At 65.8% G+C, this 56,744-nt stretch carries 53 protein-coding genes (1 of these 53 running past the window's edge); 39 read left to right on the top strand and 14 right to left on the bottom strand.

Annotated elements, in window-relative coordinates; all coding sequences use genetic code 11:
- The 4 genes from H6A21_RS01145 to H6A21_RS01130 form a co-directional block, all read left to right on the top strand.
- Positions 1 to 117, top strand: the 3' portion of a protein-coding gene (locus tag H6A21_RS01145; RefSeq protein WP_087201945.1) for a hypothetical protein. 297 nt of this gene lie to the left of the window's left edge; 117 of the gene's 414 nt are visible here — the last part of the coding sequence; its start codon lies beyond the left edge, outside the window; the stop codon is at positions 115 to 117.
- A gap of 285 nt (positions 118 to 402) precedes the next feature.
- Positions 403 to 825 (top strand): hypothetical protein, encoded by a 423-nt coding sequence (locus H6A21_RS01140; protein ID WP_087201947.1) that lies wholly within the window; start codon positions 403 to 405, stop codon positions 823 to 825.
- Positions 818 to 2,095: a PBSX family phage terminase large subunit gene (locus H6A21_RS01135; RefSeq protein ID WP_087201949.1), complete on the top strand. Its 1,278-nt coding sequence runs from the start codon at positions 818 to 820 to the stop codon at positions 2,093 to 2,095. Before H6A21_RS01140 ends, H6A21_RS01135 begins: the two co-directional genes overlap by 8 nt.
- Before the next feature lie 891 nt (positions 2,096 to 2,986).
- Entirely contained in the window at positions 2,987 to 4,552 is a 1,566-nt protein-coding gene (locus tag H6A21_RS01130; protein WP_342636024.1) for a hypothetical protein, read from the top strand.
- Positions 4,553 to 5,490: 938 nt separating this feature from the next.
- On the opposite strand, the gene H6A21_RS01125 is transcribed toward H6A21_RS01130, so the two are convergent.
- Positions 5,491 to 6,495 (bottom strand): Abi family protein, encoded by a 1,005-nt coding sequence (locus tag H6A21_RS01125; RefSeq protein ID WP_204559758.1) that lies wholly within the window; start codon positions 6,493 to 6,495, stop codon positions 5,491 to 5,493.
- Between the two features lie 163 nt (positions 6,496 to 6,658).
- Here H6A21_RS01125 and H6A21_RS01120 point away from each other — a divergent pair, with 163 nt between their 5' ends.
- From H6A21_RS01120 to H6A21_RS01020, 21 genes are all read left to right on the top strand, one after another.
- Positions 6,659 to 7,273 carry a recombinase family protein gene (locus H6A21_RS01120; protein ID WP_204559757.1) on the top strand — a complete coding sequence of 205 codons (615 nt, stop codon included), beginning with the start codon at positions 6,659 to 6,661 and terminating at the stop codon, positions 7,271 to 7,273.
- Positions 7,274 to 7,509: 236 nt separating this feature from the next.
- Positions 7,510 to 8,121, top strand: a complete 612-nt coding sequence (locus H6A21_RS01115; RefSeq protein WP_204559756.1) for a hypothetical protein — start codon at positions 7,510 to 7,512, stop codon at positions 8,119 to 8,121.
- A gap of 172 nt (positions 8,122 to 8,293) precedes the next feature.
- A complete protein-coding gene (locus H6A21_RS01110; protein WP_204559755.1) occupies positions 8,294 to 9,070 on the top strand; it encodes a sugar transferase in 777 nt (258 codons plus the stop codon).
- Positions 9,067 to 10,245 (top strand): glycosyltransferase family 4 protein, encoded by a 1,179-nt coding sequence (locus H6A21_RS01105; RefSeq protein WP_204559754.1) that lies wholly within the window; start codon positions 9,067 to 9,069, stop codon positions 10,243 to 10,245. Before H6A21_RS01110 ends, H6A21_RS01105 begins: the two co-directional genes overlap by 4 nt.
- A gap of 118 nt (positions 10,246 to 10,363) precedes the next feature.
- The gene (locus tag H6A21_RS01100; RefSeq protein WP_204559753.1) at positions 10,364 to 11,833 is read left to right on the top strand and encodes a heparinase II/III family protein; all 1,470 of its coding nucleotides are present in this window, start codon (positions 10,364 to 10,366) and stop codon (positions 11,831 to 11,833) included.
- Positions 11,833 to 12,855: a glycosyltransferase family 4 protein gene (locus H6A21_RS01095; protein ID WP_204559752.1), complete on the top strand. Its 1,023-nt coding sequence runs from the start codon at positions 11,833 to 11,835 to the stop codon at positions 12,853 to 12,855. Before H6A21_RS01100 ends, H6A21_RS01095 begins: the two co-directional genes overlap by 1 nt.
- The gene (locus H6A21_RS01090; RefSeq protein WP_204559751.1) at positions 12,843 to 14,006 is read left to right on the top strand and encodes a polysaccharide pyruvyl transferase family protein; all 1,164 of its coding nucleotides are present in this window, start codon (positions 12,843 to 12,845) and stop codon (positions 14,004 to 14,006) included. Before H6A21_RS01095 ends, H6A21_RS01090 begins: the two co-directional genes overlap by 13 nt.
- Positions 14,007 to 14,042: 36 nt before the next feature.
- The gene (locus tag H6A21_RS01085) at positions 14,043 to 15,260 is read left to right on the top strand and encodes a nucleotide sugar dehydrogenase (RefSeq protein WP_204559750.1); all 1,218 of its coding nucleotides are present in this window, start codon (positions 14,043 to 14,045) and stop codon (positions 15,258 to 15,260) included.
- Between the two features lie 8 nt (positions 15,261 to 15,268).
- On the top strand, positions 15,269 to 16,339 hold the full coding sequence (locus H6A21_RS01080) for a hypothetical protein (RefSeq protein ID WP_204559749.1): 1,071 nt from the start codon (positions 15,269 to 15,271) through the stop codon (positions 16,337 to 16,339).
- A gap of 89 nt (positions 16,340 to 16,428) precedes the next feature.
- Complete coding sequence (locus H6A21_RS01075; RefSeq protein WP_239462557.1) at positions 16,429 to 17,601, top strand: O-antigen ligase family protein; 1,173 nt, start codon at positions 16,429 to 16,431, stop codon at positions 17,599 to 17,601.
- Entirely contained in the window at positions 17,598 to 19,034 is a 1,437-nt protein-coding gene (locus H6A21_RS01070; protein WP_204559747.1) for a hypothetical protein, read from the top strand. The genes H6A21_RS01075 and H6A21_RS01070 overlap by 4 nt, the downstream gene beginning before the upstream one ends.
- A 23-nt stretch (positions 19,035 to 19,057) precedes the next feature.
- Complete coding sequence (gene wecB, locus H6A21_RS01065) at positions 19,058 to 20,161, top strand: non-hydrolyzing UDP-N-acetylglucosamine 2-epimerase (protein ID WP_204559746.1); 1,104 nt, start codon at positions 19,058 to 19,060, stop codon at positions 20,159 to 20,161.
- A 390-nt stretch (positions 20,162 to 20,551) separates the two neighbouring features.
- Entirely contained in the window at positions 20,552 to 21,088 is a 537-nt protein-coding gene (locus H6A21_RS01060) for a hypothetical protein (RefSeq protein WP_204559745.1), read from the top strand.
- A 3-nt stretch (positions 21,089 to 21,091) separates the two neighbouring features.
- The gene (locus H6A21_RS01055; RefSeq protein WP_204559744.1) at positions 21,092 to 22,108 is read left to right on the top strand and encodes a hypothetical protein; all 1,017 of its coding nucleotides are present in this window, start codon (positions 21,092 to 21,094) and stop codon (positions 22,106 to 22,108) included.
- Positions 22,108 to 22,491 (top strand): hypothetical protein, encoded by a 384-nt coding sequence (locus H6A21_RS01050; RefSeq protein WP_204559743.1) that lies wholly within the window; start codon positions 22,108 to 22,110, stop codon positions 22,489 to 22,491. Before H6A21_RS01055 ends, H6A21_RS01050 begins: the two co-directional genes overlap by 1 nt.
- Entirely contained in the window at positions 22,492 to 22,821 is a 330-nt protein-coding gene (locus H6A21_RS01045) for a minor capsid protein (RefSeq protein WP_204559742.1), read from the top strand.
- Positions 22,821 to 23,219 carry a hypothetical protein gene (locus H6A21_RS01040; protein WP_204559741.1) on the top strand — a complete coding sequence of 133 codons (399 nt, stop codon included), beginning with the start codon at positions 22,821 to 22,823 and terminating at the stop codon, positions 23,217 to 23,219. Before H6A21_RS01045 ends, H6A21_RS01040 begins: the two co-directional genes overlap by 1 nt.
- Before the next feature lie 165 nt (positions 23,220 to 23,384).
- Positions 23,385 to 24,101, top strand: a complete 717-nt coding sequence (locus H6A21_RS01035; protein ID WP_204559740.1) for a phage distal tail protein — start codon at positions 23,385 to 23,387, stop codon at positions 24,099 to 24,101.
- A complete protein-coding gene (locus tag H6A21_RS01030) occupies positions 24,102 to 25,295 on the top strand; it encodes a phage tail spike protein (protein ID WP_204559739.1) in 1,194 nt (397 codons plus the stop codon).
- Between the two features lies 1 nt (position 25,296).
- Entirely contained in the window at positions 25,297 to 26,787 is a 1,491-nt protein-coding gene (locus tag H6A21_RS01025; protein ID WP_204206805.1) for a collagen-like protein, read from the top strand.
- Positions 26,788 to 28,167 (top strand): hypothetical protein, encoded by a 1,380-nt coding sequence (locus H6A21_RS01020; protein ID WP_204559738.1) that lies wholly within the window; start codon positions 26,788 to 26,790, stop codon positions 28,165 to 28,167. It begins immediately after the preceding gene.
- A 140-nt stretch (positions 28,168 to 28,307) separates the two neighbouring features.
- Here the strand turns inward: H6A21_RS01020 and H6A21_RS01015 are convergent, their stop codons facing one another.
- The gene (locus H6A21_RS01015; RefSeq protein ID WP_204559737.1) at positions 28,308 to 28,742 is read right to left on the bottom strand and encodes a hypothetical protein; all 435 of its coding nucleotides are present in this window, start codon (positions 28,740 to 28,742) and stop codon (positions 28,308 to 28,310) included.
- Between the two features lie 176 nt (positions 28,743 to 28,918).
- Here H6A21_RS01015 and H6A21_RS01010 point away from each other — a divergent pair, with 176 nt between their 5' ends.
- The 3 genes from H6A21_RS01010 to H6A21_RS11190 all read left to right on the top strand — a co-directional run bounded on the left by H6A21_RS01010 (position 28,919) and on the right by H6A21_RS11190 (position 30,415).
- Positions 28,919 to 29,134, top strand: a complete 216-nt coding sequence (locus H6A21_RS01010) for a hypothetical protein (protein ID WP_204559736.1) — start codon at positions 28,919 to 28,921, stop codon at positions 29,132 to 29,134.
- Positions 29,135 to 29,359 carry an alanine racemase gene (locus H6A21_RS01005; protein ID WP_087196442.1) on the top strand — a complete coding sequence of 75 codons (225 nt, stop codon included), beginning with the start codon at positions 29,135 to 29,137 and terminating at the stop codon, positions 29,357 to 29,359.
- Between the two features lie 99 nt (positions 29,360 to 29,458).
- Positions 29,459 to 30,415 carry an N-acetylmuramoyl-L-alanine amidase gene (locus H6A21_RS11190; RefSeq protein WP_204559735.1) on the top strand — a complete coding sequence of 319 codons (957 nt, stop codon included), beginning with the start codon at positions 29,459 to 29,461 and terminating at the stop codon, positions 30,413 to 30,415.
- 272 nt (positions 30,416 to 30,687) lie between these two features.
- Here H6A21_RS11190 and H6A21_RS00995 read toward each other — a convergent pair whose 3' ends face one another.
- The 3 genes from H6A21_RS00995 to H6A21_RS00985 all read right to left on the bottom strand — a co-directional run bounded on the left by H6A21_RS00995 (position 30,688) and on the right by H6A21_RS00985 (position 32,527).
- On the bottom strand, positions 30,688 to 30,984 hold the full coding sequence (locus H6A21_RS00995) for a hypothetical protein (RefSeq protein ID WP_204559734.1): 297 nt from the start codon (positions 30,982 to 30,984) through the stop codon (positions 30,688 to 30,690).
- Between the two features lie 181 nt (positions 30,985 to 31,165).
- Complete coding sequence (locus H6A21_RS11075; RefSeq protein WP_275052422.1) at positions 31,166 to 31,288, bottom strand: helix-turn-helix transcriptional regulator; 123 nt, start codon at positions 31,286 to 31,288, stop codon at positions 31,166 to 31,168.
- A 186-nt stretch (positions 31,289 to 31,474) separates the two neighbouring features.
- On the bottom strand, positions 31,475 to 32,527 hold the full coding sequence (locus H6A21_RS00985; protein WP_204559733.1) for a YeiH family protein: 1,053 nt from the start codon (positions 32,525 to 32,527) through the stop codon (positions 31,475 to 31,477).
- A 155-nt stretch (positions 32,528 to 32,682) separates the two neighbouring features.
- On the opposite strand from H6A21_RS00985, the gene H6A21_RS00980 reads away from it, so the two are divergent.
- Both H6A21_RS00980 and H6A21_RS00975 read left to right on the top strand, forming a co-directional pair.
- The gene (locus H6A21_RS00980) at positions 32,683 to 33,651 is read left to right on the top strand and encodes a LysR family transcriptional regulator (protein ID WP_204559732.1); all 969 of its coding nucleotides are present in this window, start codon (positions 32,683 to 32,685) and stop codon (positions 33,649 to 33,651) included.
- Between the two features lie 23 nt (positions 33,652 to 33,674).
- Positions 33,675 to 34,127 (top strand): C-GCAxxG-C-C family (seleno)protein, encoded by a 453-nt coding sequence (locus tag H6A21_RS00975; protein ID WP_204559731.1) that lies wholly within the window; start codon positions 33,675 to 33,677, stop codon positions 34,125 to 34,127.
- 115 nt (positions 34,128 to 34,242) lie between these two features.
- Here the strand turns inward: H6A21_RS00975 and H6A21_RS00970 are convergent, their stop codons facing one another.
- The 7 genes from H6A21_RS00970 to H6A21_RS00940 all read right to left on the bottom strand — a co-directional run bounded on the left by H6A21_RS00970 (position 34,243) and on the right by H6A21_RS00940 (position 43,217).
- Positions 34,243 to 34,950, bottom strand: a complete 708-nt coding sequence (locus H6A21_RS00970) for an L-ribulose-5-phosphate 4-epimerase (RefSeq protein ID WP_204559730.1) — start codon at positions 34,948 to 34,950, stop codon at positions 34,243 to 34,245.
- Positions 34,951 to 35,086: 136 nt separating this feature from the next.
- Complete coding sequence (locus tag H6A21_RS00965; RefSeq protein WP_204559729.1) at positions 35,087 to 36,694, bottom strand: xylulokinase; 1,608 nt, start codon at positions 36,692 to 36,694, stop codon at positions 35,087 to 35,089.
- Positions 36,695 to 36,812: 118 nt separating this feature from the next.
- Complete coding sequence (gene araA, locus H6A21_RS00960) at positions 36,813 to 38,309, bottom strand: L-arabinose isomerase (protein ID WP_204559728.1); 1,497 nt, start codon at positions 38,307 to 38,309, stop codon at positions 36,813 to 36,815.
- A gap of 150 nt (positions 38,310 to 38,459) precedes the next feature.
- On the bottom strand, positions 38,460 to 39,431 hold the full coding sequence (locus H6A21_RS00955) for an ABC transporter permease (RefSeq protein ID WP_204559727.1): 972 nt from the start codon (positions 39,429 to 39,431) through the stop codon (positions 38,460 to 38,462).
- 13 nt (positions 39,432 to 39,444) lie between these two features.
- Entirely contained in the window at positions 39,445 to 40,947 is a 1,503-nt protein-coding gene (locus H6A21_RS00950) for an ATP-binding cassette domain-containing protein (protein WP_204559726.1), read from the bottom strand.
- A gap of 14 nt (positions 40,948 to 40,961) precedes the next feature.
- A complete protein-coding gene (locus H6A21_RS00945; RefSeq protein ID WP_204559725.1) occupies positions 40,962 to 41,909 on the bottom strand; it encodes an ABC transporter permease in 948 nt (315 codons plus the stop codon).
- Positions 41,910 to 42,005: 96 nt separating this feature from the next.
- Positions 42,006 to 43,217: a sugar ABC transporter substrate-binding protein gene (locus tag H6A21_RS00940; protein ID WP_204559724.1), complete on the bottom strand. Its 1,212-nt coding sequence runs from the start codon at positions 43,215 to 43,217 to the stop codon at positions 42,006 to 42,008.
- Positions 43,218 to 43,649: 432 nt separating this feature from the next.
- On the opposite strand from H6A21_RS00940, the gene H6A21_RS00935 reads away from it, so the two are divergent.
- Positions 43,650 to 44,666 carry a LacI family DNA-binding transcriptional regulator gene (locus H6A21_RS00935; protein WP_204559723.1) on the top strand — a complete coding sequence of 339 codons (1,017 nt, stop codon included), beginning with the start codon at positions 43,650 to 43,652 and terminating at the stop codon, positions 44,664 to 44,666.
- A 190-nt stretch (positions 44,667 to 44,856) separates the two neighbouring features.
- Here H6A21_RS00935 and glmS read toward each other — a convergent pair whose 3' ends face one another.
- Entirely contained in the window at positions 44,857 to 46,707 is a 1,851-nt protein-coding gene (glmS, locus tag H6A21_RS00930) for a glutamine--fructose-6-phosphate transaminase (isomerizing) (protein ID WP_204559722.1), read from the bottom strand.
- A gap of 229 nt (positions 46,708 to 46,936) precedes the next feature.
- Between glmS and H6A21_RS00925 the strand changes: the two genes are divergently transcribed.
- From H6A21_RS00925 to H6A21_RS00905, 5 genes are all read left to right on the top strand, one after another.
- Complete coding sequence (locus H6A21_RS00925; RefSeq protein WP_204559721.1) at positions 46,937 to 48,004, top strand: substrate-binding domain-containing protein; 1,068 nt, start codon at positions 46,937 to 46,939, stop codon at positions 48,002 to 48,004.
- An 81-nt stretch (positions 48,005 to 48,085) separates the two neighbouring features.
- Positions 48,086 to 48,952, top strand: coding sequence for an ATP-dependent sacrificial sulfur transferase LarE (locus H6A21_RS00920; protein ID WP_204559720.1), 867 nt, complete (start codon positions 48,086 to 48,088; stop codon positions 48,950 to 48,952).
- Between the two features lie 134 nt (positions 48,953 to 49,086).
- Entirely contained in the window at positions 49,087 to 50,058 is a 972-nt protein-coding gene (locus tag H6A21_RS00915; protein WP_204559719.1) for a magnesium transporter CorA family protein, read from the top strand.
- 117 nt (positions 50,059 to 50,175) lie between these two features.
- Positions 50,176 to 51,243: an S-layer homology domain-containing protein gene (locus tag H6A21_RS00910; RefSeq protein WP_204559718.1), complete on the top strand. Its 1,068-nt coding sequence runs from the start codon at positions 50,176 to 50,178 to the stop codon at positions 51,241 to 51,243.
- 112 nt (positions 51,244 to 51,355) lie between these two features.
- Positions 51,356 to 51,853, top strand: a complete 498-nt coding sequence (locus H6A21_RS00905; protein ID WP_204559717.1) for a gamma carbonic anhydrase family protein — start codon at positions 51,356 to 51,358, stop codon at positions 51,851 to 51,853.
- Between the two features lie 59 nt (positions 51,854 to 51,912).
- Here the strand turns inward: H6A21_RS00905 and H6A21_RS00900 are convergent, their stop codons facing one another.
- Positions 51,913 to 55,338: an SNF2-related protein gene (locus H6A21_RS00900; RefSeq protein ID WP_204559716.1), complete on the bottom strand. Its 3,426-nt coding sequence runs from the start codon at positions 55,336 to 55,338 to the stop codon at positions 51,913 to 51,915.
- A 178-nt stretch (positions 55,339 to 55,516) separates the two neighbouring features.
- Here H6A21_RS00900 and H6A21_RS00895 point away from each other — a divergent pair, with 178 nt between their 5' ends.
- The 3 genes from H6A21_RS00895 (at position 55,517) to H6A21_RS00885 (ending at position 56,742) form a co-directional block, all read left to right on the top strand.
- Positions 55,517 to 55,672: a hypothetical protein gene (locus H6A21_RS00895; protein ID WP_204559715.1), complete on the top strand. Its 156-nt coding sequence runs from the start codon at positions 55,517 to 55,519 to the stop codon at positions 55,670 to 55,672.
- A complete protein-coding gene (locus H6A21_RS00890; RefSeq protein WP_204559714.1) occupies positions 55,669 to 56,145 on the top strand; it encodes an HAD-IA family hydrolase in 477 nt (158 codons plus the stop codon). Before H6A21_RS00895 ends, H6A21_RS00890 begins: the two co-directional genes overlap by 4 nt.
- A 135-nt stretch (positions 56,146 to 56,280) precedes the next feature.
- Positions 56,281 to 56,742 (top strand): aminoacyl-tRNA hydrolase, encoded by a 462-nt coding sequence (locus tag H6A21_RS00885; protein WP_204559836.1) that lies wholly within the window; start codon positions 56,281 to 56,283, stop codon positions 56,740 to 56,742.
- The last annotated feature ends 2 nt before the right edge of the window (positions 56,743 to 56,744 follow it).

Genomic DNA, 56,744 nt, shown 5'->3' with positions numbered 1-56,744 from the left:
GCCGAGGAGGCGTCCGAGATCGACGACGTGCGGCGCGAACGGGACATGATGCGGCAACGCAACTCGCGGCTGTGCCGGAAGTACGGGCTGAAGGGTAAGCGGGAGCGGAAGAAGTAATCTGGCGGCGGTGTCTGGATTCGAACCAGATGTGGCTAGAACCTTGATAGTCCATGACGAGCGCTCGGCCACCGCCGCCTAGCCACGTAGCCACCAGTGAGCAAAAGCTTGACAGGGCAGATACAAATCCGCTCATCCAACCACCTCCTTGAGCAAGCTCAAACAGGCAGAGGCCAAACTCCATCATGGCGCTAACAAGCTATTGGCGCGCATCCATTCTATTCCTTGTGACAGGCTCTGAGAATCCACCGTGAGGGAATCTATGACGCTCACGGGGGTGATTGCATGGCGAGGCGGGCGAAGCTGACGCAGGAGATGGTGGACGAGGCGATCCGCCTCAAGGCGGACGGGCTCTCCAACGGCGACATCGTCTGCGCGCTGGGAATCCACGAGTCCACTTTCTACCGGTGGATCGGCGACCCCAAGAACAGGCTGCAGCGCGAGTTAAGCGAGGGACTAAAAAAGGAAGAATCGGCGTTCAAGCGGACGCTGCTCACGACGATCCGCTCGGCGGCGCTCGCGCGCAACCAGTATTGGACGGCCGCCGCGTGGCTCCTGGAGCGCAAGTACCCCGACGAGTTCGGCAAGGCCGAGCGCCAGCGCGACGACGCGAAGGCGGACGCCGCGCCGAGGATCGTGCTCGGCGTGGTGGCACAGCCGGTGCAGGAGAAGTTGCCGGGATTCGACGAGGGCGGCTCGAATGGTTGACGCATCGGCGCTCGTAATCCCCAAGTTCCACGACGTGCTCGGCGACGTGATGGCCCACGGGCACACGCACTACTGGCTCCACGGCGGGCGCGGCTCCACGAAGTCGAGCTTCATCAGCGTGTGCATCATCCTTCTCCTCCTGGCGCACCCGGAGGCGAACGCGGTGGTGGTGCGGCGGTTCAGCAACACGCTGCGCGACTCGGTGTTCCAGCAGGTGACGTGGGCGGTCTCGGCGCTGGGGCTCGACCAGTGGTTCCGGGCGCGGATCTCTCCGATGGAGCTCACGTACCTGCCGACCGGGCAGCGCATCGTGTTCCGCGGGGCGGACGACCCCTTGAAGCTCAAGGGCGTGAAGTTCTCGCGCGGGTACGTCGCCGTGGTGTGGTTCGAGGAGCTCGACCAGTTCGACGGCATCGACGCGGTGCGCTCGATCCTGAACTCGCTCAGGCGCGGCGGGGACGACTTCTGGATCTTCTACTCCTACAACCCTCCCCGGACGCTCTGGAGCTGGGTGAACCGCGAGGAGCTGGAGCGCGAGCGGCGGGCGGACACGCTGGTTCGGCAGTCGAGCTACCTCGACGTCGTCGAGAGCCACCCCGAGTGGCTGGGCGCCCCCTTTGTCGAGGAGGCGGAGTACCTGCGCTCGGTGGACGAGCGTGCTTGGCGGAGCGAGTACCTGGGCGAGGTGACGGGCACCGGCGGCTCGGTGTTCAACAACGTCGTCTCGGTGCGGCTGTCCGATGCGCGGGTGCGGGGCTTCTCGCGCACGCGCTGCGGCGTGGACTGGGGGTGGTTCCCGGACCCGTGGCGGTTCGTGCGCTGCGGCTGGGAGCCCGGCGAGCGGCGGCTCACGATCTTCGGCGAGCTGTCGGCGAACCGCAAGACGCCTGCCGAGACGGCGGCGTTGGTGACCGATGCGCTCACCTACGCGGACGCTCCGGGCGAGGACGCCCACCTCCACGACGAGCTGATATGGTGCGACGACACTCCGGACGGCAAGCAGAGCATGGCCGTGTGGCGGCGCGAGGCGGGGCTTCGCGTTCGGCCGGCGAGGAAGTCCAACATGCGGCGGCTGTCGTACGAGTGGCTGGCGGGCTTGCGCGAGATCCGCATCGACCCGGAGCGGTGCCCGCTCGCCTACGAGGAGTTCCGGCTCAAGGAGTACGACCGCGACCGCGACGGGACGTGGGTGGACGACATCCCGGACGGCAACGACCACTCGATCGACGCGGTGCGCTACGCGATGATGGACGACGTGCTGCGAGGGTGATGTGCGCGGGCGTCCTTCTCGGCAAACGAGGGTTGCGAGGGAGTGCGGGGCGCGCGGTAGCCGGGAGAGGTTGCCGCGCGTCCTTCTCGGCAGCTAAAAAACGGGAGAGCAACGAACGGGGTGTGCGTGAGCGCGGGACGGTGCCGGCGAGATTCACGACACGAGGGCGGCCACCGCCCCGTGGGGCCATCGTGCGGACCGTGACCGGGGTTTTCCACAAGGGGGATTTCGGGTGTTCTTCTCGGCATGAAACGCTTCAGGACACGGGGCGACGGTTCGCGCGGAGCGCCGAGGGGTTATCAACAGCTTATCTCCGGAATGTGAAAAAGCGCTGGTGGACGTGCGTGGATGGGCGTCCTTCTCGTTCTTCTCCTCCCCTGCGGAGCAAGGCCCCGCAAGGGGGCTTGCGGAGCCCGCGCAGTGACCGCGAAGCGGGCACGGAGCGGTGCGGAGGGTGACTGCGCAGCAGGCACCCGTAGCTGCGGAGGCAGACCCGCTCGCGGGGCTGCCGGAGCGTGGAGCAAGACGGACCGGGCGCCGCCGGGAGATGCGATGTGGGCGCCGGCGCGCGGCGGCGGCCGGGCTGGCTTGCGGAACAAGAGCGCCGACCTTGGCGGCGCGACGGACGAGCGACCTTGGGCGCGAGGAGCCTGCTTATGCAGCCCGCATAAGCAGGAACATGAACATGGATAGCGGCAATAAGAGGGGCACCCGAATAACGGGGCTCTCGCGCGCGTGCACATGAACACGCCCGTGCCCTCTATGGGATAGCGGATATAGCGGCATAAGGGGAAGAAGGGAAAGCAACGGCAGCAGACCCAGAAGCATGAGGAGTTTGGGACGGGCGCGTACCTTTCGGCGTAGTGGATGAGACGACGCGGGAGGTGCACTGTGCAGGGGCTGGATGACGAGTATTGGGTGCCGGAGCACGTTCGGGCGTGGCTGCGGGGGCTGGGGTTCTCGCTGCCGCTGGAGGACATGGAGCCTCACATCCGGGCGTGGGATAGGTGGATGCGGGCGCTCGGGGACTTCTACGACTATCGCGACACGGACGGCGTGGGGCGCCTGTACGAGGTGCACCGGCGCTCGATCCACCCGGCGATGCGGGTGTGTAGGGAGTGGGGGTCGCTGCTGCTGAACGACAGGACGCAGGTGGCGTGCTCCGAGCAGGCGTGCACGGACTGGCTCGCGGCGTGGATGGCGCGGACCGGGTTTCTCGCCTCGGCGCAGGAGTGCGTGGTGCGGGCGTTCGGCCTGGGGACGGGCGCGTGGGCTTTGTGGGTCGATGCGGGGTCCCGAGAGGTGCGCGTGAGGCGCTACGACGCTCGCATGGTGGTGCCGCTCACGTGGGACGAGGAGGGCGTGACGGAGTGCGCGTTCGTGACGCGGGCGTTCTGGCGCGGGAGGGCCGTCGACCAGGTGCAGCTGCACCTGAGGGGCGCGGGCGGGGCATTCTTCTCGCCTGGCGAATCTCTTGGAGAGGGCGCGGGCGCGGGTCCTTCTCGCCTTGCCGATGACGCGGGCGAGGGCACGTATAGGATCGTGACGGCCTGCTTCGACCGGGACGGGAACCGCGTCGAGCCCGAGGGCGTGTGCCGGATGTACGACACGGGGTCTGTGTGGCCTACGTTCGCCATCGTGAAGCCGGCAATCGACAACACGCGCGTGGACATGTCGCCCTACGGGCAGAGCGTGTTCGCGGACGCGGTGGACGCGATCCAGGCGGTGGACCTCTGCTACGACGCGATGATGTCGGAGATCGACAACGGGAAGATGCGCGTGTTCCTCTCGGACGTGATGTTCGATATGGAGCGCGACGGCAAGGGCGGGCGCGTGTCGATCCCGTTCGGCAAGGCTGACTGCACCGTGTTCAGGAAGGTCATGAGCACGGAGGACACGATTCACGAGTTCGCGCCGCAGCTCCGCACCGAGGACCAGGCGAGGGCGTTCCGCGTGGCGCTGCAGACCCTCGGGGACCTCTGCGGGTTCGGCATCAACTACTTCGACCTCGAGAACGTGGGCTACGTGAAGACCGCCACGGAGGTGTCGGCCGACAACTCGGCGCTGATGAGGAACATCCGACGGCACGAGCGCGCGCTCGAGGGCGCCATCGCAGGGATCTGCCGGGCACTGCTCGCGGTGGAGCGGCGAATCGGCGTGGGGCTGCCCGACGAGGGCGGGATCAGGGTGACGTTCGACGACAGCATCATCACGGACACGACGGCCGAGAAGCGGCAGGACATGGACGAGGTCGCGGCGGGGCTCATGGAGCCGTGGGAGTACCGAGCCAAGTGGTACGGCGAGGGCGAGGTCGCTGCGAGGCGCGGAGGGGCGTCTGGCGGGTCCGCTGCGAGCCGCGGCGGTTCGGATGGCGGCAACGCAGCCCAGGACGGGGTGCCGGGGCGCGGGCGCCGCCGCGAGGAGCGGGCGACGGGCGCGCCGGCGCGGATGAGATGATGTCCGAGGCGAGGGACGCGGCCGCTCCGGCGGGCGCGGAGGCGCAGACGAAGCGCCTGTGGGGGCGGACGGGTGCCCGAGCCGCGGCCGGATGATCGCGGCGCCGGTGCGGACGGCGGCTGCGACCCGGCGCACGCGCCCCGGCTTCCCGGCTTGGGCGGCGGGTATCAGACTTCCGGTTGGGCAAGCCCCGAGGCCCCGTCAGGGGCTTCGGGGCGCTCTTGCGAGGCATGGTGTCGCTCGGGACGGAGTCCGGCTCGCTCGCGGGCGCGTGGGCATCGCTGCCTGTGGGCGACGCGCTCTCGGCCCCGCGGCGGCCGTGCGTCAGCGTGAGGCGCCTGCACCCCCCTCAGTGAGAGACGCGAACGGATCCCACACCCCACAGCCACCCGCGAACGTGAAGAAAAACGTAGCAGCCCGGCCGCCGTAGCGGAGTGTGCGCCGCCGCGAGGAACCGACCCGACCTGCGCATGTCGAACCCCCGGCAGGCCATGCCCAGAGCGGAGGCTGTGTATGCGCAGCGCCGCGAGGGACAGACAGCGCAGCCGGAGTGTGCGACCGCCGCGAAGGGCAGACGGCGCAGCCGGCTGACCTGAGCCGGGAGCAACACGCAGGCGGAGCTGGCTGGCCCGAGCCGCGGAGCATACACAGCCGGAGCGGCGGGCATGGCCGTGAGTGGAGCTCTCCGCGCAGGGCGGGGCGGGTCCGAGCCGTGCGCGCAACGGAGCGCAGGCGGATGGGCTGCGGTGCGGCCCTCGACGGGCAGCGGGTGGCTGTGGGGTGTGGGATCTCTCGTCAATAAAAACTAGGCGGAACCGCTTGCGCGACCCCGCCTTACAAAGCCCGAGGGCTTTTCTGTGGCAAATGAAAACCGGGGCAGAAACGCTTTCGCACTCCCGCCCCGTAAAAACCTCCGAGGAGGTTTTGCTGTATGCGAGTCAGTCTATCAGACCGAGGCCGCGTGTCAAGCGCTCGGCGAAGGTGAGCGAGGAAACTGCCGGGTTCTCGCTCGGGAGGCAGGCGCCCTCGCCGTGAAGGTAGCCGAACAGGTCGGCCAGCGCACGCTCGCGGTCGGTGCGCACGGTGCCCTCGGGGACGGTCCGGTCGTAGAGGTACAGCAGCGTGCACATCTGGGCCATGCGCGGGCTCCTGAGCCGCTTTGCGCGCAAGCGCTTCGGGACGCCGCACGAGGCGAGCGCCCTCGTGACGGCGTCGGGCGCTCGCCAGCGGCGCGACGGGCGCTCGGAGAGGTCGTTGACTGCGCATGAGCCGTGCGCGGAAGCGTTGCGGATCGACTTTACCCACTTGAGGTGGTAATGGAGGTCCGAGAGCTCCGCGTCGCCCCAGCGGTCGGCGCAGAACCTCAGGACGCCGAGGAAGGCGCCGAACGAGACGACCTCGCAGAACGCCCAGAGCGGCATGTCGTGCCGGTACTTGCGCACGACATCGCCGGCATAGGGATCGTCCTCGCGGCGGTCGAGCTCGCGCTCCAGATGGGATCTCTGCTTGTCCGTGACGGACGCCATGTAGCCGCGCATGACGGCGTAGCCGTCTTCGCCGGCGTCTTCGGCTGCGGCGAGCAGGCGCACCTTGGCAAAGTGCTCCAGGTCGAGCGCCATGGGGAGCAGGGTGTCGCGCAGCTTGCGGTCGAGGTTCGACAGGACGCGGAGATGCCCGAAGCCGAGGCCGACGTACTGCCCGTCGCGGTCGCCGCCGACGTGGCGGTCGAAGTTGCGGCGGTAGGCGTAGACGCGGAAGAACTGGCACTTGGCGCGCAGGTGGGCTGCGGCCTCTGCCTCGGAGACGAGGTCGAAGGTTATGCCCTTCGCTTTCATGTGGGCTATCTGCTGGTCGACGGTGAGCATCGGCTTGGGGTGCGCCTCGGCTGCGCCGATGTTTGCGTTGTCGTCTTGGATCTGGGTCGTTTGGGCTTTGTTTTCCACCTGGAGCCTCCGTTCCGCTACCGGCTCATTCTACCAGCGCGTTGGAAACCCGGGTATGGCGGGCGGTTTGCGACCGCCTTTTAACGTTGGCGCGTGAGCCCCTGCCTGCTTGCGCCCGCGCAGGTCGGGGCGGGTGACGCGCGGGCGGGAAGGCGGGGTTTTGATGGCGAGGACGTACGGGTACGCGCGGGTGTCGACGCGGGAGCAGAACCTGGATCGGCAGATGGACGCGCTCACGGAGTTCGGGGTGGCTCGGGAGGACATCTTCGCGGACAAGGCGAGCGGCAAGGACTTCGAGCGGCCGCAGTGGATCGCCATGAAGGAGGCGCTGCGCGAGGGCGACGTGCTCGTGGTGAAGTCGATCGACCGGTTCGGGCGCAGCTACGAGGAGATCATCGAGCAATGGCGCGACATCACCAAGGTGCGCGGGGCTTCCGTGGTGGTGCTCGACATGCCGCTTCTGGACACGCGGCGCGAGCGCGACGGGATCACGGGCGTGCTGATTGGGGACATCGTGCTGCAGCTGCTCTCCTACGTGGCGCAGGTGGAGCGCGAGAGCATCCACCAGCGGCAGGCCGAGGGGATCGCGGCGGCTAAGGCGCGCGGGGTCAAATTCGGACGGCCGAAGAAGAGAAGGCCCGGGACGTACAAATCCACGCGGAAGGCGTACCTGGACGGGCATATCACCAGGTCGGAGGCGGCATCGCGCCTCAAGGTGTCGATCTCGACGTTCGACAAGTGGCTGCGGGAGGACCGGGCGAAAGGGGCTTCGGAATAGTGGCCATGCGGCTGTGTTTGCGCTGGTAAATGGCAGTTTTCCGCTGCAGCAAAAAGCACACCTTTTGACGCATCCAAAAACATCACCATTATACATACCCCTCCCGCATTTACTCCGACAAAACCCCAGCTCTTCACATCTCGACAAGCCGTCTGACTGCGAAAACCCACCGTTTCAAAAGGTGTACCTTTTCGCGCGCTTGGCGCGGGAGGGCCGATGGAGGGAGGGTCGGCAACATGGCCGAGATGGTTGCAGAGCGCACGCGCTCGCGCGCGGTCCGCCCCGTCGGCACGCTCGCCGGCAGCCTCCCCTGCGGGCGCCGCGTGCCCAAGGGGCGCGTGCGCTGGTACCTGCTGAAGGTGCGCGAGGGCTCGGAGGCGGCGACGTGCTCCAAGCTGCTGCGCGCGCTGCCCCGCGACCTGCTTATGGACTGCTTCCCGCTCGTGAAGGAGCGCTGGTTCAAGCGCGCCGGGGTGTGGGAGCTGCAGCGCGTTACCGCCTACCGGGGCTACGCGTTCGCCGTGTCGGCGGACCCGGCGGAGCTCTCCAAGGCGCTCTCAAAGCTATCCGTGCAGGTTGAGCTCGCCGGCGCGGACGGGCGCTCGTGGATGCCGCTCGCGCCGGACGCCCAGGAGTGGTTCGAGCGCTGCATGGACGAAGGCCACGTCCTGCGCAGCTCCACCGCCGTGATCGTGGACGGCGTCCTGCACGTGCAGGAGGGCCCCCTGGTCGGTCAGGAGCCGCGGATCCGCAAGGTGGACCGTCACCGCAGGCGCTGCGAAGTTTCTTTGGGCTGGGACGGGGCGTTCACGGAGCAGATGCCGCTGGACGTGCCGTTCAAAAGCTAGCGCGTGCATGTCAGGTTATGGGCACACGGGTCGGGTGTTTTGGAAGAGATGGCAGAAGACATACGGGATTTCCCCGCTGAAAACGCGGGGGGGGGGCGCTCATGCGCTCGGTAGCGACAACGGAAGGGTCGGCGCGCCGCGGGCGTGCTGTTGCGCTATGAGGAGCGGCGGCATGCCCGCGTCCGATGTCGAGGAGCTGCTGGAGGCGGCGGACGCGGTCGGGAGCGAGCGCGAGGCGAAGGCGGTTCTGAACGCGCTGTGCCATACGCCTGGCCTTACGGAGTGCCCGATCGCGCCGGACGTGCTCGCGAAGCTGCTGCCCGACGAGGGGACCGTGGTGTTGCCGAAACTGAAACGTATCGGTGGCGGCCCGGTTTATCGCTTGGCCAAACGTGCTTTCGACGTCGTTGCATGCTCGGCGGCGCTCGTGGTGCTTGCAATCCCCATGGGCGCGATTGCACTCATGATCAAGCGGCAAGATCCCGGCCCTGCCATCTACGCGCAGACGCGCGTGGGCAGGGGCGGGAAGCTCTTCAAGGTCTACAAGTTCCGCTCGATGTACATCGACGCCGAGGCGCGCGGCGCCCAGTGGGCCGCTGGTGACGACCCGCGCGTGACGCCGCTCGGGCGGAAGCTGCGCAACAGCCGCCTGGACGAGATCCCGCAGTTCTGGAACGTCGTCAAGGGTGACATGTCGCTCATCGGGCCCAGACCGGAGCGCCCCGTCTTCCACGAGGCGTTCCGCGACCGCATCGACGGCTGGGAGCAGCGCCTGGCTGTGCGCCCGGGCATCACCGGGCTCGCGCAGGTTGAGGGCGGATACGAGTTGCTGCCGAAGGAGAAGGCGCTACTGGACATCGAGTACATAGAGAACCGCAGCGTCGCGATGGACCTCTTCATCGTGTGGAAGACGCTGCGCACGATGGCTACCGGGGAGGGGGCGCGATGAGAGTCCTCTACCTCGCGGACACCTACCGCCCCGCCAGGACGGCGTGCGCCAACCGCACCGCTGTGCTCGTGGAAGCCCTGCAGGACGCCGGGCACGATGTGCGCGTGCTCGCCTCGACCGACAGCCTAATCGGAGTACCCGAGGGCTATGAGATCTCGGAGTGCGTCACGCTCTTCGACACCTTCCCGCTCGTAGACAAGACGCTCGTGAACCGCCTGCGCAATAACTTCGGCGGAGCCCACGAGGCAGTCAAGGTGGCAGAGGGGCTCGGGGATTTCGATGCCGTGGTTTGCACGACTCCGCCCCTCCTGCTCATGTCGTCGGCGGTGAAGATCGCCAAGAGGAAGCGCGCCAGGCTTGTCTTGGACGTGCGAGACATATGGCCCGACGTTGCCTACGAGATGGGCAGCTTCGCGCCGGGCAGTCTCTACGGCCGCTTCTTCGAGCGCGTTGCCAGGAAGGCCTATGCCGCTGCTGACCTTGTGGTCTCGGTGTCCCCGGGTAAGGTCGAGAAGTTGAGAGGGCGCGTGCCGAACGGCAAGGTCGTCCTCGTCCCCAACGGGATTGACGAGGCGTTCCTGGGGAACCTTGAGGACCCCGACCTCGCAGAACGCCTGCGCCTGGATGACGGCCCGGTGTGCGCCTACGTGGGCAACATCGGGCTCGCCCAGGGGCTCGGCACGCTGCTGGGCATCGCCAAGGCGCGTCCCAGTGTGCGGTTCCTGCTGTTCGGGGACGGCGCCGACAGGGCGAAGCTGGAGGCGCGGGCGAATGACGACGGCATCGGCAACGTCGAGTTCTGCGGGAAGGTGGACGCCCGGGGCGTCTACACCGTGCTCAAGCATGCGGCCGTCTCCTACGTGCCCCTCGTGAGCTCGCGCCTGCGCGACAGCATCCCGACGAAGATGTACGAGGCGCTCGCCTGCGGGTGCCCAGTGCTGCTCGCCGCGGAGGGCGACGCGGCCGACCTGCTGGACGAATGCGGGCTCGGCGCGCACGCCGCTCCGGAGGACCCCGTAGCACTTCTCGCAGCGTTTGACCGGCTGATGGAGCGCCCGTTCTCGGATGCGGAGCGCGCCGCCGCCTCGGCGCGGGTTGTCGAGAACCACTCGCGCCAGCGGTTCGCAAAAGCGTTCGCCGAGGAGATCGGGGAGCTGGAGGGCCGCCATGTTTAGCAAGGCCCTCCTCTACCTCAGGACGGTACGGCGCATGAGGACGGGGATGGTCTTCGCGCGGCTGCGAGGCCGTCGCCGGCTGTCAGAGCGCGCCTTCGCGGGCGAGCATCCGTTGCGCATGCCCCGCATTACTATCCCCGAGCTAGACCTCGACCCGCGCTACCTCGCTCGCTTCGACGCCGAGGCGCTGTTCAAGGGGGAGTTCCTGCTCATCAACGAGCGCCGGAAGGTCGATCTGGGTACCTGGGACGTTCCCGGCGCGTCCCACCTTTGGAGCTTCAACCTGCACTACTTCGAGTGGGGCGTTGCCCTCGCCGCGCGCTGGCGCGAGACGGGCGAGGGCCGCTGCATCGACGGCTACAAGGGGCTCGTCCGCTCGTGGATGCTCGCGTGCCCCTATCCGGAGGGCGACGCCTGGCATCCCTACACAATCTCGCTCCGCCTGCTCAACTGGCTCATAGCAATCGATCTATTCGGCGGGGCGCTCCAGGGGGACGGGGCGTTCTTCGCGGAGATGCGCGAGAGCATGTACCGCCAGTACAAACATCTGCTCGCCAACCAGGAGACGCACCTGCGGGCCAACCACTGGTGGGAGAACCTGAAGACGCTCGCGATTGCGTCCGCCGCGTTCGGGGAAAGCGATGTCCATGCGAGGGTGATGCGCCGCCTGGAGGGGCAGCTCAACGAGCAGGTCCTGCCCGACGGCGTCCACTTCGAGCGCAGCCTCATGTACCACAAACTCGTGCTTGAGGGGATGCTGCGGGTCTACGTCGCCTCCACTCAGCTCGGCTTCGCGCTCCCCGGCAACTTCATGCCCAAGGCCAAGTCCATGCTCGACGCCATGGCGTCGCTCGAGCGCGGCATGGGGAAGACCCCCTTCTTCAACGACTCCGCCGACGGCGTGGCCAAGGAGTGCTGCCCGCTCGCCGCCGCGTGCTCGCGCCTGCTCGGCATGGATGCTGACGACACTAAGACGGCGTTTCCCGACGCCGGCTACTACAAGCTCTACGGCGGTGACGTGGCCGTGATGGTCGATGCAGGCGAGCCCGGCCCCTCCTACATGCTCGGGCACGCCCACTGCGACTGCCTCTCTTTCGAGCTGTCCTACAGGGGCGAGCCCGTGGTCGTCAACTCCGGGACCTACGCCTACCAGAGCGGGCTGCGCCCCTACTTCCGCTCCACCGCCGCGCACAACACATGCGTGGTGGACGGCGAGGAGCAGCTCGAGTGCTGGGGCGAGCACCGCGTGGGGCGGGGATACCGACTGCTGGGCGCCGCCTTCGGCGGCAATAGCGTGCTGGCGTCTGTCGGGCTTCCGGGCGGCAAGACCCTCAGCCGCTCCATCGAGCTTTGCGACGGCCTCCTCCGTGTCGCGGACGAGTCCGGGGACGGAGCTCATCTTGAATCCCACATCCATTCCCCTCGGAACGCATCCCCGTCCGTCGAGGCAACTTCCGGATGCGAGATGACAAGGGGCGTAGGCAAGTACTCCCGACAGCTGTCTCGTCTGGAGGAGTGCCGGGACGTCGTCGTGGCGGGCAAGGGGTCCGTCTCCTACACGATCGATGCGGGCAAGGAGGTCTCCTAATGACGCTCTTCGTAGGTCCGGTCGCAAAAACCGGTGGGCCGGCGATCAAGAACTCCATCACCCTCAAGCACCTGTTCCCTGTGGGCGGGTGCGCGCTCGTGAACACGTACAGCCGCCGCTTGGGAAGCAGGCTGGGCGGGATCGCGAGAACGGTGTTGTCGAAGGATGATCAGGCGATTATCGCCGTGTCCCGCAAGGGCCGCGCCGTCCTTTGGCCGATCGTCCATCGAAAGGCGAAGGCCGACCCGTCGTTCAGGTACGCCCTCGTGTGCATCGGCGGCACGGTCGCCGACGAGGCGGGGAGCAGCGATAGCCTCCTCGACTGCATGGGGGATGCGTCCCTCGTCGCCGTGGAGACGCGGGGAGTCGTCGAGCGGCTCAGAGTTCTCGGGGTGGAAAACGTCCATCTGATGACCAACTTCGTCGATGACCTGTCTTCAAGAAGGATGGCCCCGCGCCCCGTTGCGAGAGGCTCGCTTCGGTTTGTCTTCCTTTCGAGTGTGAGGAACAAGAAGGGCGTGGGCACCATGGTGAGCGCGTTCCGGGAGGCGGTCGCCTCCGGTCTCGAAGCCTCCCTCGACATCTACGGCCCGGTAAAGGCGGACTTCGACCGCTCGGTTCTGGAAGGGATCGGGGAGGACGAGCCCATCTCGTACAGGGGCGTGGTCCTTAACTCTGAGGTTGTTGAGACCCTGGCGGGATACGACTGCTTCGTGTTTCCCTCCGAATATGAAGCAGAGGGTTTTCCCGCAGTCCTCGCCGAGGCGATGGCGGCAGGGCTGCCGATACTTGCGAGCGACGTCTGCTACAACTCGGAGATCGTTGTCGATGGCAGGAACGGATGGCTTTTTCCCGCAGGGAACGCTACTGCCCTAGCGAGGCTTTTCGTTCGATGCGAAGGGCGCCGCGAAGAGCTCGCCCGGATGGCGGCGTTCAATTACGAGGACTGCCTGCGCTACGACGCAGCCGTCGTCGTCGATGGCTTCCGCCGAGCGCTTGAGGGGCGGGGGTGGTCGCTGTGACGCGCGCGCTCGTGTTCTACCTCTACGGCCCCGAGAACGCGGGCGATCTCGCCATATGCCTCGGGACAATCGGCTTCCTGCGCCGCCACGGCGCTGACGTGACGATGGTCTCGCGGTTCGACGGGGCGGCCCCCGACTTCGCGGCGAGCCGCGGCATGGTTCATGCGCGCTACCCGGAGGTCGAGGTCGTCCCCGGGACGTTCGCCCTCGACCGTTCAGCGGGATGCGGCGCCGTCGCCGCGCAGTACGCCGCGGGCGCGGCGAAGCTGCTGCTGCGCATTGGCGACGAGAGGGTTTCCGCGCTCGTCGGACAGGCGGACGTCGTGCTCTTCAACGGCGGCAACCTGCTTCGCTGCGCGTCCGCCACGGACGCCATCCGCCTCGAGGCGCTCTTCCATCCCATCAGCATGGCGCGGCGAATGGGCAAGCGGGTCGTCTGCCTGCCCCAGTCGACTGCGGCGGTCGCGCCGAGGTGGAAGCCTTTCCTGGGCCGCAAGCTTGCTCTCTTCGACGAGGTGTTCGTCCGGGAGGGAGCGTCGCTCGAGAGACTGCGCTTCCTCTACCCGGAGCTCCCCTTCTCCAAGTCGACGGACATGGCCTTCTTCATGGACGACCCGGAGGACGCGCCGCGTTCTGCCGGCTCGCGCGCCGCGATGATCGTCAGAGGGACCGCGATCGGCGACATCGGGGAACTCGCGAAGGCGCGCCAGGACGAGCTCCTCGGCGCGTTCGCCGGTTTCGCCGGGGTGCATCCGGAGCTCTCCTACACGGTGATCGTCCAGACCAAGAAGGACCGCGCCCTCTCGGAGCGGCTGGTCGGGCTCTTGCCGGACGGCGCCGCGCTCGTCGAGGAGCACGACCCGTTCAGGCTGCTGAGCATCTACAAGTCCATGGACGTGACGCTGTCCATGAGGCTCCACGCCGCGATCCTGTCGCTCCGGGCCGGGACCCCTGTGATCGGGATGTTCGACAAGGGGTGGGGCCTGAAGAACGTCGGCGTCATGTCCGATTACGGCATGGGGTACAGCGACTGCGCCGGGGGGCTGCTGGACGAGTACCGGCGGGTCGTCGAAGAGTTCGACCCTGGCAGCCTCGGAGCGTCGATTGCCTTCTACGAGGACGAGCTGGCTTCAGCTCTCGGCCTCTCGTAACGGATGCTGGATCAGCAAACACGGAAAGGTAGAACAATGGTCAACGTCATAGGTCTCGGCTACATAGGACTCCCCACCGCCCTCATGATGGCCTCGCACGGGGTCGAGGTCACGGGGACGGACTACAACAAAGATCTGGTCGCCATGCTCAACGCCGGGAGGACCACCTTCAAGGAGGAGGGGCTCGACGGGCTGTTCGCCGACGCGGTGAGGGCCGGCATCAGGTTCACGACCGAGTACCAGAAGTGCGACATCTACATCGTGAGCGTGCCCACCCCCTACGACAAGGTGGACAAGAAGATCGACCCGAGCTACGTGGTCGCCGCGTGCAGGACCGTTCTCGAGGTCGCGCCGGAGGGCGCCGTCCTCGTCATCGAGTCCACCGTCTCCCCGAACACCATCGACCGCTTCGTTCGGCCGCTGCTCGAGGAGGCGAACCGCCAGGACGTCTCCCTCGTCCACGCCCCGGAGCGCATCATCCCGGGCAATATGGTCTATGAATTGCTGCACAACAACCGCACCATCGGGGCGGACGACCCGGAGGTCGGCGAGCGCGTGGCGAAGCTCTACGCCAGCTTCTGTCAGGGCGAGATCGCCATCACCGACATCCGCACCGCCGAGATGACCAAGGTCGTGGAGAACACGTACCGCGCCGTGAACATCGCCTTCGCCAACGAGCTCGCCAAGGTGTGCCGCATCGGCGGCATGGACGTCTACGAGGTCATCCGAATCGCCAACAAGCATCCCAGGGTCAACATCCTGCAGCCCGGCCCCGGCGTGGGTGGCCACTGCATCCCGGTGGACCCCTGGTTCCTCGTGGGAGACTACCCCGAGACTGCGAATTTCATCAGGCTGGCCCTGCAGACCAACTTCTCGATGCCGGAGTACGTGCTGCGTCGCGCGCACGAGGCCATGGAGGAGCACGGCATCGACGACCCCTCCCGCGTCGGCATCTACGGCCTCACCTACAAGGAGGACGTGGACGACGTCCGCGAGAGCCCCACGCTCCAGCTCCTGGAGGTACAGGCGGAGCACCTCTGCGGCGCGCCCATGAGGGTCTACGATCCGTGGGTCGAGCGCGACGAGGTGCCCAGCCAGGTGCACTCCATGGACGAGTTCCTGGACGGGCTCGACATGGTGATCGTCATGGTGGGGCACTCCGAGGTCAAGGGGAAGCCCGAGGCATTCGGCGACCGCATCCTCATCGACCCGCGCAACGTCATGGGCAACGGCGCGAACGTATGCAAACTGTAGGGAGACTAATGGCTCGACCGAATTCAAACAAAGTACGTTCCCTCGACCTCCCGCGCGAAGCGTATGTCGTTCTTTCCCAGAACTCCGAAGTGACAGATAACTACATGAACGTTATTAAGGGGGCTTTGGAGCGCTCCGGGTGGATGTGTCAGACGGTTGAGTTTTCTACACGAAGCGCTTTTTCCCCATTAAGGAAAGATGCACTCATCGTTGTTGCTTCATGCATGGATGCCCTGAGCTTTATAAAACAAGGATTTAAAAATGTTGTGGTTTGGTGCCAAGGGATTGTGCCGGAAGAGAGCTTCATGCGCAGGCATAGTCGCTCGCGTCGCCTCGCCCTGTCGCTGATGGAATCCTATGTCCTAAAGAAAGCCAAGTTCGTTTTCTTTGTCTCCTCGGAGATGAAGAGGCATTATGAAGCGAAGTACGGCCTTGATTTCAAGGGCCGTTACGGCATCATGCCTTGTTTCAACTCGGAGCTATGTGCCGAATCCGTCCTAGCTCCCGAAAAGTATGCCAACAAGGTTTTCGTGTACATGGGCTCATTGGCAGCTTGGCAGTGCTTCGACGAAACCGCACGCCTGTTCAAGAGAATTGAAGAGCGCATGCCCGATGCGCTCTTCAAAGTATATTGCTTCGACCAACGTGGGGCCGAGGAGAAGCTGAGGCGGGCTGGTGTGCAGAACTACTGGGTGGGCAGCGTCCCCCCCGACCAAGTGTCGATGGAACTGAGTGGCGCCTCTTTCGGGTTCGTCATCCGCGAAGACTGCGCGGTCAACAGGGTGGCGACACCTACCAAACTCTCGTCCTACCTATCCGCAGGAGTGATTCCAATATTTAGTCGTTGCCTCACCAGCTTCAGAGAAGCAACCAAGGGAATGAAATACGCACTCGCTGTAGACGCGGAACCGGACGTCAATGCTGTAGTCGACTTTTGCTCGCAACCTATAGAGGCGAGCGAGGTTCTTGCCGAGTTCAAACACCTCTTTGAAACGTACTACTCACGGGAGCATTATGTCGAATCGCTTTCGACTGTGCTCGTGGAAAGGCTTGCGAATTCTGGGGTGCTTGACCGATGAGTGCATCTACGGTTTCTTCCCACATTTCATCGAAAAGATATTCGCAAGCGAGAAAGGCCGAGCGATTGACGAGGCAGGTTTTGCTCTACATGTTCTTGCTCATGCCGTTCTTCCGTCCGACAATAATCAATGATTGGCCTGCAATCGCTCCGCTTAAGACCGTCTTTGCAGGATGGTTATTGCTTTCCTGTCTAATGCTTGCATACAGGTTTGTGTTAAGAAACGGAAGGCTGGAGCCCTTCCTTGTCCTTTTGTCCCTTTACCTCACGGCGGCCGCTGTTGCAACACTCTTAGGGAATGGGCTCAGATACGACCTGGTTGTTAACACTGCTATGTTCATCGCGCCCGCGCTGCTTATTGCCGTGTTGAGGAAGGACGAGGTTCTCCCGTTTTTAGTTGCAACCCTATTGGTCATCGGCGTGCTGGTCGTTCTTGAGCTAGCGACGCGGGCGTTGCTTCTCGGCGGGATATATCGTCTCGATGGTGATGCACGCTGGATTCTTGAAGGTGGAAGCCTTCAAAGTCGCTGGTGCTTTCTCCTGGTCTTCTTCGCTGCGGCGTTCGACTATCTTGCCAAGGGCCGGCTTGGCGCTGCCTTCATGGGGGCAAGCGCGGTTTCAATCGTGCTCGTACTGGCTCTGGCAAGTGCGACCTCGATGGTCGCCTTGGTGGCGGAGATCGTTGTCATCTTGTTCTCGTGGAGTAGTCCGGTGCAGCGTTTTGCGACATCGAGGAACGCACTTCTTATCACAACCGTCTTTCTTGTTCTCATAGTTTTCGTCCGTATTGCAGATTACCTCCCCTACGACCAAATTGCGACTATATTGGGGAAAGACCTCACCTATAGCCAGGGGTCGACGTTTACGGGGCGTACTTACATCTGGGACTCGGTAATAGGCTCAATAGCTGAGTCCCCGATAATCGGTTACGGTTATCAGCAATATGTGGCAACTGATCTATGGCAGTTTTATTACGTGCACGATTACGGCAGCGCTCACAATCTTTGGCTGCAGATTGGCTTCACGGCTGGTGTATTCGGGATCATACTGTTTGCAAGCGCTGTTGTTTCCGCTTGTAGCACCGCTGACAAGTGCTCGAATAGGGCATACCGTGCTGTGCTTTGTGGTCTGGTTCTCTCCCTTATGCTCACTTCTGTGTTTGAGAATACGCTGAACAGCCTTCTTATCCTTGCGCTGTCATTCGTTGCATCGCCGGAAGCCTCCGAAGCTCTGAGCATGTCTGTTCCTAGGGGGCGCGCATGAAAAAGACTGCTCCAATTTCACTCGAAGAACGTGGAGGGCTTGCCTCCAACCTCGCCTATGCGATCGCGGCCCAAGGAGTTTCCCTTGCATCAAGCGTACTTATGTCGCTTATTGTTCCGAGGTTGCTTGGGATTGAGGACTACGCGTACTGGCAGCTGTTTGTTCTCTATTCGGGATATGTGGGTCTCGCCTTACTCGGCGTGCACGATGGCGTATTCCTCAGGCTCGGTGGGACAACGGTGTCGGAAATCGACTGGTCAAGAATCAAGACACAGTTCGCGTTGGTGGCCGGCTTCCAGTTGCTTGTCGGCGCGTCTGTCCTTCTCGCCACCTGCGTTCCATTTTCAGGGGATAGCAGGCAAATAATCTTCCTTCTCGTCGTTGCCGACGGTCTTATTGTCAATCCATCAGCTTTTTTGTTCTATGTATTTCGCGCCGCCAACCTGCCCAATATCTATTCGACGGCAAGTATGGTGTCGGGTGCATTCTGGGTCGTCGCTCTAATTGTTTTAACGGCGCTCAATCCGGAGGGATTCGTCTCTTATGTTCTCTGCTATCTTGCCTGCCAAGGGATATCCTCGCTTATCGGCTATTTGTATGCCGCACGGGCGCTGAAATGCCCCTTCGGGTCATTGCGACAGGGACTCAGGGATATTCGTGATGATCTGGTTGCGGGCATCAAGGTCACCGCAGCCTATTATGCGGGCACCCTTGTCATTGGGTCATGCAGAATGCTCATCGACTGGCGATGGGGCATTGAGACGTTCGGAAAAATCTCCTTTTCGGTATCTCTAATCAACTTTCTCTTGTCATTCATGGCTCAGGTGTCCATGGTGATCTTTCCTGTCATCAGGAGAATGAGTGAGAGTTCTCAGGTAAATGCCTACGCAGCCATTCGGTCGGGGCTTGCAACCGTGCTCCCTCTCATATACCTCGCGTTCTACCCTGGACGCGAGCTTCTGTCCTGGTGGCTCCCGCAGTACGCAGACAGCCTAATTTACCTAGCGATATTGCTCCCCATCTGCTATTTCGATTGCAAGGTGCAGCTCCTGGTGAACACCTACCTGAAGTCGTTGCGCAAGGAGAATGCGCTGCTTTGGATTAACGTGGGGACTCTCGGAGTCTCGCTTGTGCTTTGCCTGCTTTCGGTGCTTGTGCTGTCTGATGCGATCTTTGCAGCAATGTCGATAGTGTCGGCGATTGCTTTCAGAAGCGTCGTCGCCGAGGTCTACCTCAATCGCTATATCCACGTTGGCGGGAGGCGTCTTCTGATTGCCGAGATAGCCCTGGCTGCCGCTTTTGTCGCCTCGGCATACTACGCGTCTTCTCTCGCATTGACGGCTATCTCCGTCCTCGTTTTCTACCTGCTCAATTACGACCAGGTAAAGCGCTTCGTCTCCTTGCTGGGGACTCGCCTACTCCGTAATCGCTAATTGAAAGACTAGATGGAGGGTAAATGAAAAGGATCATGCTTGTCTTCGGAACTCGCCCGGAGGCCATCAAGATGTGCCCGCTCGTTCTGGAGTTCAAGAGTCGCCCTGACGAGTTCGATACCGTCGTCTGCGTCACCGGCCAGCATCGCGAGATGCTCGACCAGGTGCTCAGGGTCTTCGGCGTCAAGCCCGATCACGATCTACGCGTCATGAAGCCGGGACAGACGCTCTTCGACATCACCTGCGACGTGCTCTCGGGCCTCAGGAAGATTGTGGAATACGAGGAGCCAGACTGCGTCCTCGTCCACGGTGACACCACCACGTCCTTTGCGGCGGCGTTGGCTGCATTCTATCTCCAGATTCCGGTAGGGCATGTGGAGGCAGGGCTGCGCACCCGCAACCTCTACAGCCCCTGGCCGGAGGAGTTCAACCGCCAGGCGGTGGACGTCGTATCGCATTGGTATTTCGCACCCACGGAGACCTCGCGCCAGAACCTGCTTGACGAGGCGAAGCCGGACGGGAGGATCTTCGTCACAGGCAACACCGGCATCGACGCCCTGCGCACCACGGTGCAAGATGATTATCGGCATCCCGAGCTCGACTGGGCTTCTGATTCACGGCTCATCCTCATCACGGCCCACCGCCGCGAGAACCTGGGCGAGCCCATGCACCGCATGTTCCGCGCCATCCGCCGCGTCATGGAGGAGCGCCCGGACACCAAGGCCATCTACCCCATACACATGAATCCCCAGGTTCGGGAAGCAGCGCACGAGGAGCTCGACGGCTTCGACCGCCTGCGCATCATCGACCCGTTGGAGGTCGTGGACTTCCACAACTTCATGGCGCGCTCCCACCTCATCCTCACCGACTCCGGCGGCATCCAGGAGGAGGCGCCCTCCCTCGGCAAGCCCGTGCTCGTCATGCGCGACACCACCGAGCGCCCCGAAGGCGTTCAGGCCGGCACGCTCCGTCTCGTCGGCACGGAGGAAGACGCCATCTACCGCGAGTTCTCCCGGCTGCTGGATGACCCGGCAGAGTACGAATCCATGTCCCATGCGAGCAATCCGTATGGCGATGGGTATGCGAGCGATAGGATTGCCAATATCTTGGCATCAAAGCTAGATTAGCCAAATCGGGAACGAAGTCCCCTAACGGATACATACCGGACATAGCATCCTTGTCTGGTGGGACTGTTAATATCGAAAGGAAATGCATCATGAAAGAATGCCCAGATTGCCGCGGTACCGGAAAGTGTTCTCTCTGTAATGGAACGGGTCGCATTAGAATCAACGCGCACCCTTCGCCTGCGTATGTTCGAGCCGATGGCACTGGAACATCCGCCTGCTACGTTTGCAACGAGACAGGAGATTGCCCTACCTGCAAAGGAACAGGCTTAATAAAGGATTAGGCAGGACAAATCCCCGTATAATTCGTTTTGTGACGCGTTTTTAGCCTGTACCCATCTGATGGGTGCGGGCTATTTCTTTGCCCGCCCGAGGAGAAAGGCGGGCCTTTTCATGGGTGACGGGAACGATGGCGCGGTCGCGCAGGCGCAGGTCGCGGGTGAGCCGCAGGCGCAGGTCGACCAGACGCAGGCGGCGGTGACGGCTGGGTTCCAAGGTGCCAATACGACCGGCAACGGTGACGTGGCCATGCAAGCGCAGAAGAACTACGAGGCGGCGCTCGCGGAGCGCGACGCGCGCATCGCGGAGCTCGAGGGCGAGATCGCGGAGGCGGCCAAGACCGCCGAGGGCGCCGAGGCGCTCCGCAAGGAGATGGACGAGCTGCGCCGGAGGGGCGACGAGGAGCGCGTGGGCTTCGAGCTGCAGCTCGCGGGCGCGCGCAACGTCAAGGCGGCCCGCGCGCTCCTGCCAGACCACGACAACGACATCGAGAAGCTCAAGATCGCCGAACCTTGGCTGTTCGGCACGGGTGCGTCTACGCCCGCGCAGGCTGGCACGACGGGGCTGCCCAACGCAGGCGCCGCGTCTGACGAGGGCGCGCAGATGAAGCGCTGGCGGAAGATCGCCGGCATCGAGGGAGACGAGGAGTAACTGATGGCCAATTCGATTGCCTACACCAAGAACTACACGGCGCTTCTCGACGAGGTCTACAAGCGTGCGGCGTGCTCGACGTGCCTGAACTCGCCGCGCCGCATGGCGCGCGCCGGTCGCAACGCCAAGGAGATCATGATTCCGAAAATCGAGGTGACGGGGCTCGGCGACTACACGCGCAACGTGGGCTACAAGACCGGCTCGATCACCTACGAGTTCGAGACCAAGACGTTCAACTACGACCGCGGCATCAAGCTGCTCGCGGACGTGATGGACGTGGAGGAGGCGGGCGTCCTCGACTGCTTCGTGGCGGCGGGCTCCGAGCTGCAGCGCACGCAGGTCGCCCCGGAGGCGGACGCCTTCACCTTCTCCGAGATCGCGGGGCACGAGGGCGTGACGCCCGCCGTCGAGGACTTCGCCGACGCCGACGCCGAGGACGTGCTCGCGAGCCTGCGCGCCGCGACGAACGCGATGGACGAGGCGGAGGTGACGACCGGCTCGCGCATCCTCTTCATCACGCCGACGCTCAAGGGCGTGCTGGACGACTTCTCGCTCGCGAACCCCGCGCGCAGCAACCGCGTGCTCGAGCGCTTCAGCCGCGTCGTGGAGGTGCCGCAGACGCGCTTCTACAGCGCGATCGCGCTCAACTCCGGCGAGGAGGACCAGTTCGGGTACTCGCGCGCCGAGGGGACCTACCAGCTCACGGAGGACACCTCCGTGGTCTCGGGCAAGACCTACTTCACCGAGAGCTCCGGCACCTACACCAAGGTGGCGAGCCCGAGCTCGAGCGGCCTCTCCACGTACTACGAGCTCGTGGGCGCGGGCGCGCCCATCAACTTCATGGTGGTGGAGCGCTCGGCGGTGATCAAGTTCGACAAGCACGTGGCGAGCCGCGTGTTCAGCCCGGACGAGCTGGAGAACCTGGACAGCTACATGATGAAGTACCGCAAGTACGGCATCGTGGAGCTGCTGGACAACAAGCTGGACGGCGTGCACGTCTCCTGCGCGCCGCTGGCCTGATGGACGGGGCGACGGGCGCGGCGGGCTGCGGCCCCGCGCCCGTCTCCTATGAGTTCTACCAGGACGGGTACGGCGGGGCGCTGCCGGCGGCGGACTTCTCCGAGGTGATGCCCGCCGCCGTGCGCATGGTCGGGTCGCTCACCGGTGCGCGCGAGGTGCAGGGCGGTTGGGACGACGATCAGGCAGACGCCTGGCGGCGCGCCGTGTGCGCGGCCGCGGACGCCTTCGCCGAGTACGGCGAGGGGCGCGTGGGCGGCTTCTCGATAGGGTCCTTCTCCGTGACGAACTACCGCGACGACGGGACGACCGGCGCCGAGGTGGCGCGGGAGGCGGCGCTCGCGGAGCTGGCGGGAACAGGGCTTTGCTGGAGCGGGGTGAGGTAGATGCGCTTTCTGAGGCCGATACCGAGAAGGCTTCTGCCCGACGACATGCTGGTGCGGCCGGCCGCGGGCGACGGGACGTACGGGCCGTCCGTGCTGGTGAGGCACGTGCGCTTCGAGCGTGCGGAGTCCGCCGTGGACGACGCCCACCGCAGCGCGGACGGCGGCGCGGGACGGATCTTCGTTGACGCAGTGAGCTCGGAGGGCGCCTTCGAGGTTCCCGTGGGGTCGCGCGTGCTGGTGGGCGCGGGACCGAGCGTGCACGTACTCAGGTGCCGGCGCTGCTGCGTGGTGCGCGGGCACGTGCACCACTGGGAACTGGAGGTGGGCTGATGGCTCCTTGCGGCGATGTGGCGGGCGCGGTGGCGTCGATGCTCTGTGCGCTGGGCTTCGCGGGCGTGTTCTGCGCGCCGCCCTCGGCTGGGTTTTGCGCCGAGCCGATCGTGGTGACCCAGGGGCCCTTCGCGCGGGAAGCGCGGCTGGCTGACGGCAGCGAGCGCGGGCGCGTGGACGTCGATGTGCTCACGTGCCGCGAGGAGGCCGGGGCCGCGGAGGCCGTTTGCCTGGATGCCGAGCGGGCGCTGCGCGGGGCGGCGTGGCCGATCGACGTCGACGGGGTAAGGATCGCCTCGGCCGACTCCGGCGGCGCCGGGCCGCGCGGGCGCGACGGGTCCGGGCGGTGGCTGTGGGGGTTCACCTTGATCTGCACGGTGGTGAGGCATGTTGGGTAACGGACATGGGCGCGTGCGCGGGCAGCGAGTCCGCGACGATTCCAAGAAGGGACCGGCTCACCGCGATGCGCGGGACGAGAGCCGGCGCAGCGCATCCGAGACCGACCGGATGGGGCGCGAGCAGCAGCGGCGCGCCACCGCGTACGGGCGCGCCCGGGGGCGGCTGTGAGCGGGTTCTCCTACGCGGGGCGCGACTTCTCCCCGTATGTCCAGGCGGAGCTTGAGGAGCCGGCGGCGCACGCCCTGGAGCCGCGCGCGCTCGCGGTGCCGGGCAGGCCCGGCGCGCTGCTTCTGGGCTGCGAGCTGCCGCCGCGCGAGGTGCGGCTGCGGCTGCACCTGGACGCGGGGTCGCAGATGACGCCGGGCGAGCTGTCGCGCCTGCGGGCTCTGCTGCGCGCATGGCTCTGCGCGCCCGGCGGCGGGGACCTCGCCCTGCCCGGCGAGGACGCGCTCACGTGGCGCGACGCGGTGGTGACGGGCGTCTCGGACTGGGACAACCTTTTCGAGGGCGGCTCGTGCGCCGTGGATTTCACGTGCTACGACCCGGTGGCGTACGGCGCGGGGCGCTCCTGCGCGGGGACGGAGCTCGAGGTGCTGGGCACCTGGCCGACGCTGCCCGTGATGACGCTGACGGCCGCGGCCGGCTCCGCCGTGAAGGTGACGGACGGCGGCGGGCGCTTCGTGCTGGTCGAGCGGGGCCTCTCCGCCGGGGACGAGGTGGTGATGGACTTCGCCGCCGAGTCCGTGACGGTGGACGGCGAGGACGCCTCCGCCGACGTGGGCGTGGAGAGCACGTTCTTCTCGCTCTCGCCCGGCGCGCGCGTCCTGACGTTCTCCGGGTGCTCGGCGCACGAGGTGGCGTGGACGGAGAGGTGGCTGTAGATGGTTCCGGCGATCTACCTCTTCGACCGCTTCGACAGCCCGCTGGGGATCCTGTCTGCCGTGGCCTCGCTCACGCACACCGAGGAGCTGGGCGGCGAGGACACGATCGAGTTCGACTGCGCGGCGGCGCCCGAGAAGGGGTCCCGCCTGCTGTGGCGAGACCCCGAGGACGGCGCCTGGCGCGAGCACGTGGTGGTGCGCACCGACGAGCCGCTCACGGGGGCTGCGCATGTGTACGCCGAGTCCTCCATAAGCGAGCTTCTGGGCGACTTCATCGAGGAGGAGCGCCTGTCCGCGAAGACCGCCGCCGAGGCGCTCGCCGCCGTGCTGGCCCACACGCGCTGGACCGCGGGCTACGTGGGCGCGGGCGATGCGCGGCACGGCTGCCTGCTCTACCACGTGAACGCGCTCGCCGCGCTGAGGCGCGTCGAGGAGGTCTGGGGCGGCGAGCTCGAGTGCTCGATAGCCGTGGAGGGCGGGCGCGTCGCCGGGCGCACGGTGTCGCTGCCCGCGCGGCGCGGGGGCTGGCGCGGGGCGCGGCTCACGCGCGGCAAGGGGCTCATGGCCTGCACGCGCACGGTGCTGGAGGACGAGGTGTTCACGGCGCTCTACGGATTTGGGCGCGGGCTGCCGGTCCTGGACGAGAGCGGCGAGCATACCGGCGGCTACGCCAGGCGGCTGACCTTCGGCGCCGTGAACAACGGCGTGAACTGGGTGGGCAGCGACGAGGCGCGCCTGGTGTGGGGGCGGCCCGACGGTTCCGGCGGCAGGGCGCACCGGTTCGGATGCGTGGTGTTCGCCGAGTGCGAGGACGCCTCCGAGCTGAAGGCGCTCACCGAGGCGGAGCTTGCGCGGCTGAGCCGTCCCCGCGTGGCCTACGAGGCCGAGGCGGCTCGGGTCTGCGGCTGCGGCTTCGTGGGGCTGGGAGACGACGTCGCGGTGTGCGACGACGCGCGGGTGCCTCCGTGGAGGTTCACGGCGCGATGCGTGCGGCGCGTGCGGGAGCTCGGCGCGGGCGGGATCGTGCGCCGGCTTGCGCTGGGGACCGTGGAGCGCACGTCGTGGTCGGCGTCCGCCGACGTGGCGGCGCGCGTGGCCACGGTCGAGGAGGCGGCTTCCGCCGCCGGCGAGGCCGCAGCCGCCGCCGCGGGGGCGGTCTCCTCCCTGGAGGATCTGAGCGAGATGGAGTTCTGACATGGCTGACGAGGAGACGTTTGCGCTTGCGGGCGACGGGCTGTACGAGGTGACGTGGGACGGCGCCGACGCGCCGCTGCGGATGCCGCTTCTCGCCTCGCCCGCAGACGCGCGGGGGCGCGGCATGGACCTTTCCGTGGTGCGCGGCGGCGAGGCGGTCGACCTTACGGGCGCGACGGCATACCTGCTGTGGCGCCACCGCGAGGCGCGGGCGCGCGGTTGCGAGCCGTTCGAGGCGGTGGACGCCGAGCACGGCCGGTTCCGTGTGTTCTGGCCCGCCTCGATGGCGTGCGCGGAGGGCACGGTCGACGCGCAGGTGGTGGTCTGCGGCGGTGACGAGGCGATCTCGTCCGCGCCGTTCGCCGTGCGCGTGGCGGCGGCGCTCGGCGGCGTCGAGGGCTCGGGCGGCGACGGGTACTCGATGTTTCTGGAGGCGATCCGGAAGTTCGAGGAGGCCGACGAGCTGATCGACGATGCCGTCGAGAAGGCGCAGCAGGCGGCGTCCGCCGCGATCGCCGCCGCTACGGCTGCGGCCACGGCGGCGACCGAGGCGAAGGACGACCTGCTCGCGGCGGCGGAGCGCGGCGACTTCGACGGCGAGCCGGGCGCCGCGGGCGCCGACGGGCAGGACGGCGTGAGCCCGACGGCGAAGGTGGAGCAGACCGAGGCCGGCGCGCTCATCACCGTGACGGACGCTTCCGGCACCACGACCGCGACGCTCGCGCACGGGCAGAAGGGCGACGCGCTCACGTTCGACGACCTCACCGAGGAGCAGGTGGCGGCGCTGCGCGGCGAGAAGGGCGATACGGGCGACGCGTTCGAGTACTCCGACTTCACGCCCGAGCAGCTGGAGGCGCTGCGCGGGCCGGCCGGGGCGGACGGGGCCGACGGTGCGGACGGCATCAGCCCGCAGGTGTTCTTCGTCAGCTATCCCGAGGATGAGGGCATCAAGATCCAGATCTGGGACCACCAGCACGCGGAGGCGCGCGTGATCAGGCACGGCACGAGCTGCACGCACTCGTGGGACGGCACGGTGCTCACCGTGACGAGCGCAAGCGGGACGAGCTCGGCCGACCTCGCGGGGCCGAAGGGCGACAAGGGCGACCCCGGCGAAGCGTTCTCGTACTCGGACTTCACGGCGGAGCAGCTGGAGGCGCTGCGCGGGCCGGCGGGTGCCGACGGCGCAGACGGCGAGAACGGGGCCGACGGGGCCGACGGGGCCGATGCCGACATCGTGGGGGCGACCGCCACGGTGGACGGGTCCACGGGGACGCCCGCGGTCACCGTGACGATGGGCGGTACGCCGGGGGCGCGGACGTTCGCGTTCGCCTTCTCGGGCCTCAAGGGCGAGGCCGGGGAGCCCGGGCCGCAGGGAGAGCCGGGCGCGGACGGGGCGCCGGGCAGCGCGCCCGACCTTTCCGCGTACGCGACGAAGGCCTATGTGGACCAGGCGATCGAGGACCTGGACGATCTTTCCGAGATGGAGTTCTAGATGGCTGTGGGAACGGTTACCAAGGCGCTCCTGACCGAGATCGCCAACGCGATCCGCGAGCAGAACGGGCAGCAGGCGCGCTACATGCCGCTGGAGATGAGCTCGCGGGTGCTGGAGATGGACGGGACGCGCGAGGGCGCGGGGCTCGCCGCCGCGCCCGAGGCGGGCACCGGGATCCTCTCCGAGGTCGTGTTCGAGCTCCTGGCCGACGCGATCCGCACGCAGAACGGGTCGACGGCGACCTACACCCCCGCCGAGATGCCTGCGGCGATCCGCGCGCTCACATGGGACACGGGGGTCAAGATGCGCGCGCTGCTGCTCTCCGACGGGACGCTCGAGCTGAACTACCGCGACGGCCGGTCCTCCGACGTGGAGGGGGCGGTGATCCTGGAGGGATGGGAGATCCCGGCCGAGGGCTTCTCGTCCTCGAGCGACATCCCCTGGCGCACGCGGCGCAGCGAGGTGCTGCGGGCGCTGATAGACTCGGACTTCGCGGGCGGCGGCCTGACCAACGCGTCGCACCTGTTCCAAAGCCTGCAGCAGATGACCGAGGTGCGGGGGTTCGAGGCGCTCGAGGGCGCGCTGAGCTTCGATCAGGTGTTCTCGAGCTGCCCTTCGCTGGAGAGCGTGTACGCTGCCAGATGGGAGCCTGCCGGAGAGCAGACGGGCAGCCTTGGCCTCTACGGGTGCAACCGCCTGGTGGGCGGGATGGGCTATTCGCCCGACTACGGCGAGGACGTCGACGGGCACCTGGGGTTCGGCGAGGACGGCATCCTGACGGATCCCGCGGCCGATGCGCGCGAATGGGTGGCGTGCCACCTGTACGCCGACGGCGAGCTCGTGCTGACGCTGGATCCCGAGCCCGAGGAGGGACGCGAGGTCGCGCTGAGCTCGCGGATGTGCGCGACGGCGCGCTACCGGGCGATCGGGTCGCGCGCCTGGGACGATGCCGGGGTGGACGTGCTGAAGGCGACGTTTTCCGAGGACCTGTCGGGGCTTACGTACGCGAACCTGTCGTACTGGTTCTACACCGACGGGGAGATGGCCGAGGTCGCCGGGCTCTCCAACCTGCCGGAGGTCCGGGAGATGCGCTACGCGTTCTCGAGCTGCGACGGGCTCACCGAGCTCGACCTGTCCGGGTTTCCGACCGAGGGGCTCACGGACCTGTTCTACTGCTTCTCGGGGTGCTCGAACCTGGAGACTATCTGGGTGGATGCGGACTGGTCGCTGCCCGCGGGGTGCGAGGGGTCCGGCATGTTCTACGGCTGCGAGGCGCTGGTGGGCGGCGCGGGGACGACATACGACAGCGGTGGCAGGGACGAGGACTACTGCCGGATCGACGAGCCGCCGGGGGCTCCGGGGTATCTGACGGCGAAGTGAGAGGCTGACTGAAGCCCCTTCGGTGCACACGCAGCTAGCGCTGCCTGCGGCGAAGGGGTGGGCGAGCCGTTGGACGACGTTTGGGTTCGCTTGCTTTCTTAGGCGACGCTGGGATTGAAATTTCTGACAGTGAAGAAGGCTTAAGAGCGTTTCTGAAGCTCTTTGTAGAGCTGTTCGGGTTTCATTGTAGAAAGCTCCGGATCTTGGCGGAGTAGCGACACGACCTTGTTGTCGCGCATGAATTTACGCGCCTCATCATCGGTGTAGTTCTTCTTCTCTTTGAGAAATCTCTCAAGGCTGCGCATCGGCGCGCGTGTTCGAGCCTCCCACTGGACTCTTTCCTCAGCTTCTTTGATGCCAATACCCCAGTGCTTCTGAAGGGCCGTAACGATAGCGACCCTGTCTTCGGTCACCTCGAATAGCGCCGCTACCGCCCTGTCTATTCCTCGGGAAAACTCTAGATCCACAGCCTCTTGAATTTCTTGGTCTATCTGGGTCTGAAAGTCTTCCCGTACCCCATCGATTACTGAAGATCCAAATTCTTTGAGGCCGTTTATCACATTCGCCTTATTCATCTCGCACCCCCAACTTCACGTTCGGTCTGATTATCGACAGAACTCGCTTCCATGTGAACTTCTTTGTGAAGAAACAGAATGCAACACTTCGCTCATTTTACCAGCCGAACAGGCGTTTTGTGACCGCGCGGGACACTCGTGGCGGGCGGGGCGTCCCGTCCGGGGAGGAGGCGCGCATGGAGTCGGTGGTCGCGGCGCTCGTGACGGGGGTGCTCACCCTCGTGGGCGTGGTGGTGTCCAACTCGCGCAACCGCGCGGTGATGGAAGTCAAGATCGACAACCTGACGAGGCAGGTGGAGAAGCACAACTGCCTGATGGAGCGCACCTACGCCCTGGAGCGGGACGTGTCCGTCGTGAAGGCCGAGATCGAGAACATGAAGGAGGGCCGTTAGATGGAGGAGTTCCTGACGAGCAACGAGTGGCCGTGGCGCTTGGCGCGGACGATCGTGCAGGGCGTGCTGGGCGTGGTGGTGGCCAACGTCGACATGCTGGTTGGCTGCGCGGTGCTGGAGCCGACGTGGCGCGCCGTGGTGGTGGCGCTGGTGATGGCGGTGCTGTCGCCGGTGATGGCGGAGCTGGGCGCGGCGCTGCCGGCGGGCGGTGAGCGCGATGAGTGACGAGGCGACGCTCGGGCCGACGGCCGAGCAGCTGACGGCGATCGAGCAGGGGCCCGAGGGGGCTCCCGACGGCTTCGACCCCGAGGAAGGTGATGGCGAGTGAACATAGTCGAGTTCGTCCAGGCGAGTGGCGCGAACTACACCGCCGGGCGCGGCGGGCGCGCGATCGACGGGATGGCGGTGCACTACACGGCGACCTCTGCGAGCGCGCACAACAACCTGGTGTACTTCTCGCGTGCCGGCACGGGCGCCTCGGCGCACCTGTTCGTGGACAAGGACGGGTCGATCCGGCAGTCGGTGCGCCTCGAGGACACCGCGTGGGCGGTGGGCGACTTCGCCGAGAACCAGCGCACGGTGTCCGTGGAGGTCGTGAGCGCCGGCGAGGACTTCACCGATTCGCAGGTGGCGGCGCTGGCGGAGATCTGGGCGTTCCTTCGTGCTACGCACGGGGTGACGAGGCTGATCCGCCACTACGACGTGACGGGGAAGCTGTGCCCGGCGCCATACGTGGACGCGGGCAAGTGGGCGGCGCTCAAGGCGCGCATCTTGGGAGGCGGCGGGGCAGCTGTCGCGCCGGGCCCTTCCGGGGGCGCTCCCTCCGGCAGCGTCGCCGACTTGGCGGCGCGCGTGATCGCGGGCGAGTTCGGGAACGGCGACGCCCGCCGCGCGGCGCTGGGGAGCCGCTACGACGAGGTGCAGGCGGAGGTGAACCGCATCCTGCTAGGCGGCTCGGGTTCTGCGGCACCGGCTGCAGCTGCGCCCGCGCCCGCCGCTCCCGACATCGAGGCGCTGGCGCAGGCGGTGATCCGCGGCGAGTACGGCAACGGGGACGCGCGCCGAGCGGCGCTTGGCGCCAACTACGACGCGGTGCAGGCCAGGGTCAACGAGATCCTGGGCGTGGGCGGCGGGTCTTCGGGCGGCTCCGGCGGAGCCGACATCGAGGCTCTCGCCCAGGCTGTTATACGCGGCGACTACGGCAACGGCGAGGAGCGCAGGCGCCGCCTGGGCTCGCTCTACGATGCCGTGCAGGCGCGCGTGAACGAGATCCTGCTGTGACGCGGGACGACCTCCGCTGGGGCGTGGCCACGGTGCTGGCGGCGATACTGTGCCTGTACGCGCTGCCGTTCCTGCCGCTGGCGTGGCTGGCCGGCAGGTCGGGCCGTTAGGTTCGTGCCAGGTGCACGGCTTTTCAACGCTTTCCACGCGCCGGAGGGCCCCTGCCATGGCCCGCAGGCGTGTGGGAAGGGTTGGAAAGCCCCGGGCCCGCCTCTTTCCGTTTCTCAAGGTGCGGCCCCGCATCCTCTCTCGGGATGCGGGGCCGTCTCGGCTCAGATGGTTATCGTGTCGCGGCGCCTGGGGCCGGCGACGAGCATGCGGTGCCACCAGTCGCGGTGCCTGGGGCCCGCCCCTGCGAGCGCGTCGATGAGGCGTGTCTGGGTGACCTCGTCGAAGCGGGCGAAGTCGTCTCGCATCGCGTTCTCGATGGCCGCGGAGGCGGCGACCATGTCGCGCAGGATCTCTTGCTTCTCCTCGAGGGTGAAGCTCTCCGGGGAGATCTCGACGATCCCGGCCATGAAGTAGGCGCGGTCTTCTTCGGCGGTGAGCGCGTTCCAGTCGGTTGCCATTCTGGGTCTCCGTTCCCTTCTGGAACCGTCTTTTGAGGAGCTTCTGGGCGGTACGAATTCCGGTACGAAGGAGCCTGGAAGGAGCGTTTCGCAGCGTTTTCTTGCGTTGTGCGCATCAGTTAGAAAAACGGTATTCTACCTGCGGGAATGATGCGTTTTGTTGCGAAGCGCTCCTTGGTGCTTATACCCCCTCAGTCCCCCATTTGGTTACCGATTGACGGGATACGCCGAGCAGCATGGCGAGCTGCTCTTGGGTCATGTTGCGCGTGGCACGCAGGTGCTGGAGGTTGTCGCGAAAGCTCATGGTCGGCCTTTCGATTGGGGCTGCAATGCTTGCCGGCATCTCCAGTATGCAGGCGCCGCGAAGCCCATTCTACCAACCGCAGGGCTGCATTTTAGGGCGAAACGCAGGCAACCGCCAGGCGCCTGGCGGTTGCCTTTCGCTGGTAGATAGTGTTGTTTTCCTCAATAAGCTCGGATTCGGCTTTGGTTACCAGATTCCGAGCACGTGCTGCATGCCCAGGGACACCGCCGCGATGGCGATCCAGCAGACGAGGCCCATGAGGATCGGCTTGCCGCCCGTGCGGACGAGTTTGACGATATTGGTGTTGAAGCCGATGGCCGCCATGGCCATGATGATGAAGAACTTGGAAAGTTCCTTGATGGGCACGGTCACCTCGGCGGGCAGGGCGAACACCGTGGTGATGACGCTCGCAAGCACGAAGAAGATGATGAAGAACGGGAAGATCTTCTTGAGGTCGAACGTGCCGGCGGCCTCGCCGTTGCCCTCGCCGGCAGCGGCGGCACGCTTTGCGCGGCGCACCTGCATGAACGCGAGCGCGAGCGTGATGGGGATGATGGCGAGCGTGCGCGTCAGCTTCACGATCGTCGCCTCATCGAGCGTGTTGGCACCCGGATGCATGCCGTCCCACGCGGCCGCGGCGGCCGTGACCGAGGACGTGTCGTTCACCGCCGTGCCCGCGAAGAGGCCGAAGCCCTCGTTCGAGAGGCCGAGCATGCCGCCGAGCGTGGGGAACACGAGCGCCGCGATGACGTTGAACAGGAAGATAACGCTGATGGACTGGGCGATCTCCTCGTCATCCGCATCGATGACCGGCGCCGTCGCCGCGATGGCCGAGCCACCGCAGATGGAGGAGCCCACGCCGACGAGCGTCGAGATCTTGCTCGGAATCTTGAGCGCACGGCGCAACACGTAGGACACGATGAGCGAGGTGGCGATCGTCGACACGATGATGGGCAGCGACGTCATGCCGACCTTCGCGATCTGCGTGAGGTTGAGGCCGAAGCCCAGCAGGATGACCGCGTACTGCAGGATTATCTTCGACGTGAACTTCACGCCCGTCTGCAGCGGCGCCGCCGTGCGCTCCGGCACGATGAGAGCAAGCACCATGCCGAAGAGAATGGCGAACACCGGCCCGCCGATCACCTCGAACTGCTTGCCGAGCAGCCATGCGGGAATAGAGATGGCGAGCGCGAACAACACGCCCCTCCACATGCTGCTGAAATTCTTAACCAGTTCCATATACACGTCCTTCCAACAACCAATTTCGTTGATTTCATGCTAGAACGTGCCTTTATAATCGTTTCTATCTATCTGCTTATAGAGTCATAACTATTCGTGATTTCGAACGGCGTGCAACGGCTCAAGCACCACACGCCCGCAGGAAAGGAGACGCGATGCTGGACTACCGCGCGCACACCTTTTTGGAGGTCTGCCGGCAGAAGAGCTTCACCCGCGCCGCCGCGGCGCTCCACATCACGCAGCCGGCGGTCTCCCAGCACATCCGCCAGCTGGAGACCTACTACGGCTGCGCGCTCTTCACCAAAACGGGGCGCGGCGTGGAGCCCACGCGCGCCGGCAAGCTGCTCTACCGTGCCCTCGACATGATGGAAAACGACGATACCCGCCTGCGGGAGGAGATCCATGCGCTCGCGACGGACGGCACCGCGATGCCGCCGCTGCGCCTCGGCTGCACGCGCACGATTGTCGACTTCGTGGCCCCGCGCCTGCTGGCAGCGCACCTTGCCCGCCATCCCGACGAGCGCCTCCTCATGTGCGCGGGCAACACCGCCGAGCTCGTCTCCCTCATCGACCGCGGCGACATCGACTTCGCGCTCGTCGAGGGGTCGTTCAACCGGAATCTGTTCGACAGCGCCGTCTTCTCGCACGAGCCCTACGTGGCCGTCGCCGCCCCCGAAACAATAGCGCGCCCCACCTCTATCCGCGACCTGCTCACATGCCGGCTTATCCTGCGCGAAACCGGCTCGGGCACACGCGAGATCCTCGAGAAGCACCTGGCGGCGCGTGACCTTGAACCGGCAGACTTCGCCGCCACCATCGAGCTCGCGAGCATCCCCGCCATCAAGGCCTGCGTCGAGGCCAAAGCGGGCATCAGCTTCCTCTACCGCGCCGCCGTCGAGCGCGAGCTCGCCGCGGGAACGCTTGTCGACATCACGCCGGCGGACTTCTCCATCGAGCACGACTTCGCGCTCATCTGGCAGCGCGGCAGCCGCTACGCCGGACGTTACCGCGCCCTGTTGCGCGCATGGCGGCGAACGGCACAGCACGCGGACGCCACCTCGGAGACCACGGCCCCGAACGCCCCCGCGACAGATGCCGGCCGAACGGGTATCGTTAGGTTCTAACCATCGACGAGAGGAGAACGAACATGCGCGACACGGTGAGCCTCAGCGCCTTGGAGGAAGCGGCCAAGCGTAACAACCGGCCCGGGCCCGACCATCTGAACTGCAGCGAGTCGGTCATCGCCGCCCTTTGGGACGCCTTCGAGCCCGACTTCCCGCGCAGCGTGGTCGCGGCGGGCGCCGGCATGGGCGCAGGCCTCGGCGGCTCGGGCTGCATCTGCGGCGCCCTTGCCGGCGGCGTGACCTTCTTGGGCCTCATGCTCGAAACCAAGGAGCGCGCCAAGCCCGCCTCCGGAGAGCTGCACGACGCGTTTTGCGCAGGCATCGGACGTCGCACCCCGTGCTGCCGCATCCTCACGCGCGGCATGGAGTGGACAAGCGACGAGCGCGTCTGCCAGTGCCAGAACAACTGCGCCCTCGCGGCGACGGAGGCAGCAAAGATCCTCGGCCGCGAGCTGGGCGTCACCATCGAGCCGTAGGGAGAGGCGCTGCCACCAGCGGCCGTAGACCGCGCTCACAGTCCATGCAACACAAAGCGAGGGACCCCGCATGCCGCGGAATCCCTCGCTTTTTCATCTCTCGATGAGCTTTGCGCTAGTGGGCGCCCTGGCCGTAGTAGGCGTTCGGACCGTGCTTGCGCAGGTAGTGCTTGTCCTGCAGGTGCTGCGGAGCGGGCTCGACACCCGGCTGCAGCATCTCGGTGCGCGCAGCCATCTTGCAGACCTCGTCGAGCACCACGGCATGGTACACCGCCTGCGCGGCGTCCTTACCCCAGGTGAAGGGGCCGTGGTTGCGCACGAGCGTGGCGGGCACGGCCACCGGGTCGATGTTGCGCTCGGTGAAACCCTCGACGATCACCTTGCCGGTGTTGAGCTCGTAGGCCTCCTCGATCTCGGTCTCGGTCAGGCCGCGCATGCAGGGGACGGGTCCGTAGAAGTAGTCGGCATGCGTGGTACCGTAGGCGGGCACGTCGCGCCCGGCCTGCGCCCAGGCAACCGCCCAGGCGGAATGGGTGTGCACGACGCCGGCGATCTTGTCGCCCCAGTTCTGATAGAGGAAGGCATGCGTCGCGGTATCGGAGGACGGGTTGAGGTCGCCCTCGACGACCTTGCCCTCGAGGTCGCATACGACCATGTTTTCAGGGCTGAGCTCGTCGTAATCCACACCGGAGGGCTTGATCACGAACAGACCGCTCTCGCGGTCGAACTCGGAGGCGTTGCCCCAGGTGAACACGACGAGGCCGTGCTTGGGAAGGTCCATATTGGCCTCGTAGACCTTCTCGCGAAGCTCTTTGAGCATCATGGGCGAATAATCCTTTCTCGTAAGCCGGGTGCCGCAGGGCATCCGGCATCGGTGACCCTTCGGAAGGCGGCCGCCGGACGATGGTCGTCTAGTACAAAATGCCCGGCGGCCGCGGAAGGGGAAGCGACGCGAAACGCTACGCGAACGCGCGCTCGGCGGCCTTCTCGGCCTCGTTGGCCTGCTTGAAGGTGGCGAGGAACGCACGGTAGCCCTCGACGTCGGCCGGGTCGGGCTCGAGCGTGGTGCCCTCCATGTCGGCGAAGACCTTGTTGTTGAGGTAGTCGGCGAGCGACTCGCCCTCCTCGTGCCACGCCATGTAGGCGGCAGCGACGGCCTGGCCCCACGCGCCGCCCTCGCCGGCGGTCGCCATGACGGTGACCGGGGCCTCGAGCGCCGCGGCAAGCAGGCTCTGGGCGACCTTCGGGGTCTTGAAGATGCCGCCGTGGCCATAGAGCTTGTCGATCTTCACGTCCTCGGCGCGCAGCGCCTCGTTGCCGGCAGCCAGGGCGCCGAAGGCGGCCATGATGTTCATACGCATGAAGTTGGCGATGCTGAACTTCGAGTTCTGGCCGCGCAGCACCAGCGGGTAGCCGGTCTGGACGCCCATGACGGTCTCGCCGGAGATGAACGGGATGGACACGAGGCCACCGGCGTCCTTATCGCCGTCGAGTGCAGCGCCGAAGAGCTTGACGAAGGCGTCGCCCTTGTCCACATCGGCACCCATGAGCTCGGCGAACTCGCACAGCAGGTTCACCCAGCCGTTGATGTCGGACGTGCAGTTGTTGCAGTGCACCATCGCGACGGGGTCGCCCACGGGCGTCGTCACGAGGTCGATCTCGGGCGCGGTGGCGTCCTTCAGCGCGTGCTCGAGGACGATCATCGAGAACACCGAGGTGCCGGCGGACACGTTGCCGGTGCGCGGCGCGATGGAGTTCGTCGCGATCATGCCGGTGCCGGCGTCGCCCTCAGGCGGGCAGACCGGACAGCCGGGCTCGAGGTCGCCGTCGGCGTCGAGCAGCTTGGCGCCCTCAGCGCTCAGATGCCCCGCGCACTCGCCCGCAACGAGGATCTTCGGCAGCAGGTCCTCCACCTTCCAGGCGACGCCCTTGCTCGCCACGAGCTCGTCGAACTTGGCGAGCATGGTGGCGTCGTAGTCATGCGTCTCAGAGTCGATGGGGAACATGCCGGACGCGTCGCCGACGGAGAGCACCTTCTCGCCGGTCAGACGCCAGTGGGCGAAACCCGCAAGCGTCGTGAAGAAGTCGATCTTGTCCACATGCTCCTCACCGTTCAGCACGGCCTGGTAGATGTGGGACACGCTCCAGCGCTCGGGCGTGTGGAACGCGAAGAGCTCGGAGAGCTCGTGAGCGGCCTGGGTCGTGGTGGTGTTGCGCCAGGTGCGGAACGGCACGAGCAGGTTGCCCGCGGTGTCGAACGGCAGGTAGCCGTGCATCATGGCGGAGATGCCCAGCGCGCCGATCTTCTTCAGCGTCACGCCGTACTTCTCGGCGACATCGGCCTTGCACGCTGCATAGGCCGCGGCGAGCCCGGCGAAGATCTCGTCCTCGCTGTAGGTCCAATAGCCGTCGACCAGCGAGTTCTCCCAGTCGAAGGCGCCGATGGCGATAGGCTCGTTGTCAGATGCGACGAGCACCGCCTTGATGCGGGTCGAGCCGTACTCGATGCCCAGAGCGGTCGCCCCGGACTCGATGTCGGCGATGATCTGTTCTTTCGTCATGGCCATGAGCCTCTCCTCAATAAAGAAGAAGGCCGCGCCCCGACGGGGCGGGACGCGGCTGATGATACCTGACAAGCTGGATTGCACCGCACAGTCTTACGCTGCAGGGGCGCACCCGAACCCGTTAGCGGTAGTACACCTCGCCGAGCTTGAGATCGCGCTTGAAGTCACGGAGGTTCGTGTTGGCGTCGATGACCACGCTCTCGATGCCCATGGCGTCGGCCCAGTCGATCATCTGATCGGCCGTGAGGTCGAAGGACACCGCGGTGTGATGCGCGCCGCCAGCGTAGATCCAGGCCTCGGTGCCGACCTTGAGGTTCGGGCGCGGGGTCCAGAACATGGTGCCGGTGGGCAGCATCGGCATGGGCTTCTCGACCTTCTTGCAGTCGACGTCCTGGATGATCAGGCGGAAGCGGTTGCCCAGGTCGATGAGGGAGGTGGCGATAGCCGGGCCGGTCTTGGCGGTGAAGATCAGGCGCGCCGGGTCCTCACGGTCGCCCATGGACAGCGGCGTGGCGCGAATGGCGATCTTGCCCTCGGCCATGGACGGGTCGACCTCGGACATATGGGACTCGAGGATACCCTCCTTGCCCGGGACCAGGTTATAGGTGTAGTCCTCCATGAGGGCGGAGCCCTTGGCGTTCGGATCGCCGGCGGTCATGACCTTCATGAGGCGGACCATAGCCGGGGTCTTCCAGTCGCCCTCGGGGCCGAAGCCGTAGCCCTTCTGCATGAGGCGCTGAATGGCGAGCGACGGGAGCTGCTTCAGGCCGCCCAGATCGCCGAAGTGATCGGAGAAGGCGTTGTAGTTGTGGTCGACCAGGAAGCGCTCGATACCGATCTCCTGCGCAGCCTGGACCTCGACGTGAGCGCGGAACTCCTCGGGATCGCGGCCGTCGAGCACGATGTCGTAGGTGTCGTAGTACTCGTCGGCGAGCGCCTTGACCTCAGCGGGGGTGACGGCGTCCACGTAGGGCACGAGCTCGTTGACAGGCCAAGCGTCGACGGTCCAGCCGAAGACCTGCTGGGCCTCGATCTTGTCGCCGTCGGTCACCGCGACGTTGCGCATGGTGTCGGCGAAGCGGCAGACGCGGATGTTGCGGCTCTCGTTGATGCCGACCGCGACGCGCTGCCACTGACCGAGCTCAGCCAGGACCGACTCGTCCTTCCAATAGCCGAAGATGACCTTATGGTTCCAACGCATACGGGCGAAGATATGACCGAGCTCACGCTCGCCATGGGCAGCCTGATTCTCGTTCATGAAGTCCATGTCGATCGTGTCGTACGGAATCTCCTCGTTGTACTGCGTCGCGAACTGGCACAGCGGTTTGCGCAGGTCAGTGAGACCGGCGATGTAGTTCTTGGAGGGCGAGAACGTGTGGGCCCAGGTGATGATGCCGGCGCACTCGGGATCCATGTTGGCCTCGTTGAACGTGGCCTGGATGACGTCGGCGGTCAGCAGGTTCGGCTTGAGCACGACCTCGAACGGGACCTTGTCGGAAGCGTTCAGCGCGGCGACGACCTCGGCGGAGTGCTCGGCCACGTGCTGGAGAACCTCGTCACCGTACAGGTCCTGGGTGCAGGGGCAGAAATAGAACTTGTACTTCTTGATCTCGAGCATAGTTGCATATCTCCTTGCTCTCGCGGCGATTACATAGGGGCGGACGGGTTTGGCTGTTATGCGCCCGCGGCATTATGGCAAAAACCCGTCCGGTCTGCCATAAGCCATAGGTGCGGCGGGGGCCGCAGGGAGCGACCCCCGCACGACGGGCTATTTGATGACCTGGTTGGCCGCGCGCTCGGAGAAGATGGCGACCATGACGACGAACACGACGCCCAGAATGAGCTGCTGGATCTCGGTGGTGAAGCCGAGCATCACCAGGCCGCGCTGCAGCACGAGGTAGGACAGGACGCCGGTGATCACGCTGGAGAAGCGCGAGCGGGCGCCGCCGTTGATGGGCATGCCGCCGAGGACCAGGGCGATCAGGATCTGGGTCTCGAGCATGTTGCCGGCCTGCGAGGTGACCGAGCCGATGCGGATGGCGTTGATGAGTGCCGCGAAACCGGTGATGGCGCCGGCGACCACGTAGATGATGATCTTCGTGCGCTGGACGTTGATGCCGGCGAAGCGGGCGCCGGACTCAGAGGCGCCGATAGCCTTCAGGTTGGAGCCGAGGGCCGTGAAGTGCAGCACCAGGTAGGCGATGACGAGCACCACGACGACGATGCCGATGAGCAGCGGCGTGTTGGTGGCGAGCGCGGTCAGGTAGGTGGCCGCGTAGACCGGGTTGGAGGTGGTGACGTAGGCGATGACGCCGCGGAGCAGGAACATCATGCACATCGTGACCACGAACGACTGGACCTGGCCCTTGACGTGGAACAGGGCGTTGATGAGGCCGATCGCGGCGCCGGTGGCCATACCGCCCAGCACGGCGAGGATCGGGTTGTACTGCGACAGGAAGCACACCACTGCGCAGGACAGGCCCATCATGGAGCCCTGGGAGAAGTCCAGGCAGCCCATGGACATGATCATGTAGACGCCCACCGTCGCGATCATGAGGGTGAAACCACCCGAAATGATCAGCGTGATGTTACGCGGCGTGATGAGCGCACCGCCCGTCAGGATGGCGAAGATCGCAACGATCGCCACGAAGCTGATGATGGGCAAGAAGCTCTTGACGCGATACCAGTCGAATTTCTTCTCCTCGACCGCAGCCGCAGCCTTCGTATTAGTAGAAGCCATCTGTTTCGCCTCCTTAAATCATCTTCGCGATGATGTCTTGCTCGGTAAGATCGGGGCTGCGGAAGAGCTGTCCGTTGATCTTGCCATCCTTCATGACCAGAATGCGGTCGCACATGCCGATGAGCTCCATGATCTCCTCGGAGATGATCAGGATCGCCTTGCCCTGATTGCGCATCTCCGCGAGCAGCTGGTAGATGTCGGCCTTGACGCCGATGTCGATACCGCGGGTCGGCGAGTCGAGCAGCAGGATGTTGGACTGCTTGCCCAGCCAGCGCGCAAGCACGACCTTCTGCTTGTTGCCGCCGGACAGCGCCGAGACGTACTGGTCGACGCCGACCATCTTGGTGGACATGATGTCGGCATACTTCTTAGCGAACGCCTTGAGGTTCTTCTGGCGAAGAACCAGGCCCATGTCGCGCATCGAGGGCAGCGTGATGTTGTCCTGGATGGTGTCGTTGATCAGCAGGCTCTCGTTGTCACGGTCCTTGGAGGCATAGGCGATGGAGTGGTTGATGGCCGAGTTGATGTCGTTGATCTTCGTGCCGTCGCCCAGCTGCACGATGCCCTCGCGGTCGTAGGACGCGCCGAACATAGCCTTGCCGACCTCGTGCATGCCGCACTCGGACAGGCCGCCGATGCCCAGGATCTCGCCCTTGTGGAGCTCGAGGGACACGTTGTCCAGCGAGCCGGGGACGCTCACGTTCTGCATCATGATGGCGATCTCGCCCTGCGGCTCGGTCGCGTAGTTGGGGTAGTCGGTGCGGTAGTAGTTGTCGTCCATCTCGCGGCCGACCATGAGGGTCTTCAGACGGTCCTCGTCCACATCCTTGGCGTTGATGGTGGTGATGTAGTCACCATCGCGCAGAATGGAGATGCGGTCGGACATGCGCAGGACCTCGGCCATGTCGTGGGAGATGAAGATGACGCAGTGGCCCTTGGCACGCACGTCGAGCATGACCTCGAAGAGCTTCTCGCGGCCGTCCTGCGAAAGGGCGGTGGTGGTCTCGTCGACGACGAGGACCTTCGGGTCGAACCACGTGGACTTCAGGATCTCGATGATCTTGCGCTCCTCGAAGTTGTAGTTCTCGATGGGCGCGGTGGCGCGGACCTTCTCCAGGCCGAAGCCGTCGAGCAGCTCCTGGGCCTTCTTGTTCATGGCGGCGGTGTTCTTGATGCCGTACTTCATGAAGCGGCCCTCGTCGCCCAAGAACAGGTTCTCGGCGACCGTCAGGCCGTTCAGGGTACCGAGCTCCTGAACGATGACGGCCACGCCCAGGTGGTTGCCGTCGACCTGGTTTTTCGGGGCGATCTGCTTGCCATCGAGCGTGAAGGTGCCGCTGCCGATGGGCAGGATGCCGGTGAGCATGTTGGTGAACGTGGACTTGCCGGAGCCGTTCTCGCCGATCAGGGCGTGGATCTCGCCGGCGTAGAAGTCGAGGGACACCTCTTTGACGGCGTGCGTGGGGCCGAACTTCTTGTCGATCTTATCTGCGTGAAGCAACAGTTTATCTGACACAGCGTATCCCTCCTTTACTTAACGACGGCGCCCTTGACGCGCTTGACGGTCAGGGTGACGACGATCAGCAGCGTGAGGCCCGTGACGACGTTGTTGATGGTCGTGGGCATGCCGAGGGCCACGAAGCCGGCGAACATCATGGAGATGATGAGCTCGCCGATGGCGATGGCGACGACCGGGTGGCCGTACTTCTTGAAGGCCAGGCCGAAGAACGCGCCCATGAGCGGGGTGAAGTTCAGCGACTGGGACAGCATGCCGGTCATGGGCGTCTGGGCGGTGCCGTAGCCGATGTAGAGCACGGCCATGATGCCGACGAAGCCCGAGCACAGGATGAAGGCGAGGAACTTGTACTTGTCGACGTCGACGCCCATGTTCTTCGCGGTGAGCTCGTTGGTGCCGATGGCGTTGATGTAGGTGCCGACCTTCGTGTACTTCAGGATGAATCCGCACAGGAAGAAGGCGATCAGCGCCAAGATCACGTTGTACGGATAGGAACCGAACATGTTGTACTGGGCGTCCAGACGGGTGCCGGCCCAGTTGGCGGCGAACACGCTGAAGCTCTCGTAGATGAGCGACAGGCCGGTGGTGACGATCAGCGACGGGATGCGCAGGACCGTGTAGGCAAGGCCGTTGCAGAAACCGAGCAGCACGCCGCAGATGATCGGGGCGGCAACGAGGCCCACGACGCCGAACATCTGGCTGCAGCCGATGGACATCAGGCAGGACAGCACGAGGACAGAGCCGATGGAGAAGTCCCACAGGCCCTGGGTGACGATGAAGTACATACCGCAGCCGCCGACCGCGTAGATCAGCGCGCTTTGCAGGTAGGTCATGATCTGCTCAGGCGAACCGAACGTATCGGGACGCAGGACCTTGAAGATCGCCCAGCAGATAATGGTGAGTATGACGAGGAAGCCCACGCCAAACCACTGGCTTTGCTGGAGCTTTTTGATTGCGTCCATACACCTCTCCTTCCCAAGATGGATGCAACTCTAAAAGCGGGAGGCAAGACCCGGTAAGGGTACTTGCCCCCCGCTTCAGGAAGATGGCACAAAGATTTACTCGCCGTGGCGCGTCTTCACGTCCTCGATGGACAGGGACGTGGCGGCCTCGTTGAGCTCGTCAAAGCTCAGGTCCGCGAGCTCCTTGATCTCGTCATCGGTGTAAGGATCGTCGTCCACGAAGTACTTCTCGTAGTCCTCGTACTCGCCCACGGAGGACACGAAGACGTAGGGGAAGGAGATGTCCAGGCCGAACTCGCCCTGCTTGGGGACGAAGTCCTCCTTGCCCTGGATGGCGTTGTAGACCATGAGCAGGGCATACAGCGGGTCGCAGAAGTGACCACCGGACTCGCAGTACATACCGCCGGTCTCGAGCTGCTCCTTGAGGTCCTCGAGGAAGTCGGTGGAGGCGACGCGGATGGTACCGGTCTTGCCCATGTTGGCGAGCTGGCCCACGGAACCGACGAGCGGGTCGCCGCCGCCGCCGGCGACGATCAGGGCATCCATGTCGGGATAGTTGTTCACGAACTGCTGCGTGACCTTGGCGCCCTCGGAGGAGGAGGTGTTGGCGTAGACCGGCTCGGTCATGGTCACCGGGTCATCGGGGTGCTCGGCGTTCCAAGCGTCGACGCCGTTCTGGTAGCCGATCCAGCGCTGCTGGAACGTGGCGTCGCCGACGGTCCAAGCCTCGAGGCAGATGTTGCGGGCGCCCTTCTGGATGCCCTCGTAGGCATCGGGGTTGTCCATGGTGAGCAGCTCGACGAGCTTCTCGCCGTTGCCAACCTCGTCCTCGTGGACGGCGCCGACATAGTACTGGGAGTTCTGAGCGGTGGCGTAGACCTCAGGGCTGTTCTCCTCGTTGATGATGCGGTAGAACTGGGCCAGGTAGACCTGGTTCTGGTCGCAGGTGGAGATAGCGGCCTGCATCTCGGAGTCAGCGGAGTTGCAGACGACGATGCCCTGGCAGTCGGCGGCGCACAGCGTCTCGATGGACGCGGTGACCTGCTCGGAGACGTGACCCTGGTCGACGTAGGTAAGGTCGATGCCAAGGATGCCGGCGGCCTTATCGAGGATGTTCTTGGACAGGGAACCCAAAGCGTCAGTGGAGCTCCAGATGGAGACGCCGATCTTAACCTTTTCGCCGGAACCGCCAGCAGAGCCGGAACCGCTCTCGCCGCCGCTGCAGCCTGCAAGCGCGCCAGCGGTCAGACCGAGACCGGCGGTCGCTGCACTCAACTTCACGAAGTTGCGCCTCGATACCTCTTTCATGGGATACCCCTTCCATTAACCTCCCGCAGCCTTCCTGCGCAGCGGGAAACCTAAAGGCCAAAACCTCTGTGCCGTCAGGGCGCATGCACGCCCGCGTCACGTGTCCGGCGGCACGCAGCTAAACATTTGCTAAACGCTTTGCCGAACATCGACAAAAATATTTATATGACGAGTGAGCAGAAATGGGGTGTACTAACCCATGAACGGTATTTTTTGTTTGGTAAACGGTTTGTCTAGTTTTGCTGTATGTTATTAGGTATGAACCTACTGCCCTGTACATAGATTTACCAGTTCAGCGGTCTACCAGCCGATATTTCGCTGAGAACCCATTTATCTACCGTTCACGGGTTGTTCGTGTTTCAGCTGCACACATAAGGTACATAAGCGTTACACTTCAAATGTTTAGTAAATGTTTAGCTGAAGGAGGGGAGCATGTCCGGATCGAAAGTGAGCGTCCGTGAAATCAGCCGACGCACCGGGTACTCCCCCGCAACCGTTTCGAACGCCCTCAACAACAAGCGCGGGGTGAGTGAGGAGACCGCCTCGGAGATCCGCAGGGTCGCCGCCGACATGGGATACCGCCGCCCCGCGAAGCTGCGCCAGGTCCAGTTCGTCATGGGCCGCAACTCCGGCCGCATGCTCGACGAGGGGTCGTTCCGTCTGGCGGTCGTCAACGGCGTCGAGGAGGAGGCCCGCGTCAACGGCCTGACCGTCTCCTACACGACCGTCGAGCTCGCCGACAGCGAAACCTGCCAGCGCGAGCTCGCCGCCATCATGAGCGACCCGACGGCGGGCATCATCCTGCTCGGCACCGAGATGACGCAGCGCGACTACGACCTGTTCGCGCACGCCCCCGTGCCGCTTGTGCTCGTGGACGGCCAGAGCGACACGCATTTCATCGAGTCGATTCTGTTCTCCAACGAGGGATCGGCCTACCGCGCCGTGCGCTACCTCGTGCGCAAGGGCCATCGCGAAATCGGGTATTTGGCCGGCAAGCTCCGCATCCGCAACTTCCCGCTGCGCGAGCGCGGCTACGAGCGTGCCCTTGCCGAGGCGGGCGTGCGGCCGGACCCCAAGTACCGCGTGTCACTCGGCACCGACAAGATGGAGAGCGCCTACCGCGACATGCTCGCCTGGCTCGAAGCCAAACCGGGCATGCCCACCGCGTTTTTCGCCGAGAACGACGCGCTGGCTGTGGGCGCCATGAAGGCCCTTGCCGAAATGGGCTACGACATTCCCGGTGACGTCTCCATCGTGGGATTCGACGACGTCGAGTTCGCCGGCATCGTGCACCCGGCGCTCACCACGGTACACGTTCCGCGCACCGACCTAGGCCGTATCGCCGTGCGCAAGCTCATCGAGCAGGTGGAGCGCCCCACGACCTACACCTGCGTGACGCACCTGAGCACCGCCTTTGTGGAGCGCGAGAGCGTGCGGTCGCTGATCTAGGGAAACACCGAGTAAAGTCTTTAGCGGCAGGCCGGTTGCGACGAGTCGGACGCGAGTAACAAGCGAAGAGGACGCAGTCCGAACCCGCAGGCACCCGCCACACAGATACGGGCGCAACCGGAGGGTTGCAAGCTCCGGTCGCGCCCTATGCACATGTCGGGAAGCCCAACAGGTGTCCTCTCTATAGTCCTTATTCCACCGTGACGCTCTTCGCGAGGTTGCGCGGCTGATCGACATCGCATCCGCGCAACACCGCCACGTCGCGCGCGAGCAGCTGCAGCGGCACAGTCGCCGTGATGGCGGAAAAGGCGTCGCGCACGGGCGGGATGTAGATGACGTGGTCGGCGATGGCGCGGATATCCTCGTCACCCGCCGTTGCGATGGCCACGATCATCGCGCCGCGCGCCTCGCACTCCTTCAGGTTCGACACGACCTTGTCGTATGTAGGACTTCTCGTCGTGACCGCGATGACCGGGAAGCCCGGGTCGATCAAGGCGATGGGACCGTGCTTCATCTCGCCGGCCGCATAGGCCTCGGCGTGCAGGTAGCTGACCTCTTTGAGCTTGAGCGCACCCTCGCAGCTGATGGCAGCACCCATGCCGCGCCCCACGAAGAGCGCCGAGTGCGCGTCGCGACAGGCGAGCGCCGCCTTGTGCACAGCCTCGACCTGCGTATCCAAGATCCACTGGATTTGCGCCGCCGTGTCGCCGAGCTCGTGGAAGAGCATGCGAACCTGCCTGGTCGTCAGGCGGCCCTTCACCTGGCCGAGCAGCATAGCGAGCAGCGTCAGGCTCACCACCTGGCCGATGAAGCTCTTGGTGGACGCGACGGCGATCTCCTTGTTCGCCTTGGTGTAGATGACGCCGTCGGACTCGCGCGCCACGGGCGACCCCACGACGTTGGTGATGCCGAAGACCTTCGCGCCCTTGATGCGCGCGTCGCGGATGGCAGCGAGCGTATCGGCCGTCTCGCCGGACTGAGACACGGCGACCACGAGCGTGGAGGGAGTGATGATGGGGTTGCGGTAGCGGAACTCGCTTGCCGCCTCGACTTCGCAGGGGATGCGCGCCCAGCCCTCGATGAGGTTCTTGGCGATAAGGCCCGCATGGTAGCTCGTGCCGCACGCGATCACGTAGACGCGGTCGATGAGGTCGAGCTCCTCGAAGCTGAGGCCGAGCTCGTCGATATCGAGCTCGCCGGAGGGGCTCAGGCGCCCTACGAGCGTGTCGCGCACGACGCGCGGCTGCTCGTAAATCTCCTTCAGCATAAAATCAGGGTAGCCGCCCTTTTCCGCCGTATCGATATCCCAGTCGATATGCGTGACCTCGGGCTCGATGCACGCGCCCTCGGCGTCGGTGTACTCGATGCCGTCCGGGGAGAGGCGGGCGAACTGGCCGTCCTCCAGCACGACGACGTCGCGCGTGGCGTCGATCAGGGCGATGACGTCGGAGGCCACATAGCTGCCGCGCTCGCCGCGACCGACGACGATGGGGCTGTCCTTACGGGCGACCGCGATGACGCCCGGCTCGTCGGCGCACACGACGGCGATGCCGTAGGCGCCGACCACGCGCGTACAGGCCGCGCGCACGGCGGCCATGAGGTCATGCTCGCGCGCATAGGCCTCCTCGATCAGGTGGGCGAAGACCTCGGTGTCCGTCTCGCTCGCGAAGCGGTGCCCGCGCTCCTCGAGCTCGACGCGCAGTTCGGCGAAGTTCTCGATGATGCCGTTGTGAACCACGGCGATGCGATGGTCGCAGCTCACATGCGGGTGGGCGTTCGCCTGCGTGGGGCGGCCGTGCGTGGCCCAGCGGGTATGGCCGATGCCGCAGGTGCTCGCATCGTCACGCGCGACGAGCTCGCTTTCGAGCCCCGCTACCTTACCCGTCCGGCGCACCACGTCAAGTTCGCAGGAGCCGGCATCGCCCATGCGCTCCAGCGCGACGCCCGCAGAGTCGTAACCACGGTATTCCAGGCGTTTCAGCCCGTCGGTCAGAATGCTCTTCGCCGTATCGGCCCCCGTGTATCCGACGATTCCGCACATGGGCACCTCCCTTCCGACAACGCATGCTGCACGCGTCATCGATGTTCTCGTCTGCATTGGTGCGCCTATTGTACGGAAACGCTGCCGTGACTGGTATGCAATTCGGAATACCACATGAAGTACAGATAGATGAACCGATTGGCAAGACCTGCACGGGGTATATCGGCCATGCATAATTGAAGCGGTACAATTGCAAACACGATGCACCATTTCGCACCAAGGAGGAAGCGTGAGCAAGGTAACGATCGGCGACGTCGCGCGCGAGGCGGGCGTGGCGCTCGGCACGGTATCGAATGCGCTCAACCACCCCGAGAAGGTGCGCGCCGAGACGCTCGCCGCGGTGAACGAGGCCATTCGCAAGCTCGGGTACGCCCCCAACCAGAGCGCACGGCTGCTCGCCGGCGGCACGAACCCCACCTTCGGCCTTGTGGTGCCCCAGCTGAACCACGGCCTCAGCCTGCAGATCGCCAGCGGCGCCAGCGTCGAGGCCAACCGCCAGGGCTATGGCCTGCTGATCGCCACCGCCAACGATGACGCCGACACCGAGGAGCGATACATGCGCTATTTCGCCGGCACGCAGGTCTCAGGCGTGCTCGTGCAGCAGGCGAGCACGCGCCCATCGGCGACCGGCCGCGTCCCCATCGTCCACCTCGAGACGGTAAGCGACGCGGCGGGCTACTACGTCGCCTCCGACGCCCGCGCGCAGGGTGCCCTCATCGCCGGCCACCTGGCCGCGCTCGGCATCCGCCGGCTCGCCGTCATAGGCGCCGCGGCAACGGATCGCCTAGCGCAGCGCCTGGTCGGCATCGAGCGCACCATGGAGCTTCACCCTGAGATCGAGCTCGTGGTCATGAACGAGGGTACCGCAGACCTTGCCGCCGAGGGCTTCGAGCTCGGCCGGCGCCTGGCCGAGCTGCCGGCCGGCGAGCGGCCCGATGCGGTCTGCGGCCTGACGGACGTACTCGCGGTCGGCGCCATCGCCGGCATCACGCAGGCGGGCCGCTCCGTCCCCGACGACATCGCCGTGGCCGGGTGCGATGGCAACCCGCTCGCCTGGGGCGGCAACATCCCGCTCACCACCTGCGCCCCAATCGGCTACGAGATCGGCCGGCGCGGCATCCATTTCCTGCTTGCCCAGATCGAGGCGGCGAAGACCCCCGCCGGGCGCGCCGAACTCGCGACCGAAAACCACCAGGAGCTCGTGCGCCCCTTCATGCTCACGCGGGCGAGTACCGTCGGCGCCTCCACCCTGCAGGCAACCGACGCCATCTCGCTCAACCTCGGCACCTACCTGTAGCGCATGCGGGAACCGTACGGTGCGACCGGCCCGCCGAGGCTCCGCCGGACCGCACACGTTCGCTTCCGCAGAAAGGCAGTCATGGACGACAAGCTCTCGCACCTCGTTGACATCCTCGCAGACATGGGCACGATCGGCATCGGATACTCGGGCGGCGTTGACAGCACGTACCTCGCCGCCATCTGCGCGCACCACCTGCCCGAGCGCGCCATGCTGCTGCATCTCGATAACCCGCTTGCCACAACGCCCGAGCGCGCGGCGTTCGAGCGCGACGCGCGCAGCTTCGGCCTGCCCGTGGTACGCATCCCCTTCGACGCCCTGAACGTGCCCGAGATCGCGGCGAATCCTGCAGATCGCTGCTACCACTGCAAGCATGCCGGTTTCGCCAAGCTCACAGACGTCGCGCGCGAGCGCAGGTGCGACACGGTCGTCGACGGCAGCAACGCCGACGATGCGGGCGACTATCGCCCCGGCATGCGGGCGCTGGTGCAGCTGGGCGTCCGCAGCCCCCTTATGGAAGCGGGCATCACCAAGGCGGAAGAGCGCGAGCAGCTGCGCGCATGGGGCCTTGACGTATGGAGGCTGCCCGCCGGCGCCTGCCTGGCCACGCGCATCCCCTGCGGCGTGACGCTCACCGCGCGCGACCTCGAGACCGTGCGTGCCTGCGAGGACCGCCTGCACGACCTGGGGCTTGCCCATGTGCGCGTGCGCCTGCGGGACGGCGCCGCCCAGGTGTCGGCGGCGCCTGAGGACCTCGAGCGCCTGCGCAGCCTCGGCGGCACGCCTGAGGCGGCCGGCGTCCTGCTACCGGATCAGATTCGCCGCCAGCTTATCGAGCGCGGTGCCGGCGCGGTCGATAAGCTGGCGGTCCCCTATGTCCACGGGGCCCTGAGCGCAGGCGATGCGGGCGGTGTTGAGCAATGTCCGCAGCCTGTGAAGAGCGCGTAAGGTCTTCCTGACACTTGGAATCCGCACGCCCCCGCGCGACGCCTTGGGGTATCGTTGGCGCGGCTGCAGCCGGGCTGCAGCTCGCGGGAAGCGTACCCGCGCTCCTCGCGGTTCGCAATCGAAAGGGGGCACCTATGGTCGAGTGCTACATGACCGGGCTTGACGGCACGATGTCGAAGATCGATATGCCGGAAGCCGGATGCTGGATCAACGTCGTTGAACCCACAAGGGAGGAGAGTACCTGGCTCGAACAAACAGTAGGTATCGCCCCCGAATTCGTGCGCTCCGCGCTCGATGAGGAGGAGACCTCCCACATCGACTACGACGAGGACATCAACCAGACCCTCGTCATCGTGGACTACCCGAGCGCAGAGGACGTGGAGGACATGCAGGATCCTTCCATGCTGCAGTACACCACGCTGCCCATCTCCATCATCTTCCTGCGTGACCGCAACATCATCGTCACGGTGAGCCTTCAGGAGAGCCCCATCGTGCAGGACATGGCGCAAGGGCGCGTGCGCCAGGTGAACACGCGCATGCGCACGCGTTTTTTGCTGCAAATGCTGCTACGCATCTCCCAGAGCTATCTGGTGTGCCTGCGCCGCATCGACCGCCTCTCCACCAAGACCGAGCAGCACCTCTACGGCTCCATGCGCAACGAGGAGCTGCTGCAGATGCTCTCGCTCGAGAAATCGCTCGTCTACTTCTCGACGTCGCTCAAGAGCGCCGAGGTCACGCTCAACAAGATCATGCACGGCCACATGATCACCCTCTACGAGGAGGATCAGGACCTCATGGAGGACGTCATGATCGAGGTGCACCAGGCGCAGGAGATGTGCAACATCTACAGCAACATCCTGTCGGGCACCATGGACGCCTACGCGAGTGTTATCTCGAACAACCTGAACATCGTCATGAAGGTGCTGACGGTCATCACCATCGTCATGGCGATCCCCAACATCGTGTTCGGCTTCTACGGGATGAACGTCAGCCTGCCGTTCGAGGGCGTGCCGTTCGTGGGGACCTGGGTGTTCCCCACGCTCCTCGCCGCCGCGGCCTGCGTCGTCGCCGCATACATCTTCAAGCGCAAGGGCCTGTGGCGCTGACGCGAAGGCCCGCAGGGACAGGGGCGCGGGCGGTGCCAACCTGCGGTTGGGGCGGTCTGGAGACGGGGTGGAGCGCGACGAGGTCATGGTAGAGTGGCTCAGATCGAGAGGAGCTTCATGACTTCACCGCGCATCCGCATCATCTCCTGCACGTCCGCCCTGGCGCTCGCACTCGCCCTCGGCGGCGCATGCGCCCAGCCCGCCTGGGCGAGCAGCTTCACCGACGTTCCCGCCGACCACTGGGCCGAGACCTCGGGCATCATCGATCGGGCCGTCGCGCAAGGGATCATCAAGGGATCCGACAACGGCGACGGCACGATGTCTCTCCGGCCCGACAGCCCCATCACCCGCGCCGAGGCAGCAACCATGCTCATGCGCATCGCGGGGGCCGACGAGGGGGACTATTCGGGCATCAACCGGACCCCGTTCGTCGACGTGCCGGCAGGCCAATGGTATATCCCGGCCATCAACTGGGCTGCCGAGACGGGGGTCCTCACCGGCAGCGACGGCTTCGTGCGCCCCGGCGACCCGATCACGCGCCAGGAATTCGCCTGCATGCTGACCAAGTACCTCGCGAACGTCGCCCACACCGAGGCCTCTGGCGATGAATCCCGCCTTGCGGGCTACCCCGACCAGCACCTCATCGCCTCCTGGGCGCGGCCCGCCATGGCGTGGGCCGTCACGGAGGGCATCTTGGGCGGAGGCGCCCGGCTGTCGCCTGAGGATAGCGCCACGCGCGCCGAGACGGCGAAGATGCTCGTCGTCTTTAGCGACCTCATCGACGCACTGCCGGACGGCGACGGGTCGAGCGACTCCGGCATCGACACCTCATCTTCCTCCGCAGTCGAGATCGCCCTGCGATTCGAGGGCTATCCGTACAGCTATGGAGGCGCGTCGCCCGAGACGGGCTTCGACTGCTCCGGCCTCGTCATGTACGCCTATTCCCAGATCGGCATCTCGCTGCCCCACAGCGCCGGCGCCCAGCTCGAGCTGCTCCGCGCGAACGGCAAGCGCTTCGTGACCGACGCCGCCGACCTGCAGTACGGCGACCTCGCGTTCTTCCCGGGCCACGTGGCGTTCTACATCGGAGACGGCCAGGTCTTCGGCGCACGGCGGGAAGGCGTGCCCGCGTCCGCCGGCAACCTGGAATGGTTCGGCACGTTCCTGGGCGGCGGCCAGTTCTGACACCGCCCTTCACGTAAACCGTCAGGCACGATCGCCCCCGACGCCCCGCGAGGCGCCGGGGGCGATTACCATAAGGGGGCGGATTCGGTCGGCCTCGTGGAGGGGAGCGCACATGGACGCGAAGGACAGGCAACCGGTCATCGACCCTGGCGCGCATATCGCGCAGGGCGCCGTCGTGCGCGGCGACGTGCGCATCGCCCGCGACGCGAGCATCTGGTACAACGCCGTCTTGCGAGGTGATGTCGACGGTATCTCCGTCGGCGAGGGCTCGAATATCCAAGACGGCTGCGTGGTGCACGTGGATGCCGGGGCACCGGTGCGCATCGGCGCCCACGTCACGATCGGCCACGGCGCCATCGTGCATGGGTGCACCATAGGCGACGCTTCTCTTGTCGGCATGGGCGCCATCATCCTGAACGGCGCCGTCATAGGCGAGGGCTGCATCGTGGGCGCCGGCGCCCTCGTCACGCAGGGCAAGCATATCCCCGCGGGCACGCTCGTCATGGGGAGCCCCGCCCGCACCATCCGCGCCGTCACCCCCGAGGAGCGCGAGCACAACCTCGCGAACGCGCGCGCCTACGTCGACGAGGCCCGCGCGCAGCTCCCCTAACGCGCCCCGACGCGCACGCACGGGCCCCGAGCCGGTCGGCCACGGCCCGCTCGAGGCCCTTACCGCCCCGAGGACAGCAGTGCGAGCACGTCGTCGCGCGTGAGCTCCGTCGAGCGCACGCCCTCGCCCGACAGGAGCCCTTCGGCCAGCTCGCGCTTGGACTCCTGCATGCTCAAGATCCGCTCCTCGATCGTGTCGGCGCAGATCAGCTTGTAGACGGAGACGGCGCGCTCCTGCCCGATGCGGTAGGCGCGGTCGGTCGCCTGGTTTTGCGCCGCGAGATTCCACCACGGATCGTAATGGATCACGACGTCGGCGGCGGTGAGGTTGAGGCCCACGCCGCCCGCGCGCAGCGAGATGAGGAACACCGGGGCCTCCCCCGCCTGGAAGCGCTCGACGAGACGGCGGCGCTCCTCCTTACTGGTAGAGCCCGTAAGCATGAAGTGGCGCACGCCCGCCTCGGCAAGACGGCGGGCGATGATGTCGAGCATGGTCGTGAACTGCGAGAACAGAAGCACGCTGTGCCCGCCGTCGAGCGCGCTCGCCACAAGCTCCATGCACGTGTCGAGCTTTGCGCTGCCGCCCTCGTAGTTCTCGAAGACAAGCGAGGGGTCGCAGCAGATCTGGCGCAGACGGGTGAGCTCCGCGAGCACCTCGAGCTTTCCGGCCCTGAACTCCGCCGGCATCTCGTGGGCGATCTGCCGCGCGAGCCGATCCTGATTCGCCCGGTAGAGTTTGTCCTGCTCCCCCGCCATACGCGCACGGACCACGCTTTCGGTCTTCTGCGGCAGATCCGCCAGCACGTCGGCCTTCAGGCGGCGCAGGATGAACGGCGCGACGAGGCAGCGCAGGCGCTCGGTCGCGCGCGCGTCGCCTCCCTCGACCGGCCCCTCGTAGGCCTTGGCAAAGGCATCGCGCGTGCCCAGCACGCCGGGCATGAGGAAGTCGAAGGTGCTCCAGAGCTCGGATGTTCGGTTCTCGATGGGCGTGCCGGTGAGCGCGAAGCGCACCCGGGCCTCGAGGCGCTTCGCGGCGCGGGCGGCCTGCGTGGCGGGGTTCTTGATGTACTGCGCCTCGTCGAGGACCACGCGCGCGAAGACGATGCCGGCATACTCGTCGACATCGCGCTTCATGAGGTCGTAGGAGGTCACGATCACATCGTGCTCCGCCGCGCCCTCGATGATTCGGCGGCGCGCGGCCTTGGGGCCGAGCACGGCCGCGGCGTCGAGCTCGGGCGCGAACCTGGCCAGCTCGCTCATCCAGTTGTAGACAAGCGACGCGGGGCACACCACGAGCGTGGGCGAGGATGCGCCCCCTTCCGCCGCATCGGCCTGCCTGCGCGCCAAGATGTGGGCGATCACCTGCAGCGTCTTGCCCAGGCCCATGTCGTCGGCGAGGATGCCGCCGAACCCGAAGCGCTCGAGCATCTCCAGCCAGCGGAAACCGTCGCGCTGGTAGGGACGCAGCACGCCGGCGAGCGTGGCGGGCACCCGGTAGTCGGCGTCGGCGTAGGTGTCGAAATCGCGCACGATCGCGCGGAACGCGTCGTTGCGCGCCAGGCGCATGCCGCGGGCCCGCTTGGCGAGGCCGTCGATGAACAGGACGCGATTGGCCGACAGCCCGTGCACGCCCTCGGCGAGCGCGCGGGCGTCGACACCGAGGCCGTCCGCCAGGTCGCCCAGCGCCGACGCCCCCTCCCCCAAGCGCATGATGTCGCCGTTCGACAGGCGCACGAACTTCTGCTTACGCTTGTACGAGGCGAGGTAGGCCGCGAGATCGCGCGGCGACAGCCCGCTGGTGTCCACCGCGACGTCGAGCAGGCCGCTTGTCACCGTGGCCCGCACGGTCAGGTTCGGGCTGTCGCGCACCTCGATGGCGCGCAGCCGCTCGGACAGCAGCACCTCGCCCAGACCGTCGAGCTCCACCAGGCCGCGGCACAGAAGGTCGCAGAGCCTCTCGTCGTCGTCCTCGTCGAATCCGGGCAGCTCTCCGCGCTCGATGCGTCCACCGGGGAAATAGGCCTCCACGGCCTCCATGGCGCGGTACTCGGCCGCGAGGTCGCGCGCCGGCGCGACGGAGGCGCCGTCGCGCGCGCCGCCGAAGGCGGGCGCGAGCTCGCGCGGGCCGCTGCCGTACAGGCGCGCCTCCCAGGAGCCGTACGCCACCTTCACGTCGCAGGACACGCGACCGCAGTCCAGGCCGATCTTGAAGGTGAACGCGGCCTCGGGAGGAACCAGCGCGTCGAGCGCCTCGGGGGCGTCCAGGCTCATGACCTCCCGCATGATGGGGAGCGCGTCCCGGCAGAATGCCGGCAGGTCGCCCGGGGCGATATGCAGCTTGGTGCGGCACGGCAGCAGGCGGGGCAGCAGGCTCGAGGCGCGCCGCGCATAGTCGGGCGTGCAGCGGAGAAACGCATGCTCGTCGGTGACGTACATGCGCGAGGCCGCCGCAAAGCAGTACGACGCCCCGTCGACGCGCAGGTCGTATCCGCCGTCGAGCGCCGGCTCGAGGCGCGCCGTGGGCTCGGGGTCGCCCGACGTCACGACCATCCGGCGCGCCTTCCCGCGCGTGCCGTAGGGACCGTCATCGGGCTCGAAGGTGATCTCGGCGCCCTGCAGGACGTCGAGGATATCGATCAGATCCGCATCGGACACCGGCAGGTCCTTGATGTCGGTGCCGCGACCCGCCTCCTGATACTTCCAGCGCGAGAGGAACAGCGCCTGCTGGCTCGAGACCACCCGCGTGACGATATCGATCAGCGCGGCGGCGCGCCCGGTGAACGCCTCGGGCACATGGACGCAGGTGAGGTTCTTGCCGTACACGACCGTGCTGCCGGCGCGCCATGCATCCACCAGCGCGGCGATGTTCTTCACGACGTAGCGCACCGACCCGCGCCGGACGCTCAGCTTGATGCACCATGAGCGGTCCCCGTAATACGAGTCGCGCCCGGTCGAGAGCGTGACCGCAAGGTCGACCGGCTCGATGCGGCCCCCATCGTCATGGGGGCGCATGTAGCGGGCGGCATCGGCCCGATCGAGCCGCCGGGAGACAAGCGACTCCATCAGCTCTGAGACCTGGGGGCTCGTGGGCGCCTGGGCGTGCGCCCTGGGCGCGGGTGCCCACGTGGCCGCGGCAACGGGAGCGGGCCGCGCGGCGAGCACCGGCCCCATCCCGTTGCGGGCGAGATACTCGAGCACGAGCGCGATCTCGTGCTTGCACATGCCCGCGTAGTTCGCCGCGGCGAGGCACGTGCAGCTGTAGTCGAGGATCTCGTCATCGGAGGCGTCGACCTGAACCTCGGTGCGGTAGCGCGCGCCATGCGAGCCCTCGACGCTGCCCGACAGCGACACGGTGGAGCCGATCGAGCCCACGATGAAATCCAGCTTGGCGACCGCGCCTCCGCGCGCGAGCGCGAGCCCTTTGTTGTACGTGCTCGAAAGCGCCGCCTCATCGCGGAGGCGCTCGACCATGCGATCCCCGTTCACCGAAACACCCCTTTGATGCGCATCACTCCTCGCATGCGCAACTATACCCGACCGGCGCCCGACTGTGCGAGCGTCGCCGCCGCCACGCCGCTCACCAGACGGCACGAACATGCACGATGCGGCGCGCGCCCGCTATGCGACCATGGGGAAGTCACCCCTATCGATTGCGAGGCACCCCATGAGCCGCTACCGCGCCGTCATCTACGATATCGATGGCACCATCCTCAATACCCTCAACATGAATATGTACCCCCTGATGCGCATCATCAAAGAGGAAACCGGGCAGGACTGGACGTTCGACCGGGTTTTAAGGTTGCGGCGTATCCGGGCATGAAGGTCATGGAGGAGCTCGGCGTCGAGGACCGCGAGGGCACCCATGCGCGCTGGGTGCGCTACGTGAACGAATACGAGGAGGGGGCCACGGTCTACGACGGCTTCGACCGCGTGTTCGAAGAGGTGCGAAAGCGCGGTGTGATGCAGGCGGTCGTATCGTCCAAGGCGCGCGCTCAGTACCAGATCGACATCGTCGCCGCGGGAATCGACCGCTACATGAGCGCGGCCGTGCTGGCCGATGACGTGAGCAGCCACAAGCCGGACCCCGAATCGCTCCTCGTCTGCCTGGAGCAGCTCGGCGTCGCCGCCGCCGACGCCATCTACATCGGCGACGCGGCATCCGATGCCGAGGCGGCGCGCAACGCGGGCATGGATTTCGGCTACGCGGCATGGGGCGACCTCACGCACACCGAACCGGCGAACACGGCTTGGGTTCTCGAGCAGCCGATAGACATCCTGGACGCGGTCGGCTAGCGCACGGATCCGCGCCCGCACGCGGCATCGCGCGCACCAGACAACTTAGCGCTAGACTTTCGTACGCGATACCATCCACAGGGCACGACCCGCCATCGATCCCGGGAGGATTCCACCGTGTACAAGGCAAAGCAGATGATCGTCATGCGCCGCGACCTCAAGATGCGCAAAGGCAAGATCGCGGCTCAAGCGGGCCACGCATGCGTCGAGGCGGTGCTGCTCGCGCTCGTGCGCGACAACCGGCTCGGCGACATCCGCGTTTCCGGCGACGACTGGATAGAGCTCGCACCGGAGACCATCGCGCTGGAAGACGCGACGTTCGATGCAAAGACGCAAGGGTTCGAACCCGGAGCCGCCGCATCGCCCCTTGAGGCGTGGTTCTCCGAAGGCGTCGCCAAGATCTGCGTGTACGTCGATTCCGAAGAGGAGCTTCTCGACCTGCACCGGCGCGCGCAGGAGGCGGGTTTCATCTCGGCGCTCGTGCGCGACGCGGGCTATACCGAGTTCCACGGGGAGCCGACCTACACCTGCCTGGCGCTCGAACCGCTCTTTCCCGACCAGGTCGATCCCATCACCGGCGGCCTACCCCTGTACTAGAC

The organism is Collinsella tanakaei (assembly GCF_016902615.1).
GTDB classification, from domain to species: Bacteria; Actinomycetota; Coriobacteriia; order Coriobacteriales; family Coriobacteriaceae; genus Collinsella; species Collinsella tanakaei_A.
This window is presented reverse-complemented; position numbering and strand designations above follow the sequence as displayed.

Excerpts from the sequence above, each read along its gene's own strand:
- H6A21_RS01110 (WP_204559755.1), top strand. The coding sequence starts at position 8,294 with ATGCCCGCGTCCGATGTCGAGGAGCTGCTGGAGGCGGCGGACGCGGTC.
- H6A21_RS01085 (WP_204559750.1), top strand. The coding sequence starts at position 14,043 with ATGGTCAACGTCATAGGTCTCGGCTACATAGGACTCCCCACCGCCCTC.
- wecB (WP_204559746.1), top strand. The coding sequence starts at position 19,058 with ATGAAAAGGATCATGCTTGTCTTCGGAACTCGCCCGGAGGCCATCAAG.
- H6A21_RS00890 (WP_204559714.1), top strand. The coding sequence starts at position 55,669 with ATGAAGGTCATGGAGGAGCTCGGCGTCGAGGACCGCGAGGGCACCCAT.
- H6A21_RS01005 (WP_087196442.1), top strand. The coding sequence starts at position 29,135 with ATGGAGGAGTTCCTGACGAGCAACGAGTGGCCGTGGCGCTTGGCGCGG.
- H6A21_RS01140 (WP_087201947.1), top strand. The coding sequence starts at position 403 with ATGGCGAGGCGGGCGAAGCTGACGCAGGAGATGGTGGACGAGGCGATC.
- H6A21_RS00980 (WP_204559732.1), top strand. The coding sequence starts at position 32,683 with ATGCTGGACTACCGCGCGCACACCTTTTTGGAGGTCTGCCGGCAGAAG.
- H6A21_RS00940 (WP_204559724.1), bottom strand. The coding sequence starts at position 43,217 with ATGAAAGAGGTATCGAGGCGCAACTTCGTGAAGTTGAGTGCAGCGACC.
- H6A21_RS00995 (WP_204559734.1), bottom strand. The coding sequence starts at position 30,984 with ATGGCAACCGACTGGAACGCGCTCACCGCCGAAGAAGACCGCGCCTAC.
- H6A21_RS00945 (WP_204559725.1), bottom strand. The coding sequence starts at position 41,909 with ATGGACGCAATCAAAAAGCTCCAGCAAAGCCAGTGGTTTGGCGTGGGC.
- H6A21_RS01095 (WP_204559752.1), top strand. The coding sequence starts at position 11,833 with ATGACGCTCTTCGTAGGTCCGGTCGCAAAAACCGGTGGGCCGGCGATC.
- H6A21_RS01060 (WP_204559745.1), top strand. The coding sequence starts at position 20,552 with ATGGGTGACGGGAACGATGGCGCGGTCGCGCAGGCGCAGGTCGCGGGT.
- H6A21_RS01100 (WP_204559753.1), top strand. The coding sequence starts at position 10,364 with ATGCCCCGCATTACTATCCCCGAGCTAGACCTCGACCCGCGCTACCTC.
- H6A21_RS01050 (WP_204559743.1), top strand. The coding sequence starts at position 22,108 with ATGGACGGGGCGACGGGCGCGGCGGGCTGCGGCCCCGCGCCCGTCTCC.
- H6A21_RS00955 (WP_204559727.1), bottom strand. The coding sequence starts at position 39,431 with ATGGCTTCTACTAATACGAAGGCTGCGGCTGCGGTCGAGGAGAAGAAA.
- H6A21_RS01010 (WP_204559736.1), top strand. The coding sequence starts at position 28,919 with ATGGAGTCGGTGGTCGCGGCGCTCGTGACGGGGGTGCTCACCCTCGTG.
- H6A21_RS01020 (WP_204559738.1), top strand. The coding sequence starts at position 26,788 with ATGGCTGTGGGAACGGTTACCAAGGCGCTCCTGACCGAGATCGCCAAC.
- H6A21_RS00910 (WP_204559718.1), top strand. The coding sequence starts at position 50,176 with ATGACTTCACCGCGCATCCGCATCATCTCCTGCACGTCCGCCCTGGCG.
- H6A21_RS01045 (WP_204559742.1), top strand. The coding sequence starts at position 22,492 with ATGCGCTTTCTGAGGCCGATACCGAGAAGGCTTCTGCCCGACGACATG.
- H6A21_RS01075 (WP_239462557.1), top strand. The coding sequence starts at position 16,429 with ATGTTCTTGCTCATGCCGTTCTTCCGTCCGACAATAATCAATGATTGG.
- H6A21_RS01080 (WP_204559749.1), top strand. The coding sequence starts at position 15,269 with ATGGCTCGACCGAATTCAAACAAAGTACGTTCCCTCGACCTCCCGCGC.
- H6A21_RS00985 (WP_204559733.1), bottom strand. The coding sequence starts at position 32,527 with ATGGAACTGGTTAAGAATTTCAGCAGCATGTGGAGGGGCGTGTTGTTC.
- H6A21_RS01015 (WP_204559737.1), bottom strand. The coding sequence starts at position 28,742 with ATGAATAAGGCGAATGTGATAAACGGCCTCAAAGAATTTGGATCTTCA.
- H6A21_RS01030 (WP_204559739.1), top strand. The coding sequence starts at position 24,102 with ATGGTTCCGGCGATCTACCTCTTCGACCGCTTCGACAGCCCGCTGGGG.
- H6A21_RS00885 (WP_204559836.1), top strand. The coding sequence starts at position 56,281 with ATGATCGTCATGCGCCGCGACCTCAAGATGCGCAAAGGCAAGATCGCG.
- H6A21_RS00895 (WP_204559715.1), top strand. The coding sequence starts at position 55,517 with ATGAGCCGCTACCGCGCCGTCATCTACGATATCGATGGCACCATCCTC.
- H6A21_RS00920 (WP_204559720.1), top strand. The coding sequence starts at position 48,086 with ATGGACGACAAGCTCTCGCACCTCGTTGACATCCTCGCAGACATGGGC.
- H6A21_RS11075 (WP_275052422.1), bottom strand. The coding sequence starts at position 31,288 with ATGAGCTTTCGCGACAACCTCCAGCACCTGCGTGCCACGCGCAACATG.
- H6A21_RS00970 (WP_204559730.1), bottom strand. The coding sequence starts at position 34,950 with ATGATGCTCAAAGAGCTTCGCGAGAAGGTCTACGAGGCCAATATGGAC.
- H6A21_RS01040 (WP_204559741.1), top strand. The coding sequence starts at position 22,821 with ATGGCTCCTTGCGGCGATGTGGCGGGCGCGGTGGCGTCGATGCTCTGT.
- H6A21_RS01055 (WP_204559744.1), top strand. The coding sequence starts at position 21,092 with ATGGCCAATTCGATTGCCTACACCAAGAACTACACGGCGCTTCTCGAC.
- glmS (WP_204559722.1), bottom strand. The coding sequence starts at position 46,707 with ATGTGCGGAATCGTCGGATACACGGGGGCCGATACGGCGAAGAGCATT.
- H6A21_RS00935 (WP_204559723.1), top strand. The coding sequence starts at position 43,650 with ATGTCCGGATCGAAAGTGAGCGTCCGTGAAATCAGCCGACGCACCGGG.
- H6A21_RS00975 (WP_204559731.1), top strand. The coding sequence starts at position 33,675 with ATGCGCGACACGGTGAGCCTCAGCGCCTTGGAGGAAGCGGCCAAGCGT.
- H6A21_RS01070 (WP_204559747.1), top strand. The coding sequence starts at position 17,598 with ATGAAAAAGACTGCTCCAATTTCACTCGAAGAACGTGGAGGGCTTGCC.
- araA (WP_204559728.1), bottom strand. The coding sequence starts at position 38,309 with ATGCTCGAGATCAAGAAGTACAAGTTCTATTTCTGCCCCTGCACCCAG.
- H6A21_RS00965 (WP_204559729.1), bottom strand. The coding sequence starts at position 36,694 with ATGGCCATGACGAAAGAACAGATCATCGCCGACATCGAGTCCGGGGCG.
- H6A21_RS01135 (WP_087201949.1), top strand. The coding sequence starts at position 818 with ATGGTTGACGCATCGGCGCTCGTAATCCCCAAGTTCCACGACGTGCTC.
- H6A21_RS00915 (WP_204559719.1), top strand. The coding sequence starts at position 49,087 with ATGGTCGAGTGCTACATGACCGGGCTTGACGGCACGATGTCGAAGATC.
- H6A21_RS01115 (WP_204559756.1), top strand. The coding sequence starts at position 7,510 with ATGGCCGAGATGGTTGCAGAGCGCACGCGCTCGCGCGCGGTCCGCCCC.
- H6A21_RS01120 (WP_204559757.1), top strand. The coding sequence starts at position 6,659 with ATGGCGAGGACGTACGGGTACGCGCGGGTGTCGACGCGGGAGCAGAAC.
- H6A21_RS01025 (WP_204206805.1), top strand. The coding sequence starts at position 25,297 with ATGGCTGACGAGGAGACGTTTGCGCTTGCGGGCGACGGGCTGTACGAG.
- H6A21_RS01105 (WP_204559754.1), top strand. The coding sequence starts at position 9,067 with ATGAGAGTCCTCTACCTCGCGGACACCTACCGCCCCGCCAGGACGGCG.
- H6A21_RS00905 (WP_204559717.1), top strand. The coding sequence starts at position 51,356 with ATGGACGCGAAGGACAGGCAACCGGTCATCGACCCTGGCGCGCATATC.